Here is a 57103-nt window from a genome sequence, read left to right as displayed (position 1 = left end):
CTTCACTGATGTCAATCATCAACCCGCGCAACACCGGCTCATGACCATGTTCGATCAGGCTGACGATGTCGCGTACCCACAAGCAGCGGCCATCGGCGGTTATGACGCGGTAATCGATGCTGTGATCGCGCCCGGCCAGTACTTCGTGATCGCAGTAGGTTTGGGCGCGAGTCAGGTCCGCAGGGTGGATGATGTTGCGCCAGAAGCCCGGAATGAGCCAATGGGACAGCGGATATCCAAGCAAGTCTTCGGCGTGCGGCGATACGTAGCTGTAGGTGTAATCGTCCATCCGTGCTTCCCAGGCGATGGCCGACAGGCTCTCGACCAGTCCGCGATAGTGGTATTCGCTGCTGCGCAGTTCTTGCTCGAGGTCGACCCGGCGGGCAATTTCAGAACTCAATCGTCGGTTGATCCGTATAACCACGGCCAGCATGACCATCAGAAACAGTAGCCCCGGCAGGCCATAAACCAACAGATCCGACCAGAAGGTTCGGTTATCCAGGACATTTCCCACCCAGTGTTCCTGAATGGCGCTGATTTCACTCGGGCTCATGTCCGCCAGCACTTTGTCCAGTATGCCGACCAGCACCTTGTTCTTGGGGGGCACGGCCATTGCCAGTTGAAAGCGATAGGGGGTTTCGCCGCTGACATACAGCCCTTCGAGCTTGAGTTGGCGAAGGCTCCAGACGCTGGAAGCGAGATCGCCGACGACGGCGTCCACTTCATCGGTGGCCAGTGCCTGTAATGCCGAGCTCACATTGGCCATCGGCACCAGATTCAGGTCGGGGTGGTGTGTGCGCAACAGCTCATGGGGTGCATAGTTTTCCACCACGGCGATCTTCAGCCCGTACAGGTCTTTGATTTTGTGCGGTTGGGCGCCGCCGACATGGGCCAGGATGACAATCGGAAAGTCGAGGTAGGGGCGAGTAAACGACAGGTACGTCTGGCGCTCGGGGGTCGACATGATGCCCGGTAAAACGTCTAGCTTGCCTTGCTTGGCCTGTTCAAGGACGACCGTCCAACTGACCGGTTCGATGGGCGTGAGCTTGATGGCCAGCCGTTGGCGGATCACGTTGATGTAGTCCGCTGCCAGGCCTTGATAACGGCCCTGTTCGTCGCGGAACTCAAATGGCGGCCAAGACGCGTCCACGCCCAGGCGTAAATTCGGGTGTGCGGCCAGCCAGCTACGTTCGTCGTCGGTCAGAGTCAGCGCGCCAGCCGTTGCAGTCCAGGTCATCAGCGACAGCAAAAAAAGCACGGTCGGCAGTCTGGGCATAACGGTCTCGTTATGGCTCGGGGGAATGTTTCGAGTGTAGACGGGCAAAACGGCAGGGGGGAGGTGCGGGGGATTTAATCTGCATAAAGCAAAACCCCCGGCCTGGGCCGGGGGTTTTGTTGTTACTCGTCGAGGAAGGAGCGCAAATGCTCGCTTCTCGTCGGGTGGCGCAGCTTGCGCAGTGCCTTGGCTTCGATCTGACGAATCCGTTCACGGGTCACGTCGAACTGTTTACCAACCTCCTCAAGGGTGTGGTCGGTATTCATGTCGATACCGAAGCGCATGCGCAGAACCTTGGCTTCACGGGCAGTGAGGCCGGACAGTACTTCGCGAGTTGCTTCTTTAAGGCTCTCAACGGTGGCGACATCGATTGGCGACTGCATGGTCGAGTCTTCGATGAAGTCACCCAGATGGGAGTCTTCGTCATCACCGATCGGGGTTTCCATGGAGATCGGCTCTTTAGCGATCTTCAATACCTTGCGGATCTTGTCCTCAGGCATTTCCATGCGTTCGCCCAGTTCTTCCGGGGTCGGTTCGCGACCCATTTCCTGCAACATCTGCCGGGAAATACGGTTGAGCTTGTTGATCGTCTCGATCATGTGCACCGGAATACGGATGGTGCGGGCCTGGTCGGCAATCGAGCGAGTGATCGCCTGACGGATCCACCAGGTGGCATAAGTCGAGAATTTGTAGCCGCGGCGGTATTCGAACTTGTCTACCGCTTTCATCAAGCCAATGTTGCCTTCCTGGATCAGATCGAGGAATTGCAGGCCACGGTTGGTGTACTTCTTGGCGATGGAGATCACCAGACGCAAGTTCGCTTCGACCATCTCTTTCTTCGCGCGGCGGGCCTTGGCCTCACCGATCGACATACGACGGTTGATGTCCTTGATCTCGGCGATCGTCAAACCGGTTTCGGTTTGCAGCGCGGTCAGCTTCTGCTGGCAACGAATGATGTCCGGTTGCAGGCGACCAATGGCTTCAGCGTATTTGCTTTTGCCTTTGGCCAGTGCATCGGACCAGCTTTCGTCAACTTCGTTGCCCGGGAACTGGCGCAGGAAGTCGGCACGCGGCATGCGTGCATCACGAACGCAAAGTTGCATGATCGCGCGCTCTTGCTGACGCAGACGATCCAGGGCACTGCGAACACGCTCGACCAGGCCTTCGAATTGCTTCGGAACCAGTTTGATCGGCATGAACAGCTCAGCCAGGGCCAACAGCTCGGCGATTGCCAGCTTATTGCCACGACCGTGCTTTTTCAGCGCCTTGCGGGTGATTTCCATCTGATCGGAGACAGCGCCAAAACGCTGTGCTGCGATGACCGGATCCGGGCCGCTTTCGGCTTCTTCTTCGTCATCCGTTGCTTCGGCGTCATCGTCATCGGTGTCGTCGGCAGCTGGCGCGGCTTTCGGATCGATCGGCGGTGGCACTTCTGCAGCAGGCGGCGCAATGCCGTCGTCCGGGTCGATATAACCGCTCAGGACGTCGGACAGGCGACCACCTTCGGTGGTGACGCGAGTGTATTCGGAGAGAATATGATCAACCGTGCCAGGGAAGTGCGCAATTGCGCCCATCACTTCGCGGATGCCCTCTTCAATACGTTTGGCGATTTCGATTTCGCCTTCACGTGTGAGGAGCTCTACCGTACCCATTTCACGCATGTACATGCGCACTGGGTCGGTGGTGCGACCAATGTCGGTCTCGACCGCTGCCAACGCTGCTGCTGCCTCTTCGGCCGCGGCTTCGTCGGTATCGGCGTCGGCCAGCATAAGGGAATCCTTATCTGGCGCAACCTCGAATACGTTGATCCCCATGTCGTTGATCATGCGGATGATGTCTTCCACCTGTTCCGGATCTGAAATATCCTCCGGCAGGTGGTCGTTGACCTCCGCGTAAGTCAGGTAACCCTGCTCACGACCAAGTGTGATCAACTCTTTGATACGAGACTGCTGTTGCGCTTTTCCGGACATAACACCCTATCCACTGAAGGTCTTGGCGGGCAAAAAACAAGCCGAGGATTATACCTGAGCTATGACCTCACGCGCCAGTTGAGGTCGGGTTTGATACAGCCATATTGCGTTTTAATAGGTCGCGCATCTGATTTGCGATCTGATTTGCTTCCTCCGGGGTCAATCCCGGCTGTCTGGCTTTCCTGATAAGTGCTTCCAGGCTATCCGTGTGTTGAGCTGCCGATAACCTAGTAATGGTGTCTAAAAACTGTTGTTCAAGGTTGTCGCCTGCAATCAGCCATTCCTTTTCTGCCAATGCCTTGAGCAAACGTCCCTGTTCGGTCCCGTGCCAGCGCGCCATTAGCTGAATTGAGTTTAGCTTAGGATTTTTTTGCACGGCCTCGATCAGGGCGACGAGCAGTTGTGCGTAGGTATTGCTCTCATTGGCAAAGTGGTTGGCGGTTTCTACCCGGCCAGCCAGATCCGGATGATGAATGAGGGTGCGCAGTGCGATCAGCGTGGGCGCTTCTACGGCAATCGGTGTGCGCGGAGCGCTCGGTTGATCACGATCGCCACCGCGCTTGCCATTCTTGTCCCACGGCTTCTTGTCCCACTTCTTGCCGCCAGCGCCGGGTTTCTTCGGCGTCCATTCCTGCTGCAGCACATACATCTCTTGTGACTGCGGCTGATGGTAGTCGCTGTAATCGGGCATGGCGTCGTAATCGATGCCTGGATCGTAAGTCGGTGGAGCGTCCTGAGGGGCGCTTTGCACCAGTTGGCTGACTGCTTCACCGCTAAGGCCAGTGATTTCGGTCAGGCGCTGGCGCATCAGGATGCGCAGGTTCGCGCCCGGAACTTTATCGATCAGCGGTGCAGCGAGGGTGGCCATGTGGGCCTTGCCTTCGAGCGAACGCGGGTCCGACTCTTCGGTCAACTGCTGGAAGAAATAATCCGCCAATGGCTGGGCGTGCTGGTTGATCCGCGCACGGAAAGCATCTGTGCCTTCGGAGCGGACCAGCGTATCCGGGTCTTCGCCTTCCGGCAGGAACAGAAAGCGTGCGCGCCGGCCGTCTTGCAGGCAGGGCAGCGTCGCTTCCAGTGCCCGCCAGGCGGCATTGCGGCCTGCCTGGTCGCCGTCGAAACAGAACAGCACGTTGGGCACGACACGAAACAGTCGCTTCAAGTGCTCTTCGCTGGTGGCGGTGCCCAAGGTCGCCACGGCATTGCGCAAGCCTTGCTGGGCGAGGGCAATGACGTCCATATAGCCTTCGACGACGATGATTTCGTCGAGGTTGCGGTTGTTTTTACGTGCTTCATAAAGGCCGTAGAGTTCCTGGCCTTTATGGAATACCGGGGTTTCCGGTGAGTTCAGGTATTTAGGCTTGTCGTCGCCCAGTACCCGGCCGCCGAAGGCGATGATGCGCCCGCGGCTATCGCGAATCGGGAACATCACGCGATCGCGGAAGCGGTCATAGCGTTTGCCGGTTTCGGCGTTCTCGATCAGCAGGCCGGCATCGACCATGGCTTTTTGTTGCAGGGTGTCGCTGCTCAAGTGCTTGAACAGATTGTCCCAGCCCGGCGGAGCAAAGCCGAGGCCGAAGTCGCGGGCAATCTCGCCGGTCAGTCCGCGACCTTTCAAGTAATCCACAGCCGCTTTGCGTGATGGATGACTTTTCAGTGCCTGACGGTAAAAGTCGGCGGCGGCGGTGAGCAGTGGGTACAGCGGCGAATCGGTCGGTTGCCGCGGTTTGTGCGGTCGGCCGCTTTCTTCGCGGGGGATTTCCATGCCGGCGGCTTTGGCCAGTTCTTCGACGGCCTGGACGAAGTCCAGGTTGTCGTGGTCCATCATGAAGCCGAGGGCGTTACCGCCAGCACCGCAACCGAAGCAGTAATAGAACTGTTTGTCGGGGCTGACGCTGAAAGACGGGGTTTTTTCTTTGTGGAACGGGCAGCAAGCGGTGTAGTTCTTGCCGGCCTTTTTCATTTGCAGGCGCGAGCTGACCACATCGACGATGTCGGTGCGGTTCAGAAGGTCGTCAATGAAGCTCTGGGGAATTAGCCCGGCCATGGCGTTCTCGTCATCTGCGCTGAAATGGACCCAAAACGAAGTACGGCCGAACGCGGGTCGTTGTTTGAGGCGCGCAAAATGTGCGGCTCGACCGGTGTCGTCTGCGTAATCGCTGTCGGGAAGTGTATCTGCCGAAAATCCACTGACGTTAATACCAATCAGTTATCGACTGTTTGAAAGTGTTGCGCTGAATCCGCTGCGGCCAGTCGTTGGCCTCGGAAAGCTCAGTAAGCGGGCACACAAGCAGGTGCCTTGGGCTGATCGTCGTGAGAGGAATCAGTGGGTGTGCTCGTCAGTAGCCTTGGAAGGCTCGTCAGAAAAGACGTGCACCGCTGGCAAAAGAGCCAGGTCTGACGCTGTAAAGCAGATTTGTCTCGGTCGCGTCTGCGGCGTCGACAGTGAAGCATCAAGCGTTTTACGCAAATGCCATTAGCCCGGCTGAGGGCCGGGCTTGGCAGAAGCTTGCTACGATCGTCTGTGTATTAGTACAGACGAACGGCGCGGCGCTGTTCGCGCTGAACTTTCTTCGCGTGACGCTTAACAGCGGCTGCTGCTTTGCGCTTACGCTCAGAAGTTGGCTTCTCGTAAAATTCGCGGCTACGAACTTCAGCCAGTACACCGGCTTTTTCGCAGGAGCGCTTGAAACGACGCAGAGCTACGTCGAAGGGTTCGTTCTCTTTTACTTTGACGGCTGGCATCCAGAGCTACCTTCATTCATTACCGGGGTCAACATCCTCGCGGCAAAAGAGCACTTGAAGACGTCGGTTTTTAAGGGTTGCGGATGTTAACCCCTCATCGCTCGGAATGCAAAGCCTCTGATCGAAAACCGCTGGTCGGGGCATCACGCGGCGACTATTATGCGCGCCTTCGAATTCAGCCTAAACAAGGCGCAAACCCATGCTAGTACTGGGATTAGAAACCTCCTGCGACGAAACCGGTGTCGCATTATATGACAGTGAACGCGGGCTGTTGGCCGACGCACTGTTCAGTCAGATCGACCTGCACCGCGCCTATGGTGGCGTGGTGCCGGAGCTGGCCTCGCGCGACCACGTCAAACGGATGCTGCCCTTGATTCGTCAGGTGTTGGCCGAAGCTGACTGTGTGCCGACCGAGATCGACGCCATCGCCTATACCGCGGGTCCTGGTCTGGTCGGTGCGTTGCTGGTGGGGGCTTCATGCGCCCAGGCGCTGGCCTTTGCCTGGGGTATTCCGGCCTTGGGCGTGCACCATATGGAAGGCCATTTGTTGGCGCCGATGCTGGAGACGCAACCGCCAGAATTTCCGTTCGTCGCTTTGTTGGTGTCCGGTGGTCATACGCAGCTGGTTCAGGTCGACGGGATCGGTCAGTACACGCTGTTGGGTGAGACCCTGGACGATGCTGCCGGTGAGGCTTTTGACAAGACGGCCAAGATGATGGGGCTCAATTATCCGGGCGGTCCGGAAATTGCGCGCCTGGCCGAGCAAGGTGTTGCGGGACGATTCACTTTCCCGCGTCCTATGTGCGACCGCCCGGGTCTGGCATTCAGTTTCAGTGGCTTGAAAACCTTCGCCTTGAACACCTGGCAGCAGAGTGTCAGCGCCGGGGACGACAGCGAGCAAGCCCGTTGCGACATCTCGCTGGCGTTCCAGCAGGCCGTGGTGGAGACTTTGACCATCAAGTGCAAGCGAGCCCTCAAGCAAGCGGGCATGAAGCGTCTGGTGATCGCTGGGGGCGTCAGCGCCAACAAAGCACTGCGCACCTCGCTGGAGAAAATGCTCGGCGACTTGAAGGGCGATGTGTTCTACGCCCGTCCGGAGTTCTGCACCGACAATGGCGCGATGATCGCGTTTGCCGGATGCCAGCGCTTGCAGGCCGGCCAGCATGAAAGCCTGGCGATCAGCGTGCAGGCGCGTTGGCCGATGGAGCAATTGTCGGCGCTGTGATGAGTCGCGTTCACGTCCGGTATTTAAAAATGCCGTTCGCGCCCGGCAAACAGGTCGCGTAGATTGCCGCGATGACGCCAGACAATCAGCCCGGTGAGTACGCTCATGGGCAGCAAGGCCGCCGGTTCCTGCCAGGCAAGCAGCGGCAGGGTCAGCGGTGTGGCAATCAGTGCCGCGAGAGAGCTGGTGCGGGTCAGGTAGAACGTCAGCAGCCAGGCGCAGACCGCCAGCAGTGCCGCGGGCGGATAAAGCCCCAGCAGCATGCCGGCAGCGGTGGCGACACCTTTGCCGCCGCGAAAGCGGAAGTACACTGGAAACAGATGGCCGATGACGGCGCAGATGCCGATCCAGGCCTGTTCTTGCAGCGAAAGGCCTGCAAGGCCGGCGATCAGCACGGGCAGCAGGCCTTTGCAGAGGTCGCCGAGCAAAGTCAGGATGGCGAGTTTCTTGCCGGCCAGGCGCAACATGTTGGTGGCACCGGCATTGCCCGAGCCACTCATTCGCGGATCGGGATTACCCGTCAGGCGGCTGAGCAAAATGGCGAAGGACAGAGAGCCAAGCAGGTAGGCGAGGATCGCCAATAACCAAAACATGCTAACTATTCCGGGCGAGGACGCCCTGATTCTAACGGCGCATTGCGCCCTTGTCGTGCAGTGGAGAAGAGTGCTTGGACAGAGTGTTTATCGAGGGCCTGGAAGTCGACACCGTGATTGGTGCCTATGACTGGGAGCGAGGCATCCGGCAATGTCTGCGTCTTGATCTGAGCTTCGCCTGGGACAATCGCCCGGCGGCAGCCGGTGATGACCTGACCCTGGCGCTCGATTACGCCAGTGTTTCATCGCGAATCCAGGCGTTTGCCGAGCAGGCGCAGTATCAACTGGTCGAGACCTTTGCCGAGCGTCTGGTTGAGGTGCTGATGAGCGAATTCAAGATCACCTGGGTGCGTCTCAAGCTGACCAAGCCTGGCGCCATTCCGGCTGCCAGGGGTGGTGTGGGTGTGGAGATCGAGCGCGGATGTCGCTGACTCAGGTGTACCTAGGACTCGGTAGCAATATCGAGCGTGAAACCCATTTGCAGGCGGGTCTGGAGGCTTTGGCGGCTTTTTTGGTGGATATTCGCTGTTCGGCCGTGTTCGAAAGTCAGTCAGTGGGCATCAAGAGCGGGCCGTTTTTCAATTTCGTGGTGTCGGCGTACACCGATCTGTCGCTGATGGAGCTGGACCGTCGATTGAAATTCATCGAGGCGGACAATGGTCGTTATGCGCCGGACCGCAAGGGTCTACCGCTGGATATCGACGTGCTGTTGTTTGGTGAACTGGTGGGCAATTTCGATGGATTGATCCTGCCGCGGGCAGAGATCTTGAAGAATGCTTTTGTGTTGTGGCCGTTATCGCTGATAGCGCCGGATCGTGTGCACCCGGGCGTAGGAAAGAGCTTTGCGACCTTGTGGAGTGAAGCGCAGATTGATCAGGTGTTGGCACCGGTGGCTTTTGAATGGCGCGGTGAGCAGCTGACCCCTTCGAATTTGTTGTGAGGCGAAAGACGCCATCGCGAGCAAGTCGAATCGTCGCACCGCCGGCTCCTACAGGATTTAGGTGATCCCTGTAGGAGCCGGCGGTGCGACGTTCGACTTGCCCGCGATGCTTTTCAGGCAGACGCCGCTTCTTTGTAGGCTTTCAACGCTTTGAGTCGCTCACGCTTGATCGCCTCGCCCAACTCCGGCCCCTTGAATCCCTTCTCCAGCAAAGGCTGAACCGCCACGCTCCGAGCTGCCGTCGCCGCACCGCGCAAGTATTCCGCCTGTGGATAACTTCTCTGCTCCAGCCCTTTGCGTCCGCGGGCATCCATCTCGCACGCGGCAACAAACTCCTCGAACCGCTGCGGTCGACGGTAAACGTCAAAACTTTGCAGCAACTCCAGCAAAGTCGATGGCTTCAGCTCCAGCGCACGATGGCCGTGGGTGTGATATTCGCCGACCAGTAACGCCAGTTCCTGACAATCCTTTGGTGCCTTGAAGCGTTCGTTGACCGCTTTGATCAGCTTCAGGCCCTTGTGCTCGTGGGCAATGTGCCGGGGCCAATCCTCTTTGGGTGTCAGCCCTTTGCCCAAGTCGTGCAGCAGGCACGCCCAGCGCACGGTTAGCGGTTGTTTGTGCCGCGCCGATTGCTCAAGCACGCTCAAGGTGTGCAGGCCGGTGTCGATTTCCGGGTGGTGAGCTTCTGGCTGTGGAACGCCGAACAACGCGTCGACTTCAGGCATCAGCACTTTGAGTGCGCCGCACTCGCGCAGCACTTCAATGAACACCTGCGGCTGATCCTCCAGCAAAGCGCGGGAGATTTCTTTCCAGCTGCGTTCTGCGGTCAAAGCTTCCAGTTCGCCGGATTCGCTGAGCTGGCGCATCAACTCCATAGTCTCTGGCGCGACGGTAAAACCCAGCGCCGCATAACGCGCAGCAAAGCGGGCAACGCGCAGGACACGGAGTGGATCTTCGGCGAACGCAGGGGAAACGTGGCGGAGCAGGCGAGCTTCAAGATCGCGCTGGCCATGGTAAGGATCGGTCAAATTCTGCTGATCGTCTTCGGCCATGGCATTGATCGTCAGGTCGCGGCGAATCAGGTCTTCTTCGAGGGTGACCTCGGGACTGGCTTGAAAGGTAAAGCCGCCATAGCCGCGTCCGCTTTTGCGTTCAGTGCGAGCAAGGGCGTATTCCTCACCGCTTTTTGGGTGAAGAAATACCGGGAAGTCCGCGCCCACCGGGCGAAAACCCTTGGCGAGCATTTCTTCGGTTGTGGCACCCACCACAACCCAGTCGATATCGGTAACAGGTTTGCCCAGCAGGCGATCACGTACCGCACCGCCGACTTTATAAATCTGCATAAAAAACCTCCGTTAGCTCGACAGAATAACCGTTGCGTCGAACTTTCGGAGGTCCTGACTCGCTCAAAGATGAATGACGGCCAGGTCCAGCCGCCCATACTCTCCTTCGCTGTGCTCATTTCTGGGTGGCACATGATGGATTTTCATCACCTGATCCCCTTGCAGGGTTTCCAGGTGAATATCGAAACCCCACAGACGGTGCAGGTGCTTGAGTACTTCCTCGGTGGACTCGCCCAGCGGCTTGCGATCATGTTGCTGGTGCCGCAGGGTCAGAGAGCGGTCGCCACGCCGGTCAATGCTGTAAATCTGCACGTTAGGCTCGCGATTGCCCAGGTTGTATTGCGCTGCGAGGGTTTCACGGATGATGCGATAGCCATCTTCATCGTGGATCGCTGGCACCAGCAGGTCGTCCTTTTGGTCGTCATCGAGAATACTGAACAACTTCAGGTCGCGGATCACTTTCGGTGACAGGTACTGCAGGATGAAGCTCTCATCCTTGAAGCTGCTCATGGCGAACTTGATAGCCGACAGCCAGTCGGTGCCGGCGATTTCCGGGAACCAGCGGCGATCTTCCTCGGTGGGTTCTTCGCACATGCGCCGGATGTCCCGGTACATGGCAAACCCGAGGGTGTAAGGGTTGATTCCACTGTAGTAAGGGCTGTCGAAGCCCGGTTGAAAGACCACGCTGGTGTGGGACGTCAGGAACTCAATCATGAAGCCGTCGGTGACCAGGCCTTCGTCGTAAAGGTCATTCATCAATGTGTAATGCCAGAACGTGGCCCAGCCTTCGTTCATCACTTGGGTCTGGCGTTGTGGATAAAAATATTGAGCAATCTTGCGCACGATCCGCACGACTTCACGCTGCCAGGGCTCCAGTAGTGGTGCGTGTTTTTCGATGAAGTACAGGATGTTTTCCTGAGGTTCGGCGGGGAAGCGCGCATTGTCCTTGTCGCTGTATTTGTCTGCACCTTTTGGAATGGTGCGCCACAGATCGTTGATCTGTTTCTGCAAATGCTCTTCCCGGTCCTTTTGCCGGCGCCGTTCTTCTTCAGCGGAAATCGGGTAGGGGCGTTTGTAGCGGTCGACGCCGTAGTTCATCAGCGCGTGGCAGGAATCGAGCAAGTCTTCTACCGCATCAATGCCGTGGCGTTCCTCGCACTGCATGATGTACTGCTTGGCGAACACCAGGTAATCAATGATTGAACTGGCGTCGGTCCAGGTGCGGAACAGGTAATTGCCTTTGAAAAAACTGTTGTGTCCATAGCAGGCATGCGCCACAACCAGCGCCTGCATGCAGATGGTGTTCTCTTCCATCAGATAAGCGATGCACGGGTCCGAGTTGATCACGATCTCGTAGGCCAGCCCCATCTGCCCACGGCTGTAGGATTTTTCAGTGCTGAGGAAGTGTTTGCCATAGGACCAATGGTGATAACCCAGCGGCATGCCGACGGAGGCATAGGCGTCCATCATCTGTTCGGCGGTGATCACTTCGATCTGGTTGGGGTACGTATCGAGTGCGTAACGAGCCGCCAGGCGACTGATTTCTTTGTCGTAGGCCTGGATCAGCTCGAACGTCCATTCGGAGCCAGTGGAAATGGGTTGGCGCTTCTGCTCTTTGGCGGTCATGTCACTAACCTGCGCTGGAAGAGTTCACGGAAGACCGGGTAAATATCCCCGGCCGAGACCAGTTGCTGCTGGGCAAAAGTGTCAGAGAAGGCTTCGGCGATGCGTTCGTATTCGAACCACAGGGCCTGATGTTCGCGCGGGGTGATCTCAACGTAAGTGTAGTACTGCACGAACGGCATGATCTGGTTGATCAGAATGTCGCGGCAAATCGGCGAGTCGTCGTTCCAGTTATCGCCGTCGGACGCTTGGGCGGCATAGATGTTCCACTCGTTGCTCGGATAGCGCTCGGCCATGATCTCCTGCATCAGTTTCAAGGCGCTGGACACAATGGTGCCGCCGGTTTCGCGTGAGTAGAAGAACTCTTCTTCATCCACTTCCCGCGCGCTGGTGTGGTGGCGGATGAACACGACGTCGATCTTCTCGTAGTTACGCTTGAGAAACAGGTAAAGCAGGATGAAGAAACGCTTGGCGATGTCCTTGGTCGCCTGCGTCATGGAGCCGGATACGTCCATCAGGCAGAACATCACCGCCTTGGAGCTGGGATTGGGCTGCTTGATGAGCAAGTTGTACTTGAGGTCGAACGTGTCGAGGAACGGGATGCGATGAATGCGCGCACTGAGCTTTTCGATTTCTGCTTCGATTTTCTGAATATCGCCGAAGTTATCCGGCTCTTCCTGCTTGAGTCGCAGAAGTTCTTCTTTGGCTTCACGCAGTTTTGTCCGACTGCTGCCGGACAGGGCAATGCGTCGTGCATGGGCCGAGCGCAAGGTACGGATGATGTTGATGCGCGACGGGTTGCCTTCGTTGCTGATGCCTGCGCGCACCGTTTTGAACGTGTCGGTGCCGGTCAGGTTGCGTTTGACCAGGTTCGGCAGTTCGAGGTCTTCGAACATGAACTCGAGGAATTCCTCCTGGGTGATCTGGAAGACGAACTCATCCATCCCTTCACCCGAGTTGCCCGCCTTGCCGGGGCCTCTGCCGCCGCCACCTCCGGGCGGACGGGCAATGTGCTCGCCGCTGGTGAATTCCTTGTTGCCGGGGTGCACGACGGTTTGTTTGCCGCCGCGACCATGATGAAGCACCGGTTCGTCGATGTCCCGACCGGGAATGCTGATCTGTTCACCGTGTTCCATATCGGTAATGGAGCGCCGGCTGACCGCCTCTTCGACAGCCTTTTTGATGTGGTCACGGTAACGCCGCAGAAACCGCTGACGGTTCACCGTGCTCTTGTTCTTGCCATTGAGACGTCGGTCGATCACATAGCTCATGACTGCTCCTTAGAAGCTGTCCTGAAAGGGGCGAGCGGTGATGCAGCATCGAACCGAGGGCCAAGGGATATGCGACGCTCCCCCAAGCGCTGTGGATGCTGCTTGAACTCGCTACCGACTTTCGAACACCTTCCAGAGGCTTGTGTAACAGAAAATGCGTACACAGGCCTCTGGCTGACGACAACCGGTCTGGCCGGCAGCGGGTTATTGTGATTTTCTGACCCGCAGATACCACTCGGACAGCAGTCGTACCTGTTTGTCGGTGTAACCGCGCTCGACCATCCGTGTGACGAAGTCGTTGTGCTTCTGCTGGTCCTCTTTGCTGGCCTTGGCGTTGAAGCTGATGACCGGCAGCAGGTCCTCGGTGTTGGAGAACATTTTCTTCTCGATGACCACCCGCAGTTTTTCGTAGCTGAGCCAGGTCGGGTTTTTGCCGTTGTTGTTGGCCCGGGCGCGCAGTACGAAGTTGACGATTTCGTTGCGGAAATCCTTCGGATTGCTGATGCCGGCCGGTTTTTCGATTTTCTCCAGTTCTTCGTTCAGGGCTACGCGGTTGAGGATTTCGCCGGTTTCCGGATCGCGGTATTCCTGGTCCTGGATCCAGAAGTCGGCGTACAGCACGTAGCGATCGAAGATGTTCTGGCCGTACTCGCTGTACGACTCGAGGTAAGCGGTCTGGATCTCCTTGCCGATGAACTCGATGTAGCGCGGTGCCAGGTACTCCTTGAGGAATCGCAGGTAGCGTTCGCGGGTTTCGGCCTGGAACTGTTCCTGTTCGATCTGTTGTTCCAGCACGTAGAGCAGGTGCACCGGGTTGGCGGCGATTTCGTGCGGGTCGAAGTTGAAAACCTTCGACAGAATCTTGAACGCGAAGCGGGTAGACAGACCGTTCATACCTTCGTCGACACCGGCGTTGTCGCGGTATTCCTGAATCGACTTGGCCTTCGGATCGGTGTCCTTGAGGTTTTCACCGTCGTACACGCGCATCTTGGAATAGATGTTCGAGTTTTCCGGCTCCTTGAGGCGCGAGAGCACGGTGAACTGGGCGAGCATCTTCAAGGTGTCGGGCGCGCAATGGGCCTTGGCCAGAGAGCTGTTGAACAGCAGCTTGTCGTAGATCTTCACTTCGTCGCTGACCCGCAGGCAGTACGGCACTTTGACGATGTAGATCCGGTCGATGAACGCTTCGTTGTTCTTGTTGTTGCGGAAGGTGTGCCACTCCGACTCGTTGGAGTGGGCGAGTAGGATCCCGGTAAACGGAATCGCGCCAAGGCCTTCGGTACTGTTGTAGTTGCCTTCCTGGGTGGCCGTCAGCAATGGGTGCAGCACCTTGATCGGCGCCTTGAACATTTCGACGAACTCCATCAGGCCCTGGTTGGACCGGCACAGTGCGCCCGAGTAGCTGTAGGCATCGGCGTCGTTTTGCGGGAATTCTTCCAACTTGCGGATATCGACCTTGCCCACCAGCGCCGAGATGTCCTGGTTGTTCTCGTCTCCCGGCTCGGTTTTGGCCACGGCGATCTGATTGAGGATCGACGGATAGAGTTTCACCACCCGGAACTGACTGATGTCGCCGCCGAATTCAGCCAGGCGCTTGGTGGCCCATGGCGACATGATGGTATTGAGGTAGCGCCGCGGGATGCCGAAGTCTTCTTCGAGGATCGCGCCATCTTCAGTGGCGTTGAACAGACCCAGTGGCGACTCGAATACCGGTGAGCCCTTGATCGCGTAGAAGGGCACTTTTTCGATCAGCTGTTTCAGTTTCTCGGCCAGGGATGACTTACCGCCACCGACGGGGCCGAGCAGATAGAGGATCTGTTTCTTCTCTTCCAGGCCCTGAGCGGCATGGCGGAAATACGACACGATCTGGTCGATGCATTCTTCCATCCCGTGGAAGTCTTCAAAGGCCGGATAGCGGCGGATCACTTTGTTGGAAAAGATTCGCGACAGTCTCGAGTTGGTCGAGGTGTCGAGCAGCTCCGGTTCTCCGATGGCCAGCAATAGACGCTCGGCGGCGGAGGCGTAGGCGCTGCGGTCCTGTTTGCACAGCTCAAGATACTCTTGCAGCGAGAGTTCTTCCTGGCGTGTGGACTCGAATCGTTGTTGGAAGTGGCTAAAGATACTCATGACGTCACCTCGCTCGATACGTGGAGCCGACGCCGGATCACTCAGTCGATGCTGGCAGCAACCGAACAGGCGGTCGCTGTTTACCCCCCAGAACTCTAACGGAGCTGACCACTCCGAAAGCTACTCCCGATGACCCGCGCGCCGGTGTACCGGCTCTCCCCTGTTTTGGATGGCCTGCGCTTAAGGATAGTTGGGAATTCAGGAGGTAAAGGCGAGATACGTAATTAGTTGTGGCAGACCGTTCGTCTGCCACCGCGCGAGCCCGCGGGGGGCGGGGCTTGCACGTTACAAAAAAAATTATTCCGAGGTGCCTTGCGCTGTTTCCGCAGGATAAGTCGTGCGCCACAGCTCAAAACCGCCATCCATGCTGTAGACATCGGAGAAACCCTGACTGATGAGGTAAGCCGCGGCGCCCTGGCTGGAATTGCCGTGGTAGCAGACCACTACAGTCGGGGCGTCCAGATCTGCGCCCTGAATAAAAGCATGCAGGGAATGGTTGTCCAGATGCTTCGAGCCGCTGATGTGCAGTGCGGCAAATGTGGCAGGATCACGGACATCGACCACCACTGCGCCTTGTTCGCGCAGGGCCTGGGCCTGTTCCGGGGGGATACGTTTGAATTCGCTCATGGCGGGCTCCTGTGGCTCGGCTGATAGCGCAGTCTAGCGCGGGGCGCTGGCTGGGGTTTGTTCGGTAATGGTTTGGGCGACGGCGGGTTCGCTGTGGCCCTTATCGTTGCATTGGCAATGCAGGCGCTCAAAGGTGTCGACGTTCATCAGGGTCATCGCTCCACCCCAGACACAACCGGAGTCGAGCGCGAAGATCCCCGGTTCGTCACATTGGCCTTCGAGGGCTGCCCAATGGCCAAAGATGATCTTCAGGTCCTTGGTCTTGCGCTCCTTGTGCATGAACCATGGTTTATAGCCCGGTAGCGCTGTGCCGACACCTTCCTTGCTCTTGAGGTCGAGTTTGCCCTCGCTGGTGCAAAAGCGCATGCGGGTGAAATAGTTGGTGATGACGCGCAGGCGGGTCACGCCCTTGAGGTCGTTGTCCCATTTCACCGGATCGTTGCCGTACATGCCGTCGAGGTACGGGCCGATACGGTTGTCGTCGCGCAGGGCTTCTTCAACTTCGGCGGCGCATTTCAGGGCTTTGCGCAGTGACCACTGCGGTGGAATACCGGCATGTACCAGAGCGATGTCGCGCTGTTCGTCGTAGTGCATGAGCTTTTGCTGGCGCAACCACTCCAGCAGCTGCGCATGATCGGGTGCTTCGAGAATCTCGCGCAGGGTGTCGTTTTTTTTCAGGCGTTCGATGTTACGCCCGGCGGCCAGCAAGTGCAGGTCGTGGTTGCCCAGTACGCACACCAGCGATTCGCGGATGCCATAAAGAAAGCGCAAGGTTGCCAGCGACTGCGGGCCACGGTTGACCAGGTCGCCCACCAGCCACAGGCGATCCTTTGCCGGGTCGAAAGCGACTTGCTTGAGCAGGCACTGCAGGGGCTCGAGACAGCCCTGCAAGTCGCCAACGGCGTACGTTGCCATTAGTGCAAGGCTCCGGGCACCGCCAGGCGGAATGGAGCGATGATGGCGTCGAAATGCTTACCGTCGTCGGCAATCATCTGGTAAGTGCCCTGCATGGTGCCGACTTTGGTGGTCATGACCGTACCGCTGCTATAGGTGTGACTCTCACCCACTTCGATCAACGGCTGCTGGCCAACCACGCCGGCTCCGCGAACCTCCTCGACATGCCCGTCACCGTCGGTGATCACCCAGTGCCGCGACAAGAGTTTGGCCGGTAGCTCGCCATTGTTTTGCACGGTAATGGTGTAAGCGAAGGCAAAGCGGTTTTGCTCGGGTTGCGATTGTTCTGCCAGATAGCGGGTGACGACGCTGACGTCGACCTGATAACGAGGATCGGACATGCAAGAGGCCTTAAAAACGAAGCGGGACGCGGGGCGCAGCTGATGGAGATCAGTCTAGGCCAAGTACCGGGTAGTAAACCAGACATCGCGTCTGGCGTCCTACCCGATAACGCTTGTCACCTGTCAGTCGGCGGCGGGCGGGTTCAGGACTTGTTCGCTGAGCTTGTCGGCCAGGCGCACGAAGGCGGCCAGGTCGAGTTGCTCGGGGCGCAGGCTGCCATCGACGCCGGCGGCTTCGATTTCGGCATTGCTCAGCAGCAACTTGAGGGTATTGCGCAGGGTCTTGCGGCGCTGGTTGAAGGCTTCGCGAACGACGCGCTCCAGCAATTTATGGTCTTTGGCCGGATGTGGCAGTACCGCGTGCGGCACCAGGCGCACGATGGCCGAATCAACCTTCGGCGGCGGATTGAATGCACCCGGGCCGACGTTGAACAGATGCTCGACCCGGCAATGGTACTGAACCATGATCGACAGACGGCCCCAATCACCGCCACCCGGGCCTGCCGCCATGCGCTCGACCACTTCTTTTTGCAGCATGAAGTGCATGTCGCGGATCAGGCTGGCGTTATGCAGCAGGTGAAAAATCAGCGGCGTGGAAATGTTGTACGGCAAGTTGCCGACCACACGCAGGCTACCCGGCGCGGCATTCAGGCTGGTGAAGTCGAACTTCAGCGCATCGCCCTGATGCAGGCTGAAATTGCTCCTGCCGGCGAACTGCTGATTGAGGATCGGGACCAGGTCCTTGTCCAGTTCCACCACGTCCAACTGGGCGCCGCTATTGAGCAGGCCTTGAGTCAGGGCACCCTGGCCCGGGCCGATTTCCAGCACGCGGTCTTCGGCTTTGGCGTGGATAGAGCGCAAGATACGGTCGATAACGCCGGCATCGTGCAGGAAGTTCTGGCCAAAGCGTTTGCGCGCCTTGTGTTGGTAATGCTCGGTCATAAACGGGTCTCGGCCATCTGGTAGGCGGTTTCCAGGGCGACTTGCAGGCTGCCGGTGTCGATTTTACCGCTGCCGGCCAGATCCAGGGCGGTGCCGTGGTCGACCGAAGTGCGGATGATCGGCAAGCCGAGGGTCACGTTAACTGCCGCGCCGAAGCCTTTGTACTTCAGCACGGGCAAGCCCTGGTCGTGGTACATCGCCAGCACTGCGTCGCAGTGCTCCAGATATTTGGGGGTAAACAGAGTGTCGGCGGGCAGGGGGCCGCGAAGGTCCATGCCTTCACCGCGCAGGCGCTCTAATGTAGGTTCGATAATGTCGATTTCTTCATGGCCCAGGTGTCCGCCTTCACCGGCGTGCGGGTTGAGTCCACAGACCAGGATGCGTGGCTGGGCGATGCCGAATTTTTCTTGCAGATCGGCGTACAGAATTCGTGTGACCCGCTCCAGGCGCTCCGGCGTGATCGCATCGGCAATCTCGCGAAGGGGCAGGTGAGTGGTGACCAGCGCCACGCGCAATCCACGCGTGGCCAGCATCATCACCACCTGTGCGGTATGGGTCAGGTCAGCGAGAAATTCGGTGTGCCCGGAGAAGGCAATACCGGATTCGTTGATGACACCCTTGTGCACGGGGGCGGTAATCATGCCGGCGAAATGCCCGTCCAGGCAGCCTTGACCCGCACGGGTCAGGGTTTCCAGGACAAACGCGGCATTGCCCTTGTCCAGCTGGCCGGCGGTGACCGGCGCATTGAGCGGTGTATCCCACACATACAAACTGTTAGCTGGAGCAGGAATATCCGGCCAACTGTCCGGGGTTACCGGCAACAAGTCGACAACCACACCCAGCTGCGCGGCCCGCTCAAGGAGCAGGTCGCGGCTGGTAATGGCAATCAGGGGGTGTGGCTGGGCTTGCGAGGCGAGCAGCAGGCACAGGTCAGGACCTATGCCGGCCGGTTCGCCGGGGGTCAGCGCGAAACGCTTGGGTTTCACTGCGCTGCCTGGCTTGCACCAGGGAGTTTGATTTCTACGTACGCTTCGTCACGGATCTGACGCAGCCAGGTTTGCAGCTCTTCGTCGTATTTGCGGTTACGCAGTACGGTCATTGCCTGTTGCTCGCGAGCCTGGGCGGTGCTGTCGGTGGCGCGACGGCCAAGCACTTCCAGAACGTGCCAGCCGTACTGAGTCTGGAACGGCTTGGACAGCTTGCCCTGCGGGGTCTTGGCCATCACTTCGCGGAATTCCGGTACCAGTGCGTTCGGGTCGATCCAGTTCAGGTCGCCGCCGTTGAGGGCAGAACCCGGGTCTTCCGAGTAGTTCTTGGCCAGTTCGCTGAAGTCTTCGCCTGATTCAATACGAGCGTAGAGCGATTCAGCCAAGGCCTTTGTTTTAGCTTCGTCGCGGATCGGGCTTGGTTTGACCAGGATGTGACGCACGTGCACTTCGTCGCGCACCTGGGTCTGGCCGCCGCGCTTGTCGAGGATCTTCAGGATGATGAAGCCGCCGGGTGTGCGCATGGGTTGGGTGACTTCGCCAACGGACATGGAGCTCAGCATGCGATCGAACGGAGGTGGCAATTGGGCGGCTTTACGCCAGCCCATGTCGCCGCCTTCCAGTGCAGTTTCACTGGCAGACTTGGCGATGGCCAACTGACCGAAATCAGCACCTTGCTTGAGCTGCTGGTAAACCGCGTCGGCCTGCTTGGCAGCATTCTGAATCGCGTCGGAGTTGGCGCTTTCCGGCGTAGGAATCAGGATGTTGGCCAAACGGAACTCTTCGGACAATTGCATCTTGCCAAGGTCGGAGGCGAGGAAGTTCTTAACTTCCTGTTCGGACACCTGGATGCGCTCGGCCACGCGGCGCTGACGCACGCGGCTGATGACCATTTCACGGCGAATCTGTTCACGGGCGTCGTCGTAAGACAGGCCGTCGTGAGCCAGCGCGGCGCGGAATTGATCCACGGTCATGTTGTTGCGCTGGGCAATGGTGCCCACCGCCTGGTTCAGTTCTTCATCGGTAATGCGGATGCCCGAACGTTCGCCGATCTGCAATTGCAGGTTTTCGACGATCAAACGCTCAAGCACCTGCTGCTCCAGCACGCTGGCTGGCGGCACAGCAGTGCCACGCTTGGCAATGGTTTGCTGAACTTCACGAACGCGATGGTCCAGTTGGCTCTGCATGACTACGTCGTTGTCGACGATGGCCACCACTTTGTCGATGGACTGTACGGCGGCGTTGGCCGCGGTACCTAGAAACAGCGCGCCCAGCAGTAGCGGGCGCAGACAATCAGAAAGCTTGGTCTTCACGTTCACGATAACCTTGGATGCCTTTGTCGAGGAAGCTCTCTACTTTGGCGCCGGTGAGGCCGCCGAGTCCCTTCAGAACAATTTGGAGGAAGACGCCGTGGTCGCCCTTTTCGTTTTGTGGAGCATTTTGGCTGAACTCGTCGTAATCAACGAAGTAGCGGTTTATCAAGCGCAGTTTCCAGCAGCAATTGTCGTACTCGAAACCACCGAAGGCTTCCAGGGTACGGTTTTGGTTGTAGTCATACTGCCAGCGGCTGATGGCGTTCCACTGAGGCACGATCGGCCACATCACCGAGAAGTCGTGCTGCACGATCTTGTAGTAGTCCTTCACGAAACCAGGCTGGCCCTCAACGCCATAGTCACCGCCGAACTGCCATTGACCGGTGTTCTGGTTATACAGCACCTGATCGTTGCGATAGCGATAGCCGGCGTTGATGATCTTGTTCGGGTTGTCTTCAGGCTGGTAGTGGAACATCGCGCTACCCGAGCGAGGGCTGCGGGTGTCCGGGTCCCAGTTGTAGTCGGCCGTGGTGCGCCAGTCGCGGTTCCAGCGGTATTCGTATTCCAGGGCGTACGGCGAAACGTTGGCTGTAGAATCGGCACGGGTATCTGAGACGCCTGGCATCTGTACTTTGCGGTCCTTGAAGAACAAGGCCTGGCCTACGCTGATGCGTTGACGTTCAAAGCCGTCGTCTTCGATCCAGCGGTTGGTGATGCCCAGCGACAGTTTGTTCTCGTCGCCGACACGGTCGGAGCCGGAGAAACGGTTGTCACGGAACAGCGATGCATAGCTGAAGGTGTATTCGCTGGTGTCGAAAACAGGAATGTCTTCCTGGTCTACCTCTGGCACATAGAGGTAGTACAGGCGCGGCTCAAGGGTCTGGCGATAGTTCTTGCCGAACCATTGGGTTTTGCGATCGAAATACAGGCCGCTGTCGATGCTGGCGATTGGCACACCACGATTCTGGTTGCTGTCGAAATGGCCATTTAAATTTTCAGTCCCTGCGGCAGCTGCGGCTTGATCTTGAGCCACGATTTGGCTTTTACCGATACTGTCCAAGTCCAGTTGGTACTGGGTGTATTGGTACTTGAGCGTCGGCTTCAGGAAACCATAAGTCCAGTCCAGCGGCAGGCTGACGGCGGGTGCCAGGTTTAGACGGTCGCCGGTAGCGCGCGCCAAGCCCTGAGTGTTGGTGTCTATCTGAGGGCTCACATTGCCGTCTTGATCGGTGAACGTGCCATTTTTCAGGTCACGATCAAACCGCACGATTTCAGTGTTGTAGCTGAAATTCAGGCCATTTGGATGATTAGGCAGCGCACCATCGAGGGTGATCTGCGGCAAACGATCGTAAGGGGTGACGTTCTGAACTGTCGCCAACTCAAATGCCTGGGCATTCACGCGCGCCGTATAATTGTCACCTCGGTAGGAAACCGAGCCTTGCTGGTTCACGTAGTCAGCGCTTTTAACGCCAATCTGGTCGGTCTGCAGATCCTGGAAGTAATAAGGATCGCTGATCTTGGTGTAGTCGACTTGCGTGTATACGCGCGAATCCAGACCACCCTTGTGCTGCCAGTTATACATGTAGCGGTCTTTACGGTAGTCGGTCTGTTTACTGCGCTCGGTGTCTTCGTCGTTGAGGTACGCACCACCGAACTGACCTTCGCTGGACTGGGTGAGGTAGCGGAATTCGCCTTCCATCAACAAGCCATGCTTTTCCATGTAACGCGGGTACAACGTGGCATCGTAGTTCGGTGCCAGGTTGAAGTAATACGGTGTGACCAGCATGAAGCCGGTATCGCTGCCGGTTCCGATGGTCGGCGGCAGGAAGCCGGACTGGCGACGGTCATCGATCGGGAAATAGATGTACGGCGTGTACAGGACAGGAATGTCCTTGACCCGCAATGTCACGTTGGTCGCGGTGCCGAAGCCGGTCGCCGGGTTCAGGGTGATGTTGTTACCCTTGAGCTGCCAGGCGTTGCTGTCCGGTTCGCACGTGGTGTACGTACCATCCTTGAGGCGGATGATCGCGTTTTCGGCACGCTTGGCGTACAGCGCGTTACCGCGGATACGGGATTTGTGCATCACGTATTCGGCGTTGTCGACCTTGGCTTCACCGGTGTCGAGCTGCACATCGGCGTGGTCGCCGACGATCAGTGCGCCGTTGTCGCGGATGCGCACGTCGCCAGTGAGTTCGGCGCGGCTCTCGGCCTGATACAGGCTGGCCTCGTCGGACTCGACCTGCATGCTGCCCTGACGCAACACGACGTCACCGGCCAGCGTGCCGATCTGATCTTCGGTGTTGTAGCGCGAAGCCTTCGCGCCGATAAAGGTAGGTGCATCACTTTTATCCGTCTTGTCATTCATGCCAGGACGAATCGGTTCTACATAGGCACCAGCGCAGTAGGGACCGGTTTCGGCCAACTGTGCAGCAGTGAGATTTTCGCGTGGCACCCAGTCGAGGTGGCTGTAGTCTTCGCTACGCGACTTCAGGCCGCGGCCCTTGGACTCGGTGACGAGTACAGTCTTGGCGCCGGTTTCTTCGCTGGAACCGTTCTGGACTGCAGCTTCGCCAGTGGCGGAAACTGCGCCATCTTCATGGACTGGACGCGGTGGCAATGTCGCCGTCGACGCTTTTGGTGCGCAGCTCCAGGCACCCGAAGCAGAGGCTGAGCAGTCATACTGTTCCGCGGCAACCACGAATGAAGTAGCCAGGGGTTGCAGGGCCAGCAAACTGCCGGTAACCAACAACGGAAATTTTTTACGAAACGCGGGGGATTTCAATGCCATCTTATTTGTCCGGGCTTCCTGCGTGCCATCTGCCCGCGGTGTGGGCCGCACGCCTCTCGATGGTCTGAAAAAGATGCTGGATAATAAAGCATGCCCCGCTTGACGGCTAGCGCCGTCGGAGACCCTTGCAATGCCTGATCAAGATGTACGTTTGCAACACCTGAAAGTTTGGCTCGATGACCAGTTGGCAATTCTCTTTGCAGCACAAGGCTGGGGCTCCGTCCCCCCGGCCACGTTGACTGCGGCCAGTAGCGATGCGAGTTTTCGGCGCTATTTTCGCTGGGAAGGCGAGGGTAAAAGCTTCATCGTGATGGACGCTCCACCGCCTCAGGAGAACTGTAAACCCTTCGTGGATATCGCGTTCTTGCTGGCGAAATCCGGGATAAACGTGCCACAAATTTATGCCGAAGACCTCGAGCGCGGCTTTCTTTTGCTCAATGACTTGGGCAACAAGACCTATCTGGACGTGATCGACAGCGAAAACGCGGACGATTTGTTCAACGATGCCCTACAAGCATTGCTGGCTTTTCAGCAGTTGCCGATGGTTGCGCCGTTGCCGAGTTATGACGTCGCACTGTTGCGTCGCGAGCTGGAATTGTTTCCCGACTGGTATGTAAAACATCAGCTGGGCATCGAGTTCGACGCTGCGCAGAAAATGCTCTGGCAGAATGTGACCGATCTGTTGATTGAAAGCGCCCTGGCCCAGCCCAAAGTCCTGGTGCATCGCGACTACATGCCACGCAACTTGATGCTCAGCCAACCGAACCCTGGTGTGCTGGATTTCCAGGATGCGGTGTATGGGCCCGTGACCTACGACGTGACCTGCCTGTTCAAAGACGCCTTCCTCAGTTGGCCTGAAGAGCGTGTGCGCGGCTGGCTCGAACAGTACTGGCAGCAAGCCGGCGCCCTCGACATTCCGGTTCAACCGGATTTTGAAGACTTCCTGCGTGCCAGCGACCTGATGGGCGTGCAGCGTCACCTGAAAGTCATCGGCATCTTCGCCCGCATCTGCCATCGCGACGGCAAGCCGCGCTACCTCGCCGATGTGCCGCGGTTCTTTGCCTATATAGAAGCTGTGATTGCCCGCCGGCCTGAACTGGCCGAGCTGGATGTGTTGCTGCTGAGTCTGCGTGCCGGAGCGAATGCATGAAGGCAATGATTCTGGCGGCAGGCAAAGGCGAGCGCATGCGCCCGTTGACCTTGACCACCCCAAAACCGTTGGTTTGCGCCGGCGGCGTGCCGTTGATCGAGTATCACCTGCGCGCCTTGGCGGCAGCCGGGTTTACCGAAATCGTGATCAACCACGCCTGGCTTGGTCAGCAGATCGAAGATTATCTGGGCGACGGTTCGCGCTACGGCGTCAGCATCCAGTATTCGCCGGAAGGTGAGCCGCTGGAAACCGGCGGCGGGATTTTCCACGCGTTGCCGTTACTGGGTGATGAAGCCTTTGTGGTGGTCAACGGTGACATCTGGACCGACTACGATTTCAGCGTGCTGCATCAACCCGGCGCCGGGTTGGCTCACCTGGTCCTGGCGGATAACCCGATCCATCACCCGGCAGGCGACTTCACGCTGGCCGACGGGCACGTGCGCGACGGTCAGCCAGGCACCGCAACCCTGACGTACAGCGGCATCGCGGTGTTGCATCCGCAGCTGTTCGACGGTTGCTCGGACGGGGCGTTCAAGCTTGCGCCACTGTTGCGTAAAGCCATGGCCGACGGGCAGGTGACGGGTGAACGGCTGAAAGGTCAGTGGGTGGATGTCGGCACGCACGAGCGCCTGGCCGAAGTTGAAGCCTTGATAGAAGCGAACCGCTGAAATGTTGTGGCCAGGGACTCTGATCGGAGCCGGAGCAGGCTTTGCCATAGCCAGTATTCCGGGGGCCATGCTCGGTGCTTTGTTGGGGCAGGCGCTGGATCGGCGCTTGCATCTGCAAAGCTTTGGGCATCTGTATGAAAAGCTCGGCGGTCGCCCGATGCTGCGCAATGATGAACTGCTTTTCGTGTTGCTGGGGCGGTTGGCCAAGAGTGATGGGCGGGTGTTGGATGGCCACATCCAGCAGGCCCGGCAGGAAATGCGTTCTTTGGACATGACGGACTCGGCGCAGCGTCGTGCCATTGTTGCGTTCAATCGCGGCAAGTCGGGCAATGATCGATTACGCGGCTATCTGCGACGCTTGAGTGCTCAGCCTCATGCGGCAGAAGGTGTATTGCGCGCCTGTTGGCGGATGGTCTGGGCCGATGGCCGTGCCGGCCGTCATGAACGCGAGTTGATTGCCCAGTGGGGTAAGTGGCTGGGCTGGACGCCGCATCAGGTTCAGGCATTGGCCGCCGATTATGAACAGCACAAGCGGCCAAAGGTCAGCAGCGCGATCAGCTATCAAGATGCGTTGCGGCTTTTGGGGGTATCGGCAACCAGCGAGCCGGAGCAGATCAAGCGCGCTTATCGGCGCCTGCTCAGTCGTCATCACCCGGACAAGGTTGCCGGCAGCGGGGCGACGGCATTGCAGGTTCGTGAGGCCACGGACAAGACTCGCGAGTTGCATACGGCTTATACGTTGATTCGTGAGCGGCGGGGTTTTCGGTAGGGAAGCAGATTTGTGCTGTCTCTGATGACGCCATCGCGAGCAGGCTCACTCCCACACTGGATTTTCGTCGGCACAGAATTAGTGCTCACTGAAGATCAACTGTGGGAGTGAGCCTGCTCGCGATGGCGGCGCCTCGGTCTATCAGCCCGCCGCATTCTGCGGATTCAACCAACCGCGCACCCGGCGCACCAGTTGCTCCTGCTCAGCCTTGGCATTCCCTGGCAACGCCTTCAGCGACACCTGGCTGAACGCTGACGTCTTCAAACGCTTGCTGGCCTGCAAACGCTCCAGCGCTGCTTTGCGATCCAGCGGTTTATCCATATAGAAGAGGTCTGCTGTCGCGAGCTTCAACGTTGGCGTCAGTTCAGCCAACTCAGGCTTTGCCGCAACCGGTGTCCGGGCAGCGACCATCACAAATTTCTCCACTTGCGAAGGCTGCCTCTCACTCAGGTAGCGCGCGGCCCAGTAAGCGCCAGTGCCATGGCCCAGCACAACAATGCTGCGGGCGCTTTGTTGTTCGGCATACGCAATGGCAGCGTCGATACGCGCGAAGATTCGTTCAGCGTCGGCTTTGGCTTGCTCCTCGCTGGTTTCGACGATGGCCTTGTCAGTCACTTCCGATTCACCGCCGGCGGCCTGCTCGATGGGCGCTGCGGTGGTGGAATCCTTGCTGCCGGTATCCGGCGCTTTTGGCGCGGGTGCGACTTCCACGATACGTGGCGCAATGGCGTCGCTTTGCAGGTCTGGCAAGGTGATACTCAGGCTGCTCCACTGGGCGTCCGGCAATTGGCGACGCAAAGGCCCAATTGCTTGCGGCCAGTCAGCGGTTTCACCAGCGCCGGGGATGATAATCACCGCGCCCTTGGGCTCGGCGGTATTGGCCGGCGTCCACAAGGCCAGAAAGTTGTCGGTACCGGCTTGCAGTTGTTGCTGTTCCTGAGCAGGGATTTTTCGCTCAAGTGCTAGGGCTTCTTCCTGACTACGCTCAAGCAATGGCTGGCGTTCGGCCGGTTTTTCTTCTGCGGATTTTTCTGCCGCGGCAGGCACCGGGTCGGCGGCCTCGACAGAAAAGGCACAAGGCAGGATCAGCGACAGGCACAATACTGGCAGTGCCAGGCGGTAGACAGGGGGCATTGGATATTCCAGGCCAGAAGTGTTTCCGGCAGCCTAATGGGTTAATCAGTGTTTGTCAGTGTGTGAGACTTCGATGATGCGTTTTCGCTGCCTGTGGGTTATCGGCTGTTTGTGGTTTCCCTTGATGGGGTGGGCGGCGTCTGCGCCAGTGGTGAATGCCGCGCCATTGTCACCCCGGCAACAGCAATGGCTGGCAGACCATGACGAACTGCGGGTCGGCGTGGTGTTGCAGGCGCCTTATGCGCAATATGATCGCCGCTTGCAGCAGTTGTCCGGGGTGAACGTCGAGTTGATGAAATGGTTGGCCGATGCGCTCAAGGTTGAGTTCAGCTGGCGCAATTTTCCGGATGTCGCGCAACTGGAAGACGCCGCACGCGAGGGTGAAATCGACATCGCTGTGGGGCTGACGCAAACGCCGACCGGTTTGCGCCTGTGGCAATTTACCGATCCGTACATGCGGGTTCCGCAACTGGTGGTCAGCGACCAGAAAAGCACCGGTGTCGTGGAGCTGGAGAAGCTCGACAGCCAGACCCGCGTCGCGGTGCGCATGCCCAGCGCGACCGCCGATTATCTGCGCAGCAACTATCCCCATTTGAACCTGCAAGGCGTGCCCATCGAGCGCCAGGCGCTGCAGTTGTTGCTGAGTCAGCAGGCCGGTTACGCCGTAGTCGACGAGGCTCAGCTGGGCCGCTTGTCCGCCGAGCCTGAGTTCGCCGGGCTGGTTGTGGTGGGTGACATCGGCCTGCCGCAATTGCTGCGAATAGCCACTCGCCGGGATTGGCCGGAGCTGGCCGGCATTGTCGAAAGTGCGCTGCGGGCGATCCCGGCCAAGGACCTGGAGCAACTGCACAACCAATGGTTGCAGCCTAAATATCCAAGGCTTTCCGAATCCCCGGGGTTCTGGCAAAACCTTTGCCTGCTGTTCGCCGTCATGCTGCTGAGCAGCCTGGCCATCGTGTTCTGGCAGCGGCGGCAACAGCACAGTCTGGAGCAGCGCCTGTTGGCCGCGCGCGAAGACATAGCCCTGCGTGAGGCAAGTGAAGAGGCGTTGCGCCTGACCCAGTTTTCCATCGATCAGAGCACCGTCGGCATTCTCTGGGTCAACTGGGACAGCCATGTGCGCTACGCCAACCGCGCCGCCGAAAGCATGCTCGGTTATCCGTCGGGCGGGATCATCGATCGACCGCTGATCGACTTCGAACCCGGCCTGCACATGGATCGCTGGCTGAATCTGTGGAAACGCGCGCGGGCCAGTGAGGATGAACCGCTAAGTTTCGAAACTAACTGCGTGCGGGCTGACGGCAGCATTTTGCCGACGGATGTGTCGTTGAGTTTCCTGCGGTTTCGCGACGGCGAATACCTGGTTGTTTACCTCAACGACGTGACCGAACGCCGCCGAGCACTGGCCGCATTGCAGGAAAGCGAGGCGCGGTTGCAGGGGATCGCCGCCAACGTTCCTGGACTGGTTTTCCGCCTGGAGCGCGCGCCCGTGACAGGACAGATCGACTTTGCCTACATCAGTGAAGGCAGTGAAAGTCTGGTGGGGTACTCGCCGGCCACCCTGGCCCATCGCGATAAAGGCCTGCGCAGTCTGGTGCACCCGGACGACAAGGCCAGCTATCACCTGACTCAGGACCATGCGCTGGACACCGACAGTGACTGGTCATGGCAAGGACGGATTTTGACCCGTTCGGGCGAACAGCGTTGGGCCGAGATCAAAGCCATCACCCGTCGGCTCGACGATGGGGCTTACGTCTGGGACGGTATCGTCTGGGACATCAGCGAGAGCAAGCGTATTGAGCTGGAACTCGCCAGCTCCCGCGAACAACTGCGTGAGTTGTCCGCCCACCTGGAGAGCGTGCGCGAAGAGGAAAAAGCGCGTATCGCCAGGGAAGTTCATGACGAACTGGGCCAGATGCTGACCGTGCTCAAACTGGAAACGTCCATGTGCGAATTAGCCTACGCCCAACTCGACCCCGGGCTGAACGAACGCTTGAACAGCATGAAACGCTTGATCGCTCAGCTGTTCCAACTGGTGCGCGACGTGGCCACGGCGCTGCGACCACCGATTCTCGATGCCGGGATCGCTTCTGCCATCGAGTGGCAGGCTCGGCGTTTCGAGGCGCGCACGCAGATTCCGTGTCTGGTGCAGGTGCCGGACAATCTGCCGGTGCTCAGCGATGCCAAGGCCATCGGCTTGTTCCGGATCCTTCAGGAAGCGCTGACCAATGTCATGCGTCATGCCCAGGCGCATACTGTTGAACTGACGCTGGCGCTGGAAGGCGACGAGTTGTGTCTGACCGTCAGTGATGATGGCGTAGGATTTGTCGCCGCGACCGGCAGGCCAACATCCTTTGGTGTGGTCGGCATGCGTGAGCGGGTGTTGATCATGGGTGGGCGGTTGTTGCTTGAAAGTGAGCCGGGGGAGGGCACGACCTTGAGTGTGCGGGTGCCGCTGGATGCAGCCTGATTTTTTGTAGAGTCTTTGCTGGCCCCATCGCGAGCAGGCTCGCTCCTACAGGGCTTTTGTGAACGACGCACATCCAATGTGGGAGCGAGCCTGCTCGCGAATGATCTTGAATCTGGAGAAAAACGTGATCCGTGTACTGGTAGCCGAAGACCACACCATCGTCCGCGAAGGCATCAAGCAATTGATTGGCCTGGCCAAGGATTTGCTGGTGGTAGGGGAGGCGAGCAATGGCGAGCAGTTGCTCGAGACCTTGCGTCATGTGCCGTGCGAGGTGGTATTGCTGGATATCTCCATGCCGGGCGTGAATGGCCTGGAAGCAATTCCGCGGATTCGTGCGCTGAACAATCCGCCGGCCATCCTGGTGTTGTCGATGCACGACGAAGCGCAAATGGCCGCCCGGGCATTGAAAGTCGGCGCTGCGGGTTACGCGACCAAGGACAGTGATCCGGCGTTGCTGTTAACCGCGATCCGTAAAGTAGCGGCGGGTGGGCGCTACATCGACCCGGACCTCGCCGACCGCATGGTTTTCGAAGTCGGCTTGACCGATTCCAGGCCGTTGCACTCATTGCTGTCGGAGCGCGAGTTTTCGGTGTTCGAACGTCTGGCCCAAGGCGTCAACGTCAATGACATCGCCCAGCAACTGGCCCTGAGCAGCAAAACCATCAGCACCCACAAGGCGCGATTGATGCAGAAGCTCAACATCACCTCGCTGGCGGAATTGGTGAAGTACGCGATGGAACACAAACTCCTGTAGGAGCACAGCTTGCTGGCGATGGCGTCTTTGAAATCGCCATCGCCGGCAAGCCGTGCTCCTACAGGGATTTGTGCCGGCCATATCCATTTGCGACATACCTGATAACCCGCTTTTGCCAGTTCCTGCGGCTTGCAGCCCACCGCCCGTCGCCATCGCGAATCGACATACCCATCCCCGCCATCCTTGTAGGGCAATCCCTACCCCCAACCTTCCATCCGGCTGAGGCCATTCTCTCCTGCGCCCCGATTTGCGTGGTCGGCAGTGTCCACTAGGCTTAGCCCACAGCAGTCATCAACAACAAAGGTGCGGGTATGAGCCAGGTCGATTCAAACGCAGGGGCCAGCGACATTCTGGTCAGCTTTCGTGGAGTGCAGAAAAGCTACGACGGCGAGAACCTGATCGTCAAAGACCTCAACCTGGACATTCGCAAAGGCGAATTCCTCACCTTGCTGGGGCCATCCGGCTCCGGCAAGACCACCAGCCTGATGATGCTCGCCGGTTTTGAAACACCGACCGCGGGCGAAATCCTGCTGGCCGGACGTTCCATCAACAACGTGCCGCCACACAAACGTGACATCGGCATGGTGTTCCAGAACTACGCGTTGTTCCCGCACATGACCGTCGCCGAGAACCTCGCGTTCCCGCTGACCGTGCGCGGCCTGAACAAGAGCGACGTCAGTGCCAAGGTCAAAAAAGTCTTGAGCATGGTGCAACTTGACGCCTTTGCTCAGCGCTATCCGGCACAACTGTCCGGCGGACAGCAACAGCGTGTGGCGCTGGCCCGGGCGCTGGTGTTCGAGCCGCAGCTGGTGCTGATGGACGAACCCCTCGGCGCACTCGATAAACAACTGCGCGAACACATGCAGATGGAGATCAAACACCTGCATCAACGCCTCGGCGTGACCGTGGTCTACGTGACCCATGACCAGGGTGAAGCCCTGACCATGTCTGACCGGGTGGCGGTGTTCCATCAAGGCGAAATTCAGCAGATCGCGCCGCCGCGCACTCTCTACGAAGAGCCGAAAAATACCTTCGTCGCCAACTTCATCGGCGAGAACAACCGCCTCAACGGCCGCTTGCACAGCCAGACCGGTGATCGCTGCATCGTTGAACTGGGTCGCGGCGAAAAAGTTGAAGCGCTGGCGGTCAACGTCGGCAAGACCGGCGAACCGGTCACGCTGTCGATTCGTCCCGAGCGCATCAGCCTCAATGGGTCCAGCGAATCATGCGTCAACCGCTTCTCAGGGAGGGTGGCGGAATTCATCTATCTGGGCGATCACGTCCGGGTTCGCCTGGAAGTCTGCGGCAAGACCGACTTCTTCGTGAAACAACCGATTGCCGAGCTCGATCCCGCGCTGGCTGTCGGCGACGTGGTACCGCTTGGCTGGCAGGTCGAACACGTTCGCGCGCTCGACCCCCTTCTAGAGGCGAACTGATCGCCCCGGCTACACCAACACCAACCCTGCACGTGGAGAGAACAATAAATGTTGAGATCCCTGAAATTCACCGCCCTGGTCATGGGCATGATCGGTGCGGCACACGCGATGGCCGCGGGTCCGGACCTGACCGTGGTGTCCTTTGGCGGGGCGAACAAGGCTGCGCAGGTCAAAGCCTTCTACGCACCGTGGGAAGCGGCAGGCAACGGCAAGATCGTGGCGGGCGAGTACAACGGCGAAATGGCCAAGGTCAAAGCCATGGTCGACACCAAGAGCGTGTCCTGGGACCTGGTAGAAGTTGAATCGCCAGAACTGTCCCGTGGCTGCGACGAAGATATGTTCGAGCAGCTTGATCCGAAGTTGTTCGGCAAAACCGAAGATTACGTCAAAGGCGCTATCCAGCCGTGCGGCGTGGGTTTCTTCGTGTGGTCGACCGTGTTGGCCTACAACGCCGACAAACTGGCTTCCGCGCCAACCAGTTGGGTGGATTTCTGGGACACCAAGAAATTCCCGGGCAAACGTGGCCTGCGTAAAGGCGCCAAGTACACCCTGGAATTCGCTCTGATGGCCGACGGCGTTGCGCCCAAAGACGTCTACAAAGTGTTGGCCGGCAAGGATGGTCAGGACCGCGCGTTCAAGAAGCTCGATGAGCTGAAACCAAGCATCCAGTGGTGGGAAGCCGGCGCACAACCGCCGCAGTACCTCGCTTCCGGTGACGTGGTCATGAGCTCGGCCTACAACGGCCGGATCGCTGCCGTGCAGAAAGAAAGCAACCTGAAAGTGGTGTGGAACGGCGGCATCTACGACTTCGACGCATGGGCAATTCCAAAAGGTCTGGATAAAGCACGCGCTGAAGCGGCGAAGAAATTCATCGCCTTCTCGGTGCAGCCACAGCAGCAGAAGACCTACTCGGAAAACATCGCCTACGGCCCGGCCAATATCCTGGCCGTACCGTTGCTGCCCAAGGATGTCCTGAAAGACATGCCGACCACCCCGGAAAACATCGCCAACCAGGTGCAGATCGACGTCAGCTTCTGGGCTGACAACGGCGAGCAACTGGAACAGCGCTTCAATTCCTGGGCTGCGAAGTAACTTGCGATTGAACCTGTAGGAGCTGGCTTGCCAGCGATCCGGGCGGCACGGTGTATCAGCCAGACCCCGTTATCGTTCATCGCTGGCAAGCCAGGCTCCTACCGGTGATCAGCTGTTATCAAGAACAGAAGTGGCCTTGCCCTCAAAGAGTGCCACTTCTGTAACGATCAAAGATTTCCGGAGTACGCCATGGCCACCGCCATTCCCCTGAACGCGGGCACTGACCCCACCTTGAAGCAGCGACTCAAGCACGCCGAGCGGATCAACCGCTGGAAGGCTCAAGCCTTGATCGCGCCGTTGGTGCTGTTTCTGTTGCTGGTGTTCCTGGTGCCCATCGTGGCGCTGCTCTACAAAAGCGTGGGTAACCCGGAAGTGGTCGGCGGCATGCCGCGCACCGTGTCGGCCATCGCCAGCTGGGACGGCCGAGGCCTGCCCGCTGAACCGGTTTACAAAGCGGCCAGCGAAGACCTCGCCGAAGCCCGCAAGAATCAAACCCTGGGCGACTTGTCCAAGCGCTTGAACATGGAGTTGGCCGGCTACCGCAGCCTGCTGACCAAAACCGCCCGCGCCTTGCCGTTCGCCACTGAACCGGCCTCTTATAAAGAAGCACTGGAAGGTCTCGACGAGCGTTGGGGTGACCCGGCCTACTGGCAAGCGGTACGCCGCAACGTCAGCAGTATTACGCCTTACTACCTGCTGGCGGCGGTCGATCATCGTATCGATGACCTCGGTGAACTGGCCCCGGCCACACCCGACCAGGCGATCTACCTCGACATCTTCGCCCGGACTTTCTGGATGGGCCTGATCATTACGGCGATCTGCCTGGTGCTCGCATATCCATTGGCCTACCTGCTGGCGAACCTGCCTTCGCGTCAAAGCAACCTGTTGATGATTCTGGTCCTGCTGCCGTTCTGGACCTCGATCCTGGTGCGCGTCGCCGCCTGGATCGTGTTGCTGCAATCGGGCGGTCTGATCAACAGCGGACTGATGGCCATGGGCATCATCGATAAACCGCTGGAACTGGTGTTCAACCGTACCGGCGTCTACATCTCCATGGTGCATATCCTGCTGCCGTTCATGATTTTGCCGATCTACAGCGTCATGAAAGGCATCTCACCGACGTACATGCGTGCCGCGATTTCCCTTGGCTGTCACCCGTTCGCCAGTTTCTGGCGGGTGTATTTCCCGCAGACCTATGCCGGCGTCGGTGCCGGTTGCCTGTTGGTGTTCATCCTAGCCATCGGCTACTACATCACCCCGGCGTTGCTGGGCAGCCCGAACGATCAGATGGTCAGCTACTTCGTCGCCTTCTACACCAACACCAGCATCAACTGGGGTATGGCGACCGCACTGGGCGGGCTGCTGTTGTTGGCGACCGTGGTGCTTTATCTGATTTACAGCTGGCTGGTGGGCGCCAGTCGCCTGCGCCTGAGCTAAGGGGAGAACGAAATGCTGAGTCCTTATATGTCGCCCGTTGAGCGGGTGTGGTTCTACAGTTTGCGGATTCTCTGCGGCCTGGTTTTACTGTTCCTGATTTTGCCGGTGCTGGTGATTATTCCGCTGTCGTTCAACTCGGGCAGTTTCCTCGTGTATCCGCTGCAAGGTTTTTCGCTGCACTGGTATCAAGACTTCTTCGCCTCGGCGGAATGGATGCGCTCACTCAAGAACAGCATCATTGTTGCCCCGGCGGCGACGGTGCTGGCGATGGTCTTCGGTACGCTCGCGGCGATTGGCCTGACGCGCGGCGATTTCCCGGGCAAGGCGCTGGTCATGGCATTGGTTATTTCGCCGATGGTGGTGCCGGTGGTGATCATTGGTGTAGCGAGTTACCTGTTCTTTGCCCCGTTGGGGTTGGGCAACAGCTTCTTCTCGCTGATCGTGGTGCACGCGGTGTTGGGTGTGCCGTTTGTGATCATCACCGTGTCGGCGACGTTGCAGGGGTTCAACCAGAATCTGGTGCGCGCCGCTGCAAGCCTGGGTGCCTCGCCACTGACGGCGTTTCGCCGGGTGACGTTGCCGTTGATTGCTCCGGGCGTGATATCGGGGGCGCTGTTTGCCTTTGCGACATCGTTCGATGAAGTGGTGGTGACGTTGTTCCTCGCAGGTCCGGAACAAGCGACCTTGCCACGGCAGATGTTCAGCGGGATTCGCGAAAACCTCAGCCCTACCATCGCGGCTGCGGCGACACTGCTGATTGCCTTCTCGGTGATCCTGCTGCTGACTCTGGAGTGGCTGCGCGGTCGCAGCGAAAAACTGCGCACGGCCCAGGTCTGACATTTCACACCGATCCCCTGTAGGAGCGAGCCTGCTCGCGATGAGGGACTGACATTCAACATTGATGTCGACTGATAGTCCGCTATCGCGAGCAGGCTCACTCCTACAGTAGATTTATGGTGTTTTCAGGAACTGTGTTCATTCATGACCTGAATAGCAGACAACCCCCAATCCCCAGCTACTCTTGTGCCCAGCTCCCCTATCTATAAGAGGCTGCGCACGATGAGTCTTTCCTCTTTTAAAATCGCTCACAAACTGATCACCGGTGCAGGTGCCATCGAGCAGCTCGCCGCTGAACTGACACGTCTGGATGTCGATAACCCGCTGATCGTTACCGATGCGGCGCTGGTCAAGTCCGGCACGGTCGAATTGGCGCTGGCACAACTGGGAGGCCGGACCTACGAGATTTTCGACCGGGTCCTGCCAGACCCGGAAATTGCCATCGTTGAAGACTGCATGCGGGTGTATCGCGACGGCGGGCATGACGGCTTGATCGGTCTGGGCGGTGGCAGTGCCATCGATATTGCCAAGAGTGTGGCTGCGTATGCCGGTTACCACGGCGCGCTGGAAGATTTGTTCGGCATCGATCAGGTGCCGCGCAAAGGTCCGCCACTGATCGCGATCCCGACCACCGCCGGCACCGGCTCTGAAGTCACCAACGTGGCGATCCTTTCCGACAAGGTCGCGCAGCTGAAAAAAGGCATCGTCAGTGACTATCTATTACCGGACGTGGCTCTGGTCAGTCCGCAAATGACCCTGACCTGTCCGCGCAGTGTCACGGCTGCCAGTGGCGTCGACGCGCTGGTGCATGCCATTGAGTCCTACCTGTCGGTTAATGCCTCGCCGATCACCGATGCCCTGGCCATTGGTGCCATCAAGCTGATCGCCAAAGCGTTGCCCAAGGCCTATGCCAATCCGTCCAATCTGCAGGCCCGCGAAGACATGGCCACCGCCAGCTTGATGGCGGGCATGGCGTTCGGCAATGCCGGGGTCGGCGCGGTGCATGCGTTGGCGTATCCGCTGGGCGGGCGTTTCAATATCGCCCACGGTGTCAGCAACGCCTTGTTGCTGCCCTATGTCATGACCTGGAACAAGATGGCGTGCGTTGAGCGCATGCAAGATATTGCCGAGGCCATGGGGGTGAAGACCGCTCATCTGAGCGCCAACGAAGCGGCGGACAAAGCCGTGGAGGCGATGACCGCGCTGTGCGCAGCGGTGGAAATCCCGCTGGGCATGCGCAGCTTCGGCGTTCCCGAGGACGCCATCCCGGCCATGGCTGCGGAAGCGGCGGGGATCGAGCGTCTGATGCGCAACAACCCACGCAAATTGAGCGCCGCCGATATCGAGAAGATCTACCGAGCGGCGTACTAGAGCCTCCGGCTAATATTTGATCGAAGGCAGGCCCAATCATCGCGGTCACAGTGCGCGCGCCAAAGTATGAGGTATACAATGCGCGCCATCGTGATTCCGCTCAAAAAGGTGCGTCATGCAGCCCTTCGTTATTGCTCCGTCGATTCTCTCCGCCGACTTCGCCCGCCTGGGCGAAGAAGTGGACAACGTCCTGGCCGCTGGTGCCGACTTCGTGCACTTCGATGTCATGGACAACCACTACGTGCCCAACCTGACCATCGGCCCGATGGTGTGCGCGGCGCTGCGCAAGTACGGCGTGACCGCGCCAATCGACGCGCACCTGATGGTCAGCCCGGTGGACCGCATCGTCGGTGACTTCATTGAAGCCGGCGCAACCTACATCACCTTCCACCCGGAAGCCTCGCAGCACGTCGACCGTTCCCTGCAACTGATCCGCGAAGGCGGCTGCAAGTCGGGCCTGGTGTTCAATCCGGCGACCCCGCTGAGTGTGCTCGAATACGTGATGGACAAGGTCGACATGATCTTGCTGATGAGCGTCAACCCGGGCTTTGGCGGACAGAAGTTCATCCCCGGTACCCTCGACAAACTGCGCCAGGCGCGGGCGTTGATCGATGCCTCCGGGCGTGACATTCGCCTGCAAATCGACGGCGGCGTGAACGTGAACAACATCCGTGAAATTGCTGCCGCTGGCGCTGACACTTTCGTTGCTGGCTCGGCGATTTTCAATGCGCCGAACTATCAGGAAGTGATCGAGAAGATGCGCGCCGAACTGGCACTGGCTCGCCCATGAGTGGTTTTGAGCAGTTGTTCCCGGGGCGTCTGCCGCGGCTGGTGATGTTCGATCTGGATGGCACGCTGATCGATTCGGTCCCGGACCTCGCAGCGGCTGTGGATAACATGCTGCTCAAGCTGGGCCGCCAGCCTGCCGGCATCGAGTCGGTACGTGAATGGGTCGGTAACGGCGTGCATACACTGGTACGCCGGGCCCTGGCCAACCACATCGACGCCCAGGGTGTCGATGAGGTCGAGGCCGAGCATGCCTTGGAATTGTTCAACGGATTTTATGAGGACGGTCACGAGCTGACGGTGGTTTACCCCGGTGTGCGTGACACCCTCAAGTGGCTGAACAAACAAGGCGTGGAAATGGCGCTGATCACCAACAAGCCTGAGCGTTTCGTCGCGCCGCTGCTGGATCAGATGAAAATCGGCCGCTACTTCAAATGGATCATCGGCGGCGATACCTTGCCGCAGAAGAAACCCGACCCGGCCGCGCTGTTTTTCGTGATGAAAATGGCCAACATCCCGGCCTCGCAATCCTTGTTCGTCGGCGATTCGCGCAGCGATGTGCTGGCGGCGAAAGCGGCAGGGGTCAAGTGTGTAGCGCTCAGTTACGGCTATAACCATGGTCGACCGATTGCCGAAGAGTCGCCGGCGCTGGTGATCGACGATCTGCGCAAACTAATTCCCGGTTGCCTGGATCCAGCCGCTGAGATAACGTTGCGCGACGCTGTTCAACCTCCTGCTGGAAACGCCATCGTGGTGGTCACTCGCAAACTCTGGATGAAAGTCATCAAGGCCCTGGCCCGCTGGCGTTGGCGCGCCTGACTTGTTCCTGGCCGGCGTACCGGCGCGTTTGCATACCTGACCGTTAGACCCTCAAGCCACGAGGCTACCCCATGATCCGCGAAGAATTCCTGCGTTTGGCCGCTGCCGGCTACAACCGCATCCCGCTTGCCTGCGAAACCCTGGCTGACTTCGACACGCCGCTGTCGATCTACCTGAAACTGGCCGACGAGCCGAACTCCTACCTGCTGGAATCGGTTCAGGGCGGGGAAAAGTGGGGCCGTTATTCGATCATTGGTCTGCCGTGCCGCACCGTGCTGCGGGTGCATGACCATCACGTCAGTGTGACCGTCGACGGTATCGAGACCGAAAGCCACGACGTTGAAGACCCGCTAGCCTTCGTCGAAACCTTCAAGGCCCGTTACAACGTGCCGACCATTGCCGGTCTGCCGCGTTTCAACGGCGGTCTGGTGGGGTATTTCGGTTATGACTGCGTGCGGTATGTGGAGAAGCGTTTGGGCAAATGCCCGAACCCGGATCCACTAGGCGTGCCGGACATTTTGCTGATGGTCTCCGATGCGGTAGTGGTGTTCGACAACCTCGCCGGCAAGATGCATGCGATTGTGCTGGCTGACCCGGCGCAGGTCGATGCTTTCGAACAAGGCCTGGAGCGTCTGGAAGAACTGCTGGAAAAGCTCCGCCAGCCGATCACGCCGCGCCGTGGCCTGGATTTCAGCAAGCAGCAGTCGGCTGATCCGGTGTTCCGTTCGAGCTTCACGCAGGACGATTACGAAAAAGCCGTCGACACCATCAAGGAATACATCCTGGCCGGTGACTGTATGCAGGTCGTGCCGTCCCAACGCATGTCGATCGACTTCAAGGCTGCCCCGATTGATCTGTACCGGGCACTGCGTTGCTTCAACCCGACGCCTTATATGTACTTCTTCAACTTCGGCGACTTCCATGTGGTCGGCAGTTCGCCGGAAGTGCTGGTGCGGGTCGAAGACAATCTGATTACCGTGCGCCCGATCGCTGGCACCCGCCCACGCGGCGCCAACGAAGAAGCCGATCTGGCACTGGAAAAAGACCTGCTGTCCGACGACAAGGAAATTGCCGAGCACTTGATGCTGATCGACCTGGGTCGTAACGACACCGGTCGAGTCTCGGAAATCGGCTCGGTGAAACTCACCGAGAAGATGGTCATCGAGCGTTATTCCAACGTGATGCACATCGTGTCCAACGTCACCGGGCAGTTGAAGGCCGGTCTGACGGCGATGGACGCGCTGCGGGCGATTCTGCCCGCTGGCACGTTATCGGGCGCACCGAAGATTCGTGCGATGGAAATCATCGACGAATTGGAGCCAGTGAAACGTGGCGTCTATGGCGGCGCGGTCGGTTACTTTGCCTGGAACGGCAACATGGACACCGCCATCGCAATCCGTACCGCAGTGATCAAGAACGGCGAACTGCATGTGCAGGCCGGTGGCGGCATCGTCGCCGACTCGGTGCCGGCGCTGGAGTGGGAAGAAACCCTGAACAAACGCCGCGCGATGTTCCGTGCCGTGGCGCTGGCCGAACAAACCCCGGACACATGAGCTCACCCAAAAACCTGTGGGAGCGAGCCTGCTCGCGATGACGGACTGACATTCACTATTGAAGTCGACTGATACTCCGCTATCGTCGGAACGCCGCCCGGAGCCGGCTCGCTCCCACATTGGATTTTCGGACACCAAAAAAAACGCGGCGCCTGTGAGGGCGCCGCGTTTTTTTTTGCCCGCGATTTAGAAGTCCAGCGCAACCCCTACGTTAATACCTTGCTGAGTAAAGTCGTCATCTTTGCGAATGTTGTAGCTGGCGCGCAGTGCCAGTTCCTTGGTGAGGTTGTGGCTAACTCCCAAATTCAGCCGGTTCAGATTGGTTTGCGGGGTGTAGCCTTCCAGCGTGAACTGATTGTTCGGCAGGCTGTTGAGGCTGATGGTCACGTCTTGGGTATCGTCGTTGTACTCACGCTCGTGAGCCACTTCGCCGAATACCTGGGTTTGTGGGGTGATCCGGTATTTGCCCTGCAAACCGAAGCCCAGGCGTCGGGAAATACTCTCCTGATCGGCAAAGGTCAGCGCTGTGGAATCACTGGCTTGCTCCGAGTAGCCATCGACTTTTACCTTGGAGAAATCGGCGCTGACAAACGGCGACAGGTGCCAAGGGCTGCTGGCTTGCTGTGCGATGTCGTAACCGATGCGAGCGCTGAAGGCCTCGACGTAGCCACTGGTGTCGCCTTTTTCGCTGCGCTCGTTGACGCCCAACTGGAATTTACGCTTGAGACTGTCGTAATCCAGGTGCCCGCCCGTCAACGCCGCGTCAGCCCACACGCGATTTTGTTGGTACTGGGCGAATGCGGTGCCCAGGTAAGTGTTGAGCTTGTAGTCGGAGTCGTTAGTGCCGGCCTCGAGTTTCTGGTTATAGAAACCGGCCGCCACACCGACGCGCCAGGCATCGTCGAGACGATAGCTGCCGCCGATGTTCAGGTTGTACCCGTTACCATCGGCGCTCACGACGCTGTCCTGCCCGTCAAAATCCTGATGCTGGCCACCGCCGGCAACAATGGCTCGCCATTGGCCGACACCTTGCCAGTTTTCCCAGTCGGCCATCCATTGGTTGCGCAGTTCATCCTGGTGCGAGCGCAGGGTGCCTTGGGCCATTTGCGGCAGTAGCGTCAGCTCCCACGGCGCTGACAACAGCGAATACGCATAATCGGCGATCAGGCGTTGCCCTGCTTCGGTCGGGTGTACCGAGTCGTTGTAGATCAGCTTGGTCGGGTCTGGTGTGGCGCTGTTGATACCGTAACGGGCGTTCTCGGTACAGCTGCTACCGCTGAAGCAGGTGGCGCTCAGGTTCTGGTCGGTGGCCAGGCCAAACTGCACCGGGTTGGCGAACGCCTCTTTGAGCAGTACCGGAATGTTGAGCGGGATGATTTCTGCATTGATGTTCTGCAGTCGGCTGACCAGTTCAGTGTTGAACTGGGCGCTGAGTTGGGACGTGAATGCTTGCAGCGGCTTGCCATTGAACGCCGGAGTAAAGCCGATATCGGGCAGCAGCCAGACCATGATGTATTTGGCGCCGGCGGTTTGCAGCGTCTGCACGCTGTCGGCCAGTCGGTCGGCGGCGGCACTGGCTTGAGGCAGGCTGGTGACGCGTCCTTGCAGGAAGTCGTTGCCGCCACCCGACAGGTAATACAGTGCGTTCGGGTCGGCACGGAAGTTGTTCGACGGCAGGTATCCGGCACGGGTGCGTTCGCCGGTGTCGGCAGTACTGGCGATCGAATCCAGAATCTGATCGGTGCGATAACCACCGACGGCCCAGTTGTTACCATCGGGCTGGCCATTGCTGGCGCGTACCGCTGAACTCGATGACGCGGTCTGGTCCGCCGAGTACCCCAGCTTCCCACCCAGTATTTGCGTGGAGTTGAGCGAGAGGACTTCGCCGCTGCCATCCAGATAAACCGGCCCCGTCCGGTTGGTGAAGCGTTCCGTGGCCCCGGCAGGTCCGCCGGTGTCGGCAAAGGTCCCGGCGTCATTGAGGCTGTCGCCGAAGACGACGAAACTGGTGTAAGGATTAGGCGCGGCATTCGCCTGGGCGCAGGCCATTGCAAGCAAGCATCCTGCGAGCGGTACAAACAACGTCTGTCTGATCATGAGCAAGTCCGTTTATTTATTTATTGTTTTAGTTAACGAAACGACAGTACCAAAAACTTCCGGCCTTTTGCCATCCGTCGCGCAGCCTTTGATTGTTTCGCGAGCTGTGGCTCCGGCCATATTGCACGCTCTGCCCGGCTAAGTTACTGTGCCCGGACGTATGAATGAGACCTTCCCCGTGTTGATCATCAGTAAACTCCTGGATCAAGTCATCAAGGCACATGCCCGCTGGCGTTGGCGCGCCTGAATTCTTTTTGCCGGCCCCGCCGGACTTGTACCCGCTTTGCCTTCTTTACCTGTTTGAAATGCCGCTTTGCTGGCGCTACTCCAGCACCTGACAAAGCGCAGCGCGCTGCGGGTAAATCATTCGAAGGCCATCTTTAAAGTCAGTGAATTCAAGAGGTTCTAAACGCCATGTTGCTGATGATCGATAACTACGACTCCTTTACCTACAACGTTGTGCAGTACCTCGGTGAGCTCGGCTCCCAGGTCAAAGTCGTGCGCAACGATGAACTGACCATCGCTGAAATCGAAGCCCTCAACCCAGAGCGCATCGTGGTGTCCCCCGGTCCTTGCACCCCGACCGAAGCCGGCATCTCGATTGAAGCGATCAAGCATTTCGCCGGCAAACTGCCGATTCTTGGCGTCTGCCTCGGTCACCAGTCCATCGGCCAGGCCTTTGGCGGTGATGTGGTTCGCGCCCGTCAAGTGATGCACGGAAAGACTAGCCCGGTATTCCACGAGGACAAGGGCGTATTCGAAGGCCTGAATCGCCCGCTGACGGTGACGCGCTATCATTCGCTGATCGTCAAGCGTGAAACCCTGCCAGATTGCCTGGAGCTCACCGCCTGGACCCAGCTTGAAGACGGTTCGGTCGACGAGATCATGGGCTTGCGCCACAAGACACTGAACATCGAAGGCGTGCAGTTCCACCCCGAGTCGATTCTCACCGAGCAGGGCCACGAGCTGTTCGCGAACTTCCTCAAACAAACCGGCGGCACGCGCTAAGGACTTTTCATGAATATCAAGACAGCCCTGGGCCGTATCGTCGATCACCTCGACCTCAGCACCGATGAGATGCGCGATGTGATGCGCGAAATCATGACCGGCCAATGCACGGATGCGCAGATCGGTGCATTCATGATGGCCATGCGCATGAAGAGTGAAAGCATCGACGAAATCGTCGGCGCCGTGTCGGTCATGCGCGAGCTGGCGGACAAGGTCGAACTCAAGACCCTCGACGGCGTGGTTGATGTGGTCGGAACCGGCGGTGACGGTGCCAACATTTTCAACGTGTCGACTGCTTCGTCCTTCGTTGTTGCAGCGGCTGGTTGTACCGTGGCCAAACACGGTAACCGTGCGGTGTCGGGCAAAAGCGGCAGCGCCGATTTGCTGGAGGCGGCGGGCATCTACCTGAATCTGACGCCGGTTCAGGTGGCTCGTTGCATCGACAACGTCGGCATCGGTTTCATGTTCGCCCAGACTCACCACCGTGCGATGAAGTACGCCGCCGGTCCGCGCAAGGAGCTTGGCCTGCGTACCCTGTTCAACATGCTCGGCCCGCTTACGAATCCGGCCGGTGTGAAGCATCAGGTGGTGGGCGTGTTCAACCACGCGTTGTGCCGGCCATTGGCCGAAGTCCTGCAGCGATTGGGCAGCAAGCACGTGCTGGTAGTGCATTCGAAGGATGGCCTGGACGAATTCAGCCTGGCCGCGCCGACCTTTGTGGCGGAATTGAAGAACGACCAGATCACCGAGTATTGGGTCGAGCCAGAAGACCTGGGCATGAAGAGCCAGAGCCTGCACGGGCTGGCAGTTGAAAGCCCGGAGGCCTCGTTGGAGCTGATACGTGATGCCTTGGGCAAACGCAAAACCGAAAGCGGTCAGAAAGCCGCCGAGATGATTATGCTCAATGCCGGTGCCGCGCTGTACGCCGCCGACCATGCAACCAGTTTGAAAGAAGGCGTTGCCCTGGCGCACGATGCGCTGCACACAGGCCTCGCTCGGGAGAAACTGGAGGAGTTGGGTGCATTTACCGCGGTATTCAAAGTGGAGAATGAAGGATGAGTGTACCGACGGTTCTGGAAAACATTCTGGCGCGCAAGGTCCAGGAAGTCGCCGAGCGTAGCGCTCGTGTGAGCCTGGCCGAGCTGGAAAGTCTGGCCAAGGCGGCCGATGCACCCCGTGGTTTTGCCCAGGCGTTGTTGGCGCAAGCCAAGCTCAAGCAGCCGGCGGTGATTGCAGAAATCAAAAAAGCCTCGCCGAGCAAGGGCGTGATCCGCGAGAACTTCGTTCCTGCCGACATCGCCAAGAGCTATGAAAAAGGCGGCGCGACGTGTTTGTCAGTGTTGACCGATATCGATTATTTCCAGGGCGCCGATGCGTATCTGCAACAGGCTCGGGCGGCGTGCAAACTGCCAGTGATCCGCAAGGACTTCATGATCGATCCTTACCAGATCGTCGAAGCGCGGGCGCTGGGTGCCGATTGCGTGTTGTTGATCGTCTCCGCGCTGGATGACGTGAAAATGGCCGAACTGGCTGCCGTGGCAAAAAGTGTCGGCCTCGATGTGCTGGTGGAAGTTCACGACGGCGACGAGCTGGAGCGGGCCTTGAAAACCCTCGACACACCGCTGGTCGGCATCAACAACCGCAACCTGCACACCTTCGATGTCAGCCTGGAAACCACACTCGACCTTTTGCCGCGCATCCCTCGTGATCGTCTGGTGATTACCGAAAGTGGCATCCTCAACCGCGCCGATGTCGAGCTGATGGAAATCAGCGATGTTTATGCGTTCCTGGTTGGCGAGGCGTTCATGCGCGCCGAAAGCCCGGGGACCGAGTTGCAACGTCTGTTCTTCCCGGAGCGCGGTACTGCGGTGAGTGGTTCTACACTCGACTGATTACTTCCAGACCGAGTCGACCCCATCGCGAGCAGGCTCGCTCCCACAGGAGATCTACTGGCACCGCAGATCCAATGTGGGAGCGAGCCTGCTCGCGATGGCGGCATAAGTAACACCATAGACTTCCTGTCCAACGGAATACCTAATGACCTCAATCGTCTCTTTGACTGTCGAAGCCGGCCTGCAAGCCGAACAGGATCTGTTGGCGTCGGTCTGTGCCGACGACGCTGAATTTGGTCTGCTGTTCTGGCAACCCAATGACCGCGCCCTGGTCATGCCCCGGCGCTTGAATCGCCTACCCGGTTTCGATGCGGCCTGCGAAGTTTCAGCCGCTGCCGGTTGGCCGGTCCTATTGCGTGAAACCGGTGGCGAACCGGTGCCGCAATCGGCATCAACCATCAACATCGCACTGGTCTACGCGCCACCACGCAGCGAAGGTGATCAGAACCGGATCGAAACCGCCTATCGCCGACTCTGCGATCCGATCTGCCAGTTGCTGGATGAGCTCGGCGGAGTGTCGTCCCTCGGCGAAATCGATGGCGCATTCTGCGATGGCCGTTTCAACGTCAACCTTGATGGCCGCAAGATGGTCGGTACCGCTCAACGCTGGCGCCAAAGCAAGGGTGGCACGCGCCCGGTCGGGTTGGTGCACGGTGCATTGTTGCTGGATAACGAGCGCGAATCGATGGTAGCGGCGGTCAATCGCTTCAATGAAGCCTGCGGTCTGGAGCAGCGCGTTCGCGCCGAAAGCCACATCGCCCTACATGAGAAGTTTGCCGCGCCCGATGCGCTCGGGCGGCTCGATGCGCTTTATCGCCAGTTGCTGGCAGACATGTTCAAGGCTTAGCGCGTACCGAAGACCACCATGGTCTTACCTTTGACGTCCACCAGGTTGCGTTCTTCCAGATCCTTAAGCACGCGACCGACCATTTCACGCGAGCAACCGACAATCCGGCCGATCTCCTGGCGGGTCACTTTGATTTGCATGCCGTCCGGGTGGGTCATCGCGTCCGGCTGCTTGCACAGTTCCATCAGGCAACGGGCGACGCGACCTGTCACGTCGAAGAACGCCAGGTCACCGACCTTGCGCGTGGTGTTGCGCAGACGTTGTGCGATTTGTCCACTGAGGACGTAAAGAATGTCTGGATCTTGCTGGGACAGCTCACGGAATTTCGCGTAGCTGATTTCCGCGACCTCGCATTCGATCTTCGCGCGGACCCAGGCGCTGCGTGCCTGTTCCAGTCCGGCCTGTTCGAACAGGCCCAACTCCCCGAAAAAGTCCCCGGCGTTCAGGTAGGCGATGATCATTTCACGACCGTCGTCATCCTCGATCAGGATCGTGACCGAGCCTTTGATAATGAAGAATAGCGTTTCCGAGCGATCGCCCGCACAAATAATGTTGCTCTTGGCCGCATAGCGACGACGCTGGCAATGCATCAACAGCTTGTCGAGGTTTTTGATTTTGGGTATGGGGGTAATAGCAACCATGGTTGTATCCCGAAAAGACTTCACGGTTTGTGTTGGTTTTCTTGTGAGTCGCCGACAACGGTCTATGCAAAGCTGGCCATGCGCCAGTGAGTTGGCGCCAGCTTAACAGACACTTCCTACAAGATTTGAGAATTTACCTACGGTGTTGGCACTTGCGTCCTAGGAAGGTGAGACGCTGTCAATCAAAGGCCCTGTGCTAAGCTGGCGACCCTTTTTTAGACAGTGGAGTCTTGGCGATGAAGGCACGCATCCAATGGGCTGGCGAAGCCATGTTCCTCGGTGAATCCGGCAGCGGTCACGTGGTGGTCATGGACGGTCCGCCCGATGCCGGCGGTCGCAACCTGGGTGTCCGGCCGATGGAAATGCTCCTGCTCGGTGTCGGCGGTTGCAGCAACTTCGACGTGGTCAGCATCCTCAAGAAGTCCCGTCAGGCCGTCGAAAGCTGCGAAGCCTTCCTCGAAGCCGAGCGTGCGACCGAGGACCCTAAAGTCTTCACCAAGATTCACATGCATTTCGTGGTCAAGGGGCGTGGGCTGAAAGAAGCCCAGGTCAAGCGCGCCATCGAGTTGTCGGCAGAGAAGTACTGCTCGGCCTCGATCATGTTGGGTGCGGCAGGCGTGGCGATTACCCACGATTACGAGATCATCGAACTCGGTTGAGTCAGGCACAAAAAAGGCGACTCCCTCACGGCAGTCGCCTTTTTTATGTCTGTCACAAACCTTTGTAGGAGCAAGGATTGCCCGCGATAGCGTCCTCGAGATCGCCATCGCGGGCAAGCCATGCTCCTACGAAAAGCCCCTGAGGTCAGATCCGATAAGTACTCTTGGTCATCACCTTGGCCATCAGACTCATCCCGAACTTCACCGGAGCCGGAAAACGGAACCCTCCGGCATCCAGCGCACTTTCCGCGTGATGTTCTTCATCAATACGCATCTGCTCAAGAATCGCCCGGGACTTTTCGTCTTCCGCCGGCAATTGCTCAAGGTGTTCATTCAAGTGCTTGCACACTTGATGTTCAGTGGCGGCAACGAACCCCAGGCTGACTTTGTCGCTGATCAACCCGGCCACCGCGCCAATCCCGAACGACATGCCATAAAACAGCGGATTGAGAATGCTGGTGTGACTGCCCAACTGGTGAATGCGTTGCTCGCACCACACCAAATGGTCGATCTCTTCTTCGGCAGCATGCTCCATGGCAGCACGCACATGCGGGAGCTTGGCAGTCAGGGCTTGCCCTTGATACAGCGCCTGAGCACAGACTTCGCCGGTATGGTTGATGCGCATCAGGCCGGCAACGTGCCGGGTGTCTTCATCGCTCAATTTCGCATCGGGCTGGACGATGGCCGGCGACGGACGGTAAGGCTGGCCGCTGAAGGGCAACAGGGTGCGCATGGCGGCGTCGGCTTGCAGCAGAAGACGGTCAATCGGCGAGTAGTGACGTTGGGTAGTCATGCTGACCTCCGGGAAAAATCTCGGCGGCCAGTTTAACCCAATCGGCCGGGGAAGGTTTGTGCTGGGTCATGCGGGAGTGGCTGGCCACTCCCTTGCAACAGTCTGTAATCAGCCCGGTGGCCAGTGCATCTGGCGCTGACCCAGCACATGCATATGAATGTGATAGACGGTTTGCCCACCCAGTTCATTGCAATTCATGACCACACGGAAGCCTTTTTCGCAGCCCAGCTCCAGCGCAAGGCGTTGGGCCGTGAACAGGATGTGCCCGGCCAATGCCTTGTCGTCCTCGGTGAGGTCGTTAAGGGTGCGCACGGGTTTTTTCGGGACAACCAGAAAGTGCACCGGTGCCTGTGGGTTGATATCGTGGAAGGCCAGTACCTGGTCGTCCTCGTAAATGATCTTTGCCGGAATTTCCCGGTTGATGATCTTGGTGAACAGAGTATCCACAGCTGTTTTCTCCGTTGTTTTGGCTGGCCTGAGTGTACTCATGGGAGATGCACCCGCCCAGTGTTTTACCGTGAGACGTGTTCAGCGTGGGCAGTAAACCTTGTTGACCATGCCGGCGATTGTCCGGTTTAACCAGCGAGAGCCGAGTCGTGGCAGAAAGGCGCGCCAACGGTTGCGTCGGCCCGGAATAATGATTGCGCGATTTTTTTCCAGGGCTCGCACGGTATAAAGCGCCACTTCTTCGGGACTCATCAGCATTTTGCTGTCGGTCAGTTTGCCGGTGTCCAATTGCGCGGTACGGAAAAAACCGGTGCGCGTCGGGCCGGGGCAGAGCACCGAGACCTTGACTGCACATTTTTTCAGCTCGACGCGCAAACCTTCGGAAAAATGCAGCACATACGCCTTGCTGGCGTAATAGGTGCTCATCCACGGGCCGGGCAGAAACGCGGCGACCGAGGCAACATTGAGGATTTGCCCGCCACCCTGTAAGGCCATGCTGTTCCCGATGGCGTGGCAGAGGCGGGTGAGTGCCAGAATGTTCACTTCGATCAGGTCCTGCTCGGTCATCCAGTCTTGAGCGAGAAAGGGACCGCAAGTCCCCATGCCAGCGCAGTTCACCAGCAAATCAATTTGACGGTCGCCTTCCTCCAGTTCCAGCAGAAACCCCGACAACCGCAGCGGCTCGCCGAGGTCACAGGCACGGAAAAGCACTTCCACGCCAAAACGTTGAGTCAGTTCAATCGCAATACTTTCCAGCTGATCACGTTGTCGGGCCACCAGAATCAGGCTGCGGCCACGCCGGGCCAGCGCTTCGGCCATCGCCAGGCCGATGCCGCTGGAAGCGCCGGTGATCAGAGCGTAACGGGTCATGCAGTTCTCCATCGCAACAGCTCCGCGCCGCGACGCAGGTGTCACGGGCGGGGAGCGCTGTTTATTCTTTCGCAGAGTCTACAGGGGACTGGGCTTCTTCGGCTTCATCGTCTGCAGAATCCGGTGTGGTTTCGGTCGCTTCGGCCGGCTCGACTTCAACCTCGTCGGTCGTCACCGAGCTGCTGTCATAGCTGCTTTCAGTGGCGCTTTCATACTCTTGCTGAATCGCAGTAAAACCGCCGGACAGCGCCGCCACGAAGACGATGGCGATAAACACCACCCACAGCGAAGACAGCACTTTGACGGCGGTGCTGTTGGGCGGTGGCTGCGGGCCGTAGCGATTGGCGATGTTGGAGCCGGGAACGACCATGATCACGAACGGAAAGAGGCTGCCCACGAACGGGACGAAATTCAACAGCCAAAGCCACCCGGACCAGCCGATATCGTGCAAACGCTGCACGCTGATCTGAATACTGACGACCACGACTGCGATGAACAGGATCAGCGCCACCAGGCCACCGCCAATCAGGCCGGCACTCGAGTCTGCGCTGATCAGCGCAACGGCGAAAACGGCGAGTGCCGATCCGACACCCAGCATCACAAGGGTCAGGACCATCGTCCAGGCCAGATAACGCAAGCGGCCGATGCGCCCTTCAAAGCTGAACGGCTTGAGTGTGGCGAACGCGGGCAGGCTTTCACCGACGCTAGCCTGAGGCGGAGCGTAAGGGGACACCGGGTCGACGAAAACAGGTTGGGCCTTGGCGGGAACGTGTTCGTGAGCGTCGGTCAGGTTCAGCTCAATGGACGATTCACTTTCGATCCGCGCATTGATGCCGGTTTTCGTCAGTGCCTGAAGGTAGGTTTGCGCCTCGACTTGCGACAAACCTTGTTTGAGCGCGACGGTCTTGCCCGTGAACAGCCGCTCGATCGCTGCGACTTCGCTTTTGTACAGCTCGGCGAGATTCTGTTTGGCGGTCGTAAGGTCAAAACCTGGCAGCAGAGCGCCGTCGAATACGATCTTGAAACGGTTTTCGCTCATTACGAGGCATCCTTGTCGCGAGTGTTTAAGTTAGGAAGTGTTGCAGGCATGGATGGAGTGTAGGGCCAGCCGGGCGGGGCTGGCCGAAACTTTCACCTCAGCGCGGCCAGCGTTTTGGCAGCTGTGCCGCCAATTCCAGTGCCTTGCGATATTCCGCGTCCAGCCGTGCGACCAATTGATCGACACTCGGCAAATCATCGATTTCCCCGACGCCCTGGCCCGCTGACCACACGGTTTTCCAGGCCTTGGCTTCATCGCTGATCGGTTTGAGTTTGGAGCCGAAGTTGACCTCACCCTTGTTTTGTAGGGCTGCCATGTCGAAACCTGCAGCTTCCAGGCTTTGACGCATGAAACTCGCCGGTACGCCCGACACCGCTGGAGTATGGACGATGTCCGCCGCCCTGGAAGTCAGCAGCATTTCCTTGTAGGCGTCAGGCGCATGACTTTCAGTGGTGCCGATAAATCGCGTGCCGAAGTAGGCCAAATCCGCACCGAGCAATTGCGCGGCAAGAATCTCGTGGCCGTGGTTCAGGCAGCCGGCCAGCAGCAGGGTTTTGTCGAAGAACTGACGAATTTCCGCGATCAGAGAGAACGGGCTCCAGGTGCCAGCGTGGCCTCCAGCGCCCGCGGCCACGGCTATCAAACCGTCCACTCCAGCCTCGGCGGCTTTTTCCGCATGGCGGCGAGTGGTCACGTCGTGGAACACCAAACCGCCGTAGCTATGCACGGCGTCGACCACTTCTTTCACGGCGCCCAGGCTGGTAATCACAATCGGCACTTTGTGCTCGATACAGATCTGCAGATCCGCTTGCAGGCGCGGGTTGCTGTTGTGGACGATCAGATTGACCGCATAAGGTGCCGGGTTCTCCAGTGTCGCCAAACCTGCTTCGATCTCTTCCAGCCAGGCCTTGAAACCGCTGCTCTCGCGCTGGTTCAGCGCGGGGAAACTGCCGACCACGCCATTACGGCAGCAGGCGAGCACCAGTTGCGGATTGGAAATCAGGAACATCGGCGCAGCCACCACGGGCAGACGCAAACGTTGTTCGAGCAGAGCGGGCAGCGACATTGGAGGTACCCCGGTGAGTTGTGCTTATTGACGTTAGAACGGCCGAACCACGACCAGAATTACGATAGCCAGCAATATCAGAACCGGGACTTCATTGAACCAGCGATAAAAGACATGGCTGCGGGTGTTTTCGCCACGGGCAAAACGCTTCACCTGCGCGCCGCACATGTGGTGATAGCCGATCAGGATCATAACCAGCGTCAGTTTGGCGTGAAACCACCCGCCCTGACTGAAGATGCTCGGGTTGAGGCCGATCAGCGCGATACCGAAAATCAGGGTGGCGATCATCGCCGGGCCCATGATGCCGCGGTAGAGTTTGCGCTCCATGATGCTGAAGCGTTCCTTGCTGACGGTGTCTTCACTTTGCGCGTGATAAACGAACAGGCGCGGCAGGTAGAACAGGCCGGCAAACCAGCAGACCATGCTGACGATGTGAAGCGCTTTGAGCCACAGATAAAGCATTTTGAGTTATTCCCAGGTTCACGGTAGCGAAGATAGTAGAGGGTAGAGCGTCCGCACGTCACCTTGACGGTTGTCGCAGGACGATACGCACCCTATTATCGACGGCTTTCCAGTGGGTTCGTTGAGGGCAGGTTTATGGTCAAGGTCGGTATCGTCGGCGGCACGGGTTACACCGGTGTCGAACTGCTGCGTCTGTTGGCACAGCATCCGCAAGCTGAAGTGGTAGTGATCACTTCCCGATCCGAGGCTGGCCTGGCCGTGGCCGACATGTACCCGAACCTGCGCGGCCATTACGACGGCTTGGCGTTCAGCGTTCCGGACATCAAGACGCTGGGCGCCTGTGATGTGGTGTTCTTCGCCACGCCTCACGGTGTTGCCCATGCGTTGGCCGGCGAACTGCTGGCGGCCGGGACAAAGGTCATCGACCTGTCGGCGGACTTCCGTCTGCAAGACGCCGCAGAGTGGGCCAAGTGGTACGGCCAGCCGCACGGTGCGCCGGAACTGCTGGAAGAAGCGGTCTATGGCTTGCCGGAAGTCAATCGTGAGCAGATCAAGGATGCTCGCTTGATCGCCGTTCCGGGTTGCTACCCGACCGCTACGCAATTGGGTTTCCTGCCGCTGCTCGAAGCGGGCCTGGCGGATACCACTCGCTTGATCGCTGACTGCAAATCCGGTGTCAGCGGTGCCGGGCGTGGTGCCTCCGTGGGATCGCTGTACTCCGAGACGTCGGAAAGCATGAAAGCTTACTCGGTCAAAGGTCATCGTCACTTGCCGGAAATCCGCCAGGGGCTGCGTCGCGCAGCGGGCAAGGATGTCGGTCTGACGTTCGTTCCGCACCTGACGCCAATGATTCGTGGCATTCACTCGACGCTTTACGCGACCGTCGTGGATCGCTCGGTCGATCTGCAAGCGTTGTTTGAAAAGCGTTATGCCAACGAACCGTTCGTCGACGTGATGCCTGCCGGCAGCCATCCAGAAACCCGCAGTGTGCGCGGTGCCAACGTGTGCCGTATTGCCGTGCATCGTCCGCAGGATGGCGATCTGGTGGTGGTGCTGTCGGTGATCGACAACCTGGTCAAAGGCGCGTCGGGTCAGGCGGTGCAGAACATGAACATCCTGTTTGGTCTGGATGAGCGTCTGGGCTTGTCCCACGCGGGCATGCTGCCGTAAGGCTCTAACCCGCACAGCAAAAAGGCTCATTCATTGGGCCTTTTTGCATTCTGGTCTGACGATTTGCTTGATTGATATACCGTAACAATAGTTGACCGATTTTCTAGGACAAGCGGATAATGCGCGTCATCACGCATTATGGCGGCGTAACGCCGGGAGATAGTCAGCATGAGCGTCGAATCCTTCACCCCCACGGCTTTGCAATTCACCCACGGTGCCGCGCACAAGGTGAAGAGCCTGGTCGATGAAGAGGGGAATGATCGCTTGAAGCTGCGCGTATTTGTTACGGGCGGCGGTTGTTCAGGTTTTCAGTACGGCTTTACCTTCGATGAAGAAGTGGCCGATGACGACACCATCGTCGAGCGTGAAGGCGTGAGCCTGGTCGTGGACCCGATGAGCTTCCAGTACCTGGCAGGTGCCGAGGTGGATTATCAGGAAGGTCTGGAAGGTTCGCGCTTCGTGATCAAGAACCCGAACGCCAGCACTACTTGTGGCTGCGGCTCTTCGTTCTCGATCTGATCGCACTTCAGCGCAATTCAAAACGCCGCAGAACCTCATGGGTTGTGCGGCGTTTTGCTGTCTGTCGCTCAGGCGGGGTAGATAGCGCCGAGTACGCGCAGGCCGCGAGCGCCGGTGACGCTGGGGCGATTGGCGGCGATGCCTTCGAGACAGCAATGGGCCAGCCAGGCGAATGCCATGGCTTCAACCCAGTCGGGGTCTACACCATGAGTGGCGGTGCTGCTGACTTGCGCATTCGGCAGTAAGTCGGCCAAGCGCTTCATCAGCGTGGCGTTGTGCGCGCCGCCACCGCAGACCAGCAATTCTTGAGTATCCGATTGGGCGTGTTGCAGTGACTCGATGATGGTCATTGCGGTGAGCTCAAGCAGGGTAGCTTGCACGTCTTCGGCAGCGAAAGTCGGTAGTGTCGTGAGGTGCTGCGTCAGCCATGGCAGGTTAAACACTTCGCGGCCGGTGCTTTTGGGGCCTTTGGTCACGAAGAAGGGATCACTGAGCAGTTCATTCAGCAGTGCCGGTTCGACGTTACCGCTGGCAGCCCATTGGCCGTCGCGATCAAAATTGTCGCCGCGCTGCTGATGGATCCAGGCATCCAGCAGCACATTGCCCGGGCCGCAGTCGAAACCCGCAACGGGTTTGCCGGGTTCGATCAGGCTGAGATTACTGAATCCACCAACGTTCAATACCGCGCGATTACCGGCGCGTTCATCAAACAAGGCTTCGTGGAACGCTGGAACCAGTGGCGCACCTTGTCCGCCAGCAGCAACATCGCGACTGCGGAAATCACTGACCACGGTGATGCCGGTCAACTCGGTCAGCAGGGCGGGGTTACCGATCTGCACCGTGAAGCCGCGCGCCGGCTCGTGGCGAATGGTCTGGCCGTGGCTGCCTATCGCGCGAACGTCTTCTGGCTTGAGGTTTTGTTGATCAAGCAGGGTATGAATGCCTTGGGCGGCCAGTTTCACCCAGTTTTGTTGGGCGATGGCGGAGCGGGCAATCTCATCCGGGCCGCTGGCGCACAAGCCAAGCAGCTCGGTGCGCAGGGATTCAGGCATGGGAATGTAGTGCGTGGCGATCAGCTTGATCGCCGGGGAGAGTTCAACCAGTGCGATGTCCAGGCCATCGAGACTGGTTCCGGACATCACACCTATATAGAGCGTCATGGCTTAGCGCTTGCTCGAAGCCAGCATGGTGGATTTCTCTTGATCCATGCGCGCCATCAACGGTTGGCTCTGCGCAAGGAAACGTGCGCGCTCGGCTTTGGAGATTGGATCAGCCATCGCCACCTTCTGGCCTAGTGGGTCGACGTGCACGCCATTGACCTGGAACTCGTAATGCAAATGCGGCCCGGTGGAAAGTCCGGTGGTGCCGATGTAGCCGATCACCTGGCCCTGTTTAACCGTGCCGCCAGTCTTTACGCCTTTGGCGAAGCCTTGCATGTGACCATACAGCGTGGTGTAGGTGGCGCCGTGCTGGATGATTACGGTATTGCCGTAGCCACCGCGGCGACCGGCCAACATTACTTTACCGTCACCGGCAGCCTTGATCGGTGTGCCGCGCGGTGCTGCATAGTCGACGCCTTTGTGGGCGCGGATCTTGTTCAGGATCGGGTGTTTGCGCCCCATGGAGAATTTCGAACTGATGCGGGCAAAGTCTACCGGGGTGCGGATGAACGCTTTGCGCATGCTGTTGCCATCAGCGGTGTAGTAACTGGCGTTGCCCTGTTTGTTGGTGTAACGCACGGCGGTATAGGTCTTGCCGCGGTTGGTGAACCGCGCTGAGAGTATCGGGCCATTGCCGACAGCCTTGCCGTTGACGACTTTCTGCTCATAGATCACATCGAATTCGTCACCCTGGCGAATATCCTGGGCGAAGTCGACGTCGTAACCAAACACGCTGGCCATGTCCATGGTCAGGCTGTGGGAGAGCCCGGCGCGAGCAGCGGATTGCGACAACGAACTGTTGATCACGCCATGAACGTAGGCGGAGCGCACGGAAGGCTTGGAGGTGATGCGGTTGAACACATAACCCTTGTCATTCTTTGTCAGGGTAATGCTTTCGAGGTCGCTGAGCTTGCTGTGCAGGTTGGTCAGCTGGCCTTCTGGGTTTAGTTCGAATTCGAGCTTCTGGCCATGTTTAAGCTGGCTGAACTGCTTGGCTTGCTTGTCGCTGGCCAGGATTTCATGCACCGACGTGGCCGGGAGGCCGACTTTTTCAAACAGAGTGGACAGCGTATCGCCTTTGGTGACGATCACTTCCCTGTGGCTTGGAGACTTCTTTTCTTCAACCGCAGGCGTGGCTTGAGCGGTTTCCTGCGGTTCTTCGGTGCTGTTTTCGATCTGCGCGAAAGGGGTGACTACAGGCTCATTTGTGGCTTGAGCGGCGTCAGCAGCGTCTTGGTCTTGTGACAGTTGTTCAGCAGGGCTTTCCAGTTCAAGACTCAGGGTGGTCCTTTTGGCTTCAACATCGCTGGAAGGGAATACCAGAAGCGCCAGGCTCAGCAGGGCGGCGATGCCACTTGCTGCGAGCAAGTGAGTCTTCGGGTAAAGCGGCGGCGCTTTAGACGATTCTTTGGTCATAAGTGATTTTTTGACTTTGAAAAAGATGAATTGGAAAAGATGAATGACATGATGAAGATGAAATAACTGTATAAAATATAACCAAATCATCTCTGAAGCAAGTCCGCGGACACTCTGCCGACGGATTGGCGTCATTGCGCCGGCCAAACTTTGTATTTGACGCGTGATCTTGTATGGTTGGTCCCCTTTGAATTCGAGCCTTGCGGGTCTGTTATGAAGTCGGTTGAAGAGCAGCTAGCGCTGATTAAACGTGGTGCGGAAGAACTGTTGGTCGAGTCCGAGCTGATCGAGAAGCTCAAACGTGGCCAGCCGCTACGTATTAAGGCTGGCTTCGATCCGACTGCGCCGGATTTGCACCTGGGTCACACCGTGCTTATTAATAAGCTGCGTCAGTTCCAGGATCTGGGGCATCAGGTGATCTTCCTGATAGGTGACTTCACCGGGATGATCGGTGATCCGAGCGGTAAGAGCGCGACACGTCCGCCGCTTACCCGTGAGCAGGTTCTCGAGAATGCCGAGACCTACAAGACTCAAGTCTTCAAGATTCTTGATCCGGCAAAAACCGAAGTTGCATTCAACTCCACCTGGATGGATCAGATGGCGCCGGCAGACTTCATTCGCCTGACTTCGCAGTACACGGTTGCTCGCATGCTCGAGCGCGACGACTTCGACAAGCGCTACACGACCAATCAGCCAATCGCTATCCACGAGTTCCTCTATCCGCTGGTTCAGGGGTACGACTCGGTGGCGTTGCGTGCGGATATCGAGTTGGGCGGGACCGACCAGAAGTTCAACCTGCTGATGGGGCGCGAGCTGCAACGCGGGTATGGTCAAGAGCCGCAGTGCATTCTGACGATGCCGTTGCTCGAAGGTCTGGATGGCGTGAAGAAGATGTCCAAGTCCTTGGGCAACTACGTCGGTATCCAGGAAGCACCGGGTGTCATGTACAGCAAGCTGGTTTCCATTCCGGATGCGCTGATGTGGCGCTACTTCGAGCTGCTCAGCTTCCGCTCCATGGATGAGATCAATGCATTCCAATCGGATGTCGAGGCTGGTGCGAATCCGCGTGACATCAAGATCAAACTGGCAGAAGAGATCGTTGCGCGTTTCCATGGTGAGGAGGCTGCGGCCAATGCTCACCGCGGAGCGGGCAATCGTATGAAAGAAGGCGAGCTGCCAGATGATTTGCCGGAAATCGAATTGACTGCTGCCGAAGATATGCCGATTGCGGCTGTTCTTAATAAAGCAGGGCTGGTGAAGAATTCGGCGGTGGCGCGTGATCTGTTGAGCTCTGGCGGTGTGCGTATAGATGGTGAGGTGGTCGATCGCACCTTTATATACGTATTGGGCGCAACGCACGTTTGCCAGGCTGGCAAGAAGTCATTTGCGCGAATTACGCTGAAATCCGAGTAAAGCCGCAATCAGTGCTTGACGGCAGATTCTGGATGTCTATAATTCGCCCCACTTCCGGCGCAGTCGAAACGGAAAACTCCTTGGTAAACAAAGAGTTACGCAGTTTTCGGCAGCAAGCGGCTTCGGTTCATCGAAGCCCGAAAGGAGTTGAAAAAGAGGTGTTGACAGCAGCGTGTAACGCTGTAGAATTCGCCTCCCGCTGACGAGAGATCGAAAGCGCAAGTGGTTGAAGTTACAAAGGAAACTTTGAAAACTTCTGAAAAT

General features: G+C 58.5%; 51 protein-coding genes (1 of these 51 cut by a window edge). 24 read left to right on the top strand and 27 right to left on the bottom strand.

Going from position 1 to position 57103, the window contains the following annotated elements; translation table 11 throughout:
• The 4 genes from AC1DWM_RS14515 to rpsU all read right to left on the bottom strand — a co-directional run.
• Positions 1 to 1276: the beginning of an EAL domain-containing protein gene (locus tag AC1DWM_RS14515; protein WP_477795476.1), read on the bottom strand. It extends 2465 nt beyond the left edge of the window; 1276 of the gene's 3741 nt are visible here — the first part of the coding sequence; it begins with the start codon at positions 1274 to 1276; its stop codon lies beyond the left edge, outside the window.
• Between the two features lie 122 nt (positions 1277 to 1398).
• A complete protein-coding gene (gene rpoD / locus AC1DWM_RS14510) occupies positions 1399 to 3246 on the bottom strand; it encodes an RNA polymerase sigma factor RpoD (protein WP_223514941.1) in 1848 nt (615 codons plus the stop codon).
• A 67-nt stretch (positions 3247 to 3313) separates the two neighbouring features.
• On the bottom strand, positions 3314 to 5293 hold the full coding sequence (gene dnaG / locus AC1DWM_RS14505; RefSeq protein ID WP_477795475.1) for a DNA primase: 1980 nt from the start codon (positions 5291 to 5293) through the stop codon (positions 3314 to 3316).
• A gap of 482 nt (positions 5294 to 5775) precedes the next feature.
• Positions 5776 to 5991: a 30S ribosomal protein S21 gene (gene rpsU / locus AC1DWM_RS14500; protein ID WP_002551877.1), complete on the bottom strand. Its 216-nt coding sequence runs from the start codon at positions 5989 to 5991 to the stop codon at positions 5776 to 5778.
• A gap of 199 nt (positions 5992 to 6190) precedes the next feature.
• On the opposite strand from rpsU, the gene tsaD reads away from it, so the two are divergent.
• Positions 6191 to 7216 carry a tRNA (adenosine(37)-N6)-threonylcarbamoyltransferase complex transferase subunit TsaD gene (tsaD, locus tag AC1DWM_RS14495; RefSeq protein WP_150780503.1) on the top strand — a complete coding sequence of 342 codons (1026 nt, stop codon included), beginning with the start codon at positions 6191 to 6193 and terminating at the stop codon, positions 7214 to 7216.
• Between the two features lie 23 nt (positions 7217 to 7239).
• On the opposite strand, the gene plsY is transcribed toward tsaD, so the two are convergent.
• Positions 7240 to 7809: a glycerol-3-phosphate 1-O-acyltransferase PlsY gene (gene plsY, locus AC1DWM_RS14490; protein ID WP_223514934.1), complete on the bottom strand. Its 570-nt coding sequence runs from the start codon at positions 7807 to 7809 to the stop codon at positions 7240 to 7242.
• 74 nt (positions 7810 to 7883) lie between these two features.
• Here plsY and folB point away from each other — a divergent pair, with 74 nt between their 5' ends.
• Both folB and folK read left to right on the top strand, forming a co-directional pair.
• Complete coding sequence (gene folB / locus AC1DWM_RS14485; RefSeq protein WP_223514931.1) at positions 7884 to 8240, top strand: dihydroneopterin aldolase; 357 nt, start codon at positions 7884 to 7886, stop codon at positions 8238 to 8240.
• Complete coding sequence (gene folK / locus AC1DWM_RS14480; protein ID WP_223514928.1) at positions 8231 to 8749, top strand: 2-amino-4-hydroxy-6-hydroxymethyldihydropteridine diphosphokinase; 519 nt, start codon at positions 8231 to 8233, stop codon at positions 8747 to 8749. The genes folB and folK overlap by 10 nt, the downstream gene beginning before the upstream one ends.
• A gap of 113 nt (positions 8750 to 8862) precedes the next feature.
• Here the strand turns inward: folK and AC1DWM_RS14475 are convergent, their stop codons facing one another.
• The 11 genes from AC1DWM_RS14475 to AC1DWM_RS14425 form a co-directional block, all read right to left on the bottom strand.
• Entirely contained in the window at positions 8863 to 10092 is a 1230-nt protein-coding gene (locus tag AC1DWM_RS14475) for a multifunctional CCA addition/repair protein (RefSeq protein ID WP_477795474.1), read from the bottom strand.
• Positions 10093 to 10155: 63 nt separating this feature from the next.
• Positions 10156 to 11718 carry a SpoVR family protein gene (locus AC1DWM_RS14470; protein ID WP_223514922.1) on the bottom strand — a complete coding sequence of 521 codons (1563 nt, stop codon included), beginning with the start codon at positions 11716 to 11718 and terminating at the stop codon, positions 10156 to 10158.
• Positions 11715 to 12986: a YeaH/YhbH family protein gene (locus tag AC1DWM_RS14465; protein WP_223514919.1), complete on the bottom strand. Its 1272-nt coding sequence runs from the start codon at positions 12984 to 12986 to the stop codon at positions 11715 to 11717. The genes AC1DWM_RS14470 and AC1DWM_RS14465 overlap by 4 nt, the downstream gene beginning before the upstream one ends.
• Positions 12987 to 13190: 204 nt before the next feature.
• Positions 13191 to 15113, bottom strand: coding sequence for a PrkA family serine protein kinase (locus tag AC1DWM_RS14460; RefSeq protein ID WP_116265126.1), 1923 nt, complete (start codon positions 15111 to 15113; stop codon positions 13191 to 13193).
• 297 nt (positions 15114 to 15410) lie between these two features.
• A complete protein-coding gene (glpE, locus tag AC1DWM_RS14455; RefSeq protein WP_008061556.1) occupies positions 15411 to 15740 on the bottom strand; it encodes a thiosulfate sulfurtransferase GlpE in 330 nt (109 codons plus the stop codon).
• A 33-nt stretch (positions 15741 to 15773) separates the two neighbouring features.
• Positions 15774 to 16655: a symmetrical bis(5'-nucleosyl)-tetraphosphatase gene (locus AC1DWM_RS14450; protein ID WP_223514916.1), complete on the bottom strand. Its 882-nt coding sequence runs from the start codon at positions 16653 to 16655 to the stop codon at positions 15774 to 15776.
• The gene (apaG, locus tag AC1DWM_RS14445; protein WP_223514913.1) at positions 16655 to 17035 is read right to left on the bottom strand and encodes a Co2+/Mg2+ efflux protein ApaG; all 381 of its coding nucleotides are present in this window, start codon (positions 17033 to 17035) and stop codon (positions 16655 to 16657) included. The genes AC1DWM_RS14450 and apaG overlap by 1 nt, the downstream gene beginning before the upstream one ends.
• Positions 17036 to 17158: 123 nt before the next feature.
• Positions 17159 to 17977: a 16S rRNA (adenine(1518)-N(6)/adenine(1519)-N(6))-dimethyltransferase RsmA gene (rsmA, locus tag AC1DWM_RS14440; RefSeq protein WP_452628369.1), complete on the bottom strand. Its 819-nt coding sequence runs from the start codon at positions 17975 to 17977 to the stop codon at positions 17159 to 17161.
• Positions 17974 to 18963, bottom strand: coding sequence for a 4-hydroxythreonine-4-phosphate dehydrogenase PdxA (gene pdxA, locus AC1DWM_RS14435; protein WP_223514908.1), 990 nt, complete (start codon positions 18961 to 18963; stop codon positions 17974 to 17976). The genes rsmA and pdxA overlap by 4 nt, the downstream gene beginning before the upstream one ends.
• Positions 18960 to 20282 carry a peptidylprolyl isomerase SurA gene (gene surA / locus AC1DWM_RS14430; protein WP_223514905.1) on the bottom strand — a complete coding sequence of 441 codons (1323 nt, stop codon included), beginning with the start codon at positions 20280 to 20282 and terminating at the stop codon, positions 18960 to 18962. Before surA ends, pdxA begins: the two co-directional genes overlap by 4 nt.
• The gene (locus AC1DWM_RS14425; RefSeq protein WP_477795473.1) at positions 20257 to 23064 is read right to left on the bottom strand and encodes an LPS-assembly protein LptD; all 2808 of its coding nucleotides are present in this window, start codon (positions 23062 to 23064) and stop codon (positions 20257 to 20259) included. The genes surA and AC1DWM_RS14425 overlap by 26 nt, the downstream gene beginning before the upstream one ends.
• A 130-nt stretch (positions 23065 to 23194) precedes the next feature.
• Here AC1DWM_RS14425 and AC1DWM_RS14420 point away from each other — a divergent pair, with 130 nt between their 5' ends.
• Genes AC1DWM_RS14420 through AC1DWM_RS14410 form a run of 3 tightly spaced genes read left to right on the top strand, consistent with a single transcriptional unit; the run spans position 23195 to position 25651 of the window.
• A complete protein-coding gene (locus AC1DWM_RS14420; RefSeq protein ID WP_477795472.1) occupies positions 23195 to 24214 on the top strand; it encodes an aminoglycoside phosphotransferase family protein in 1020 nt (339 codons plus the stop codon).
• Entirely contained in the window at positions 24211 to 24882 is a 672-nt protein-coding gene (gene murU, locus AC1DWM_RS14415; protein ID WP_223514896.1) for an N-acetylmuramate alpha-1-phosphate uridylyltransferase MurU, read from the top strand. The genes AC1DWM_RS14420 and murU overlap by 4 nt, the downstream gene beginning before the upstream one ends.
• A gap of 1 nt (position 24883) precedes the next feature.
• Entirely contained in the window at positions 24884 to 25651 is a 768-nt protein-coding gene (locus AC1DWM_RS14410; RefSeq protein ID WP_223514893.1) for a TerB family tellurite resistance protein, read from the top strand.
• A 141-nt stretch (positions 25652 to 25792) separates the two neighbouring features.
• Here AC1DWM_RS14410 and AC1DWM_RS14405 read toward each other — a convergent pair whose 3' ends face one another.
• Positions 25793 to 26785: an alpha/beta hydrolase family protein gene (locus tag AC1DWM_RS14405; protein WP_223514890.1), complete on the bottom strand. Its 993-nt coding sequence runs from the start codon at positions 26783 to 26785 to the stop codon at positions 25793 to 25795.
• Between the two features lie 73 nt (positions 26786 to 26858).
• On the opposite strand from AC1DWM_RS14405, the gene AC1DWM_RS14400 reads away from it, so the two are divergent.
• The 10 genes from AC1DWM_RS14400 to trpE all read left to right on the top strand — a co-directional run bounded on the left by AC1DWM_RS14400 (position 26859) and on the right by trpE (position 39340).
• Entirely contained in the window at positions 26859 to 29255 is a 2397-nt protein-coding gene (locus AC1DWM_RS14400) for a PAS domain-containing sensor histidine kinase (protein ID WP_477795471.1), read from the top strand.
• A 100-nt stretch (positions 29256 to 29355) separates the two neighbouring features.
• Complete coding sequence (locus tag AC1DWM_RS14395) at positions 29356 to 30009, top strand: response regulator (RefSeq protein WP_223514885.1); 654 nt, start codon at positions 29356 to 29358, stop codon at positions 30007 to 30009.
• A gap of 311 nt (positions 30010 to 30320) precedes the next feature.
• A complete protein-coding gene (locus AC1DWM_RS14390) occupies positions 30321 to 31445 on the top strand; it encodes an ABC transporter ATP-binding protein (protein WP_223514882.1) in 1125 nt (374 codons plus the stop codon).
• A 48-nt stretch (positions 31446 to 31493) separates the two neighbouring features.
• Positions 31494 to 32537, top strand: coding sequence for an ABC transporter substrate-binding protein (locus AC1DWM_RS14385; RefSeq protein ID WP_223514879.1), 1044 nt, complete (start codon positions 31494 to 31496; stop codon positions 32535 to 32537).
• 189 nt (positions 32538 to 32726) lie between these two features.
• Positions 32727 to 33974 carry an ABC transporter permease gene (locus tag AC1DWM_RS14380; RefSeq protein WP_223514876.1) on the top strand — a complete coding sequence of 416 codons (1248 nt, stop codon included), beginning with the start codon at positions 32727 to 32729 and terminating at the stop codon, positions 33972 to 33974.
• 12 nt (positions 33975 to 33986) lie between these two features.
• On the top strand, positions 33987 to 34811 hold the full coding sequence (locus tag AC1DWM_RS14375; protein WP_223514873.1) for an ABC transporter permease: 825 nt from the start codon (positions 33987 to 33989) through the stop codon (positions 34809 to 34811).
• 222 nt (positions 34812 to 35033) lie between these two features.
• A complete protein-coding gene (locus AC1DWM_RS14370) occupies positions 35034 to 36182 on the top strand; it encodes an iron-containing alcohol dehydrogenase (protein WP_477795470.1) in 1149 nt (382 codons plus the stop codon).
• Positions 36183 to 36297: 115 nt separating this feature from the next.
• Positions 36298 to 36972, top strand: a complete 675-nt coding sequence (gene rpe, locus AC1DWM_RS14365) for a ribulose-phosphate 3-epimerase (protein ID WP_223514867.1) — start codon at positions 36298 to 36300, stop codon at positions 36970 to 36972.
• Positions 36969 to 37787, top strand: coding sequence for a phosphoglycolate phosphatase (locus AC1DWM_RS14360; RefSeq protein ID WP_223514865.1), 819 nt, complete (start codon positions 36969 to 36971; stop codon positions 37785 to 37787). Before rpe ends, AC1DWM_RS14360 begins: the two co-directional genes overlap by 4 nt.
• A 71-nt stretch (positions 37788 to 37858) precedes the next feature.
• Positions 37859 to 39340 (top strand): anthranilate synthase component I, encoded by a 1482-nt coding sequence (gene trpE, locus AC1DWM_RS14355; protein ID WP_223514863.1) that lies wholly within the window; start codon positions 37859 to 37861, stop codon positions 39338 to 39340.
• 186 nt (positions 39341 to 39526) lie between these two features.
• Here the strand turns inward: trpE and estP are convergent, their stop codons facing one another.
• A complete protein-coding gene (gene estP, locus AC1DWM_RS14350; protein WP_477795469.1) occupies positions 39527 to 41437 on the bottom strand; it encodes an esterase EstP in 1911 nt (636 codons plus the stop codon).
• Positions 41438 to 41851: 414 nt separating this feature from the next.
• Here estP and AC1DWM_RS14345 point away from each other — a divergent pair, with 414 nt between their 5' ends.
• The 4 genes from AC1DWM_RS14345 (at position 41852) to AC1DWM_RS14330 (ending at position 45184) form a co-directional block, all read left to right on the top strand.
• On the top strand, positions 41852 to 42445 hold the full coding sequence (locus AC1DWM_RS14345) for an aminodeoxychorismate/anthranilate synthase component II (RefSeq protein ID WP_007906885.1): 594 nt from the start codon (positions 41852 to 41854) through the stop codon (positions 42443 to 42445).
• 9 nt (positions 42446 to 42454) lie between these two features.
• Complete coding sequence (gene trpD, locus AC1DWM_RS14340; protein WP_223514857.1) at positions 42455 to 43504, top strand: anthranilate phosphoribosyltransferase; 1050 nt, start codon at positions 42455 to 42457, stop codon at positions 43502 to 43504.
• Positions 43501 to 44337, top strand: a complete 837-nt coding sequence (gene trpC / locus AC1DWM_RS14335; RefSeq protein ID WP_223514854.1) for an indole-3-glycerol phosphate synthase TrpC — start codon at positions 43501 to 43503, stop codon at positions 44335 to 44337. Before trpD ends, trpC begins: the two co-directional genes overlap by 4 nt.
• 145 nt (positions 44338 to 44482) lie before the next feature.
• Positions 44483 to 45184: a lipoate--protein ligase family protein gene (locus tag AC1DWM_RS14330; protein ID WP_223514839.1), complete on the top strand. Its 702-nt coding sequence runs from the start codon at positions 44483 to 44485 to the stop codon at positions 45182 to 45184.
• Here AC1DWM_RS14330 and crp read toward each other — a convergent pair.
• Positions 45181 to 45825 (bottom strand): cAMP-activated global transcriptional regulator CRP, encoded by a 645-nt coding sequence (gene crp / locus AC1DWM_RS14325; RefSeq protein WP_477795468.1) that lies wholly within the window; start codon positions 45823 to 45825, stop codon positions 45181 to 45183. The two genes, AC1DWM_RS14330 and crp, sit on opposite strands and share 4 nt — an antisense overlap.
• A gap of 236 nt (positions 45826 to 46061) precedes the next feature.
• Between crp and AC1DWM_RS14320 the strand changes: the two genes are divergently transcribed.
• On the top strand, positions 46062 to 46484 hold the full coding sequence (locus tag AC1DWM_RS14320; protein WP_007941657.1) for an OsmC family protein: 423 nt from the start codon (positions 46062 to 46064) through the stop codon (positions 46482 to 46484).
• A 145-nt stretch (positions 46485 to 46629) separates the two neighbouring features.
• On the opposite strand, the gene coq7 is transcribed toward AC1DWM_RS14320, so the two are convergent.
• From coq7 to hemJ, 6 genes are all read right to left on the bottom strand, one after another.
• Entirely contained in the window at positions 46630 to 47277 is a 648-nt protein-coding gene (gene coq7, locus AC1DWM_RS14315) for a 2-polyprenyl-3-methyl-6-methoxy-1,4-benzoquinone monooxygenase (protein ID WP_223514821.1), read from the bottom strand.
• A gap of 108 nt (positions 47278 to 47385) precedes the next feature.
• The gene (locus tag AC1DWM_RS14310; protein WP_223514819.1) at positions 47386 to 47724 is read right to left on the bottom strand and encodes a histidine triad nucleotide-binding protein; all 339 of its coding nucleotides are present in this window, start codon (positions 47722 to 47724) and stop codon (positions 47386 to 47388) included.
• Positions 47725 to 47805: 81 nt separating this feature from the next.
• A complete protein-coding gene (locus AC1DWM_RS14305; RefSeq protein WP_223514816.1) occupies positions 47806 to 48594 on the bottom strand; it encodes an SDR family NAD(P)-dependent oxidoreductase in 789 nt (262 codons plus the stop codon).
• A 61-nt stretch (positions 48595 to 48655) separates the two neighbouring features.
• Entirely contained in the window at positions 48656 to 49633 is a 978-nt protein-coding gene (locus AC1DWM_RS14300; RefSeq protein WP_223514813.1) for a DUF805 domain-containing protein, read from the bottom strand.
• A 97-nt stretch (positions 49634 to 49730) separates the two neighbouring features.
• Positions 49731 to 50699 (bottom strand): NAD(P)H-dependent flavin oxidoreductase, encoded by a 969-nt coding sequence (locus AC1DWM_RS14295; RefSeq protein WP_477795467.1) that lies wholly within the window; start codon positions 50697 to 50699, stop codon positions 49731 to 49733.
• 33 nt (positions 50700 to 50732) lie between these two features.
• A complete protein-coding gene (gene hemJ / locus AC1DWM_RS14290) occupies positions 50733 to 51161 on the bottom strand; it encodes a protoporphyrinogen oxidase HemJ (protein ID WP_477795466.1) in 429 nt (142 codons plus the stop codon).
• Positions 51162 to 51296: 135 nt separating this feature from the next.
• Between hemJ and argC the strand changes: the two genes are divergently transcribed.
• Complete coding sequence (gene argC, locus AC1DWM_RS14285; protein WP_150780472.1) at positions 51297 to 52331, top strand: N-acetyl-gamma-glutamyl-phosphate reductase; 1035 nt, start codon at positions 51297 to 51299, stop codon at positions 52329 to 52331.
• A gap of 168 nt (positions 52332 to 52499) precedes the next feature.
• Positions 52500 to 52850: an iron-sulfur cluster insertion protein ErpA gene (erpA, locus tag AC1DWM_RS14280; protein WP_007947969.1), complete on the top strand. Its 351-nt coding sequence runs from the start codon at positions 52500 to 52502 to the stop codon at positions 52848 to 52850.
• A gap of 68 nt (positions 52851 to 52918) precedes the next feature.
• Here the strand turns inward: erpA and AC1DWM_RS14275 are convergent, their stop codons facing one another.
• Together AC1DWM_RS14275 and AC1DWM_RS14270 are read right to left on the bottom strand one after the other, a co-directional pair.
• Positions 52919 to 54010 (bottom strand): anhydro-N-acetylmuramic acid kinase, encoded by a 1092-nt coding sequence (locus AC1DWM_RS14275; RefSeq protein ID WP_452628347.1) that lies wholly within the window; start codon positions 54008 to 54010, stop codon positions 52919 to 52921.
• 3 nt (positions 54011 to 54013) lie between these two features.
• Positions 54014 to 55426, bottom strand: a complete 1413-nt coding sequence (locus AC1DWM_RS14270) for a peptidoglycan DD-metalloendopeptidase family protein (protein ID WP_223514801.1) — start codon at positions 55424 to 55426, stop codon at positions 54014 to 54016.
• 213 nt (positions 55427 to 55639) lie between these two features.
• On the opposite strand from AC1DWM_RS14270, the gene tyrS reads away from it, so the two are divergent.
• The gene (tyrS, locus tag AC1DWM_RS14265; RefSeq protein ID WP_223514798.1) at positions 55640 to 56839 is read left to right on the top strand and encodes a tyrosine--tRNA ligase; all 1200 of its coding nucleotides are present in this window, start codon (positions 55640 to 55642) and stop codon (positions 56837 to 56839) included.
• The last annotated feature ends 264 nt before the right edge of the window (positions 56840 to 57103 follow it).

The sequence above is a fragment of the Pseudomonas sp. P4_C8 genome (assembly GCF_056401975.1).
This window is presented reverse-complemented; position numbering and strand designations above follow the sequence as displayed.

What these genes read in the sequence shown, in the direction of transcription:
- AC1DWM_RS14295 (WP_477795467.1), bottom strand. Translation starts at nt 50,699, where the DNA reads ATGTCGCTGCCCGCTCTGCTCGAACAACGTTTGCGTCTGCCCGTGGTG.
- AC1DWM_RS14370 (WP_477795470.1), top strand. Translation starts at nt 35,034, where the DNA reads ATGAGTCTTTCCTCTTTTAAAATCGCTCACAAACTGATCACCGGTGCA.
- erpA (WP_007947969.1), top strand. Translation starts at nt 52,500, where the DNA reads ATGAGCGTCGAATCCTTCACCCCCACGGCTTTGCAATTCACCCACGGT.
- AC1DWM_RS14330 (WP_223514839.1), top strand. Translation starts at nt 44,483, where the DNA reads ATGACCTCAATCGTCTCTTTGACTGTCGAAGCCGGCCTGCAAGCCGAA.
- dnaG (WP_477795475.1), bottom strand. Translation starts at nt 5,293, where the DNA reads ATGGCCGGGCTAATTCCCCAGAGCTTCATTGACGACCTTCTGAACCGC.
- rpoD (WP_223514941.1), bottom strand. Translation starts at nt 3,246, where the DNA reads ATGTCCGGAAAAGCGCAACAGCAGTCTCGTATCAAAGAGTTGATCACA.
- AC1DWM_RS14425 (WP_477795473.1), bottom strand. Translation starts at nt 23,064, where the DNA reads ATGGCATTGAAATCCCCCGCGTTTCGTAAAAAATTTCCGTTGTTGGTT.
- AC1DWM_RS14270 (WP_223514801.1), bottom strand. Translation starts at nt 55,426, where the DNA reads ATGACCAAAGAATCGTCTAAAGCGCCGCCGCTTTACCCGAAGACTCAC.
- tsaD (WP_150780503.1), top strand. Translation starts at nt 6,191, where the DNA reads ATGCTAGTACTGGGATTAGAAACCTCCTGCGACGAAACCGGTGTCGCA.
- AC1DWM_RS14405 (WP_223514890.1), bottom strand. Translation starts at nt 26,785, where the DNA reads ATGCCCCCTGTCTACCGCCTGGCACTGCCAGTATTGTGCCTGTCGCTG.
- rpsU (WP_002551877.1), bottom strand. Translation starts at nt 5,991, where the DNA reads ATGCCAGCCGTCAAAGTAAAAGAGAACGAACCCTTCGACGTAGCTCTG.
- AC1DWM_RS14465 (WP_223514919.1), bottom strand. Translation starts at nt 12,986, where the DNA reads ATGAGCTATGTGATCGACCGACGTCTCAATGGCAAGAACAAGAGCACG.
- glpE (WP_008061556.1), bottom strand. Translation starts at nt 15,740, where the DNA reads ATGAGCGAATTCAAACGTATCCCCCCGGAACAGGCCCAGGCCCTGCGC.
- plsY (WP_223514934.1), bottom strand. Translation starts at nt 7,809, where the DNA reads ATGTTTTGGTTATTGGCGATCCTCGCCTACCTGCTTGGCTCTCTGTCC.
- AC1DWM_RS14470 (WP_223514922.1), bottom strand. Translation starts at nt 11,718, where the DNA reads ATGACCGCCAAAGAGCAGAAGCGCCAACCCATTTCCACTGGCTCCGAA.
- AC1DWM_RS14375 (WP_223514873.1), top strand. Translation starts at nt 33,987, where the DNA reads ATGCTGAGTCCTTATATGTCGCCCGTTGAGCGGGTGTGGTTCTACAGT.
- AC1DWM_RS14395 (WP_223514885.1), top strand. Translation starts at nt 29,356, where the DNA reads ATGATCTTGAATCTGGAGAAAAACGTGATCCGTGTACTGGTAGCCGAA.
- AC1DWM_RS14300 (WP_223514813.1), bottom strand. Translation starts at nt 49,633, where the DNA reads ATGAGCGAAAACCGTTTCAAGATCGTATTCGACGGCGCTCTGCTGCCA.
- crp (WP_477795468.1), bottom strand. Translation starts at nt 45,825, where the DNA reads ATGGTTGCTATTACCCCCATACCCAAAATCAAAAACCTCGACAAGCTG.
- apaG (WP_223514913.1), bottom strand. Translation starts at nt 17,035, where the DNA reads ATGTCCGATCCTCGTTATCAGGTCGACGTCAGCGTCGTCACCCGCTAT.
- AC1DWM_RS14380 (WP_223514876.1), top strand. Translation starts at nt 32,727, where the DNA reads ATGGCCACCGCCATTCCCCTGAACGCGGGCACTGACCCCACCTTGAAG.
- AC1DWM_RS14305 (WP_223514816.1), bottom strand. Translation starts at nt 48,594, where the DNA reads ATGACCCGTTACGCTCTGATCACCGGCGCTTCCAGCGGCATCGGCCTG.
- trpC (WP_223514854.1), top strand. Translation starts at nt 43,501, where the DNA reads ATGAGTGTACCGACGGTTCTGGAAAACATTCTGGCGCGCAAGGTCCAG.
- rpe (WP_223514867.1), top strand. Translation starts at nt 36,298, where the DNA reads ATGCAGCCCTTCGTTATTGCTCCGTCGATTCTCTCCGCCGACTTCGCC.
- AC1DWM_RS14420 (WP_477795472.1), top strand. Translation starts at nt 23,195, where the DNA reads ATGCCTGATCAAGATGTACGTTTGCAACACCTGAAAGTTTGGCTCGAT.
- coq7 (WP_223514821.1), bottom strand. Translation starts at nt 47,277, where the DNA reads ATGACTACCCAACGTCACTACTCGCCGATTGACCGTCTTCTGCTGCAA.
- hemJ (WP_477795466.1), bottom strand. Translation starts at nt 51,161, where the DNA reads ATGCTTTATCTGTGGCTCAAAGCGCTTCACATCGTCAGCATGGTCTGC.
- estP (WP_477795469.1), bottom strand. Translation starts at nt 41,437, where the DNA reads ATGATCAGACAGACGTTGTTTGTACCGCTCGCAGGATGCTTGCTTGCA.
- folK (WP_223514928.1), top strand. Translation starts at nt 8,231, where the DNA reads ATGTCGCTGACTCAGGTGTACCTAGGACTCGGTAGCAATATCGAGCGT.
- AC1DWM_RS14360 (WP_223514865.1), top strand. Translation starts at nt 36,969, where the DNA reads ATGAGTGGTTTTGAGCAGTTGTTCCCGGGGCGTCTGCCGCGGCTGGTG.
- AC1DWM_RS14275 (WP_452628347.1), bottom strand. Translation starts at nt 54,010, where the DNA reads ATGACGCTCTATATAGGTGTGATGTCCGGAACCAGTCTCGATGGCCTG.
- tyrS (WP_223514798.1), top strand. Translation starts at nt 55,640, where the DNA reads ATGAAGTCGGTTGAAGAGCAGCTAGCGCTGATTAAACGTGGTGCGGAA.
- AC1DWM_RS14475 (WP_477795474.1), bottom strand. Translation starts at nt 10,092, where the DNA reads ATGCAGATTTATAAAGTCGGCGGTGCGGTACGTGATCGCCTGCTGGGC.
- AC1DWM_RS14450 (WP_223514916.1), bottom strand. Translation starts at nt 16,655, where the DNA reads ATGGCAACGTACGCCGTTGGCGACTTGCAGGGCTGTCTCGAGCCCCTG.
- AC1DWM_RS14345 (WP_007906885.1), top strand. Translation starts at nt 41,852, where the DNA reads ATGTTGCTGATGATCGATAACTACGACTCCTTTACCTACAACGTTGTG.
- AC1DWM_RS14390 (WP_223514882.1), top strand. Translation starts at nt 30,321, where the DNA reads ATGAGCCAGGTCGATTCAAACGCAGGGGCCAGCGACATTCTGGTCAGC.
- AC1DWM_RS14320 (WP_007941657.1), top strand. Translation starts at nt 46,062, where the DNA reads ATGAAGGCACGCATCCAATGGGCTGGCGAAGCCATGTTCCTCGGTGAA.
- AC1DWM_RS14460 (WP_116265126.1), bottom strand. Translation starts at nt 15,113, where the DNA reads ATGAGTATCTTTAGCCACTTCCAACAACGATTCGAGTCCACACGCCAG.
- rsmA (WP_452628369.1), bottom strand. Translation starts at nt 17,977, where the DNA reads ATGACCGAGCATTACCAACACAAGGCGCGCAAACGCTTTGGCCAGAAC.
- AC1DWM_RS14385 (WP_223514879.1), top strand. Translation starts at nt 31,494, where the DNA reads ATGTTGAGATCCCTGAAATTCACCGCCCTGGTCATGGGCATGATCGGT.
- AC1DWM_RS14410 (WP_223514893.1), top strand. Translation starts at nt 24,884, where the DNA reads ATGTTGTGGCCAGGGACTCTGATCGGAGCCGGAGCAGGCTTTGCCATA.
- AC1DWM_RS14400 (WP_477795471.1), top strand. Translation starts at nt 26,859, where the DNA reads ATGATGCGTTTTCGCTGCCTGTGGGTTATCGGCTGTTTGTGGTTTCCC.
- murU (WP_223514896.1), top strand. Translation starts at nt 24,211, where the DNA reads ATGAAGGCAATGATTCTGGCGGCAGGCAAAGGCGAGCGCATGCGCCCG.
- argC (WP_150780472.1), top strand. Translation starts at nt 51,297, where the DNA reads ATGGTCAAGGTCGGTATCGTCGGCGGCACGGGTTACACCGGTGTCGAA.
- trpE (WP_223514863.1), top strand. Translation starts at nt 37,859, where the DNA reads ATGATCCGCGAAGAATTCCTGCGTTTGGCCGCTGCCGGCTACAACCGC.
- trpD (WP_223514857.1), top strand. Translation starts at nt 42,455, where the DNA reads ATGAATATCAAGACAGCCCTGGGCCGTATCGTCGATCACCTCGACCTC.